We start from the raw sequence: 57671 nt of genomic DNA, 5'->3' as shown, positions 1-57671 counted from the left end.
TGCTAAGCGTTTTTTCGCTTCTGCTTGTTTGGCTGAGGCTTCTAATTCAGCTTGTGCCATGGTGCTGATTTCTTCCGCTTTGTGTTTAGCGCTCGCTTCATCGGCTTCGGCTCTCTTCACTTGGCGAACCAATAACTCTTCAGCTTCGGCTTGTGCGTTGATTACAGTAACTTGGCGCATACGATCAGCTTCAGACACTTCACGGACTTCTTTAATACGTTCTTCTTCCTGTGCGACGGTTTTTTCAACGGCAACACGTTCACGGATCACATTCGAGATGTTTTTGCGTTCTTCTTCTAATGCTTTTTCTTTTTCAATGCGTTGTAGCTCAACTTCACGCTCACGGGCAACGATTTCAAGTTCTCGTGCGCGACTAACGCGTTCTTCTTCAATGGCTACGGCACGGGTGCGGTTTTGTTGAGCAACTTCAACTTCACGCATTCGGTTTTCTTCACGAATCTCAATTTCTTGCTGAGTTTGTATACGTGCTTGTTCCGATTTTAAGCGTTCTTCTTCTTGAACACGCAGTGTTTCGGCTTGTTCACGGGAACGAATATTATCAATTTCACGCTTTTGACGTGCTTCCGCATCCGCTTGTTGGCGTTCTAGTGCTAAACTGGCTTCGCGTGTTTCCACATTTTTCTTTTGAATCGCTAACTCTTGGTCACGTTCTTTTTGGTTCGTTTCAATGTTATGGATAGCAGTAATTTCAGTGATTTTACGAATACCTTCAGAGTCAAAGATATTGTTTGGGTCAAGAGCAGATTTCGGTGTTTGCTCTAAATAGTCAATGGCAACGTCTTCTAATGCATAGCCATTAAGGTCTTTACCAATCACATCAACGATGCGGTCACGGAAGTTTTGGCGATCTTCAAAAAGTTTTGCTAAATCAAACTGTTTACCGACTGTTTTTAGTGCTTCAGAGAATTTTGCACTAAATAAGGTGCTGACGGCTTGGTGGTCAGAAGCGCGGTCAACCCCAATAGCTTTTGCTACTTTCAATACGTCTTCAGTGGTTTCATTTACACGTAAGTAAAAAGCAACAGTGATATCCGCACGCAAGTTATCATGGCAAATTAAACCGTCTTTACCACGGCGATCCACTTCTAATGTTAGAAGTGAAATTCGCATAAATTCTTTTTTATAGATAACAGGATAAACCAGCGCACCTGTGAAATGCACTTTGGGTTGTGACGACATGTCGTTCACAATCAATGCGGTACCTTGTGGGACTTTGATATAGAAGGCTTTAAATAATCCAAAGAAGCCTAAAATAATGACGATGATCCCGCCAATAATGGTTAAAAAGGGCATTAATGCAGCCAAATCCATATTTCTTCTCCATAGGTTCCGACGAGGTCGTTATTTTAAATAGGCAAGCAAAGGTTTATTGTCTATATCGTGAAAACTAATGACGGAACTCATCTTCCGTCACGACTTGGTAACTGTGGGACTGCGCGTCATAGCTAATAATAACGACGCGATCGCCTCGCTTTAAATTCTCGGTTGATGGTGCGCGTATCTGTAAAATTAACCCTGCACCGCCATCTTCTAACATCGCTTCCCCATTTTGTTCACTCACTGACCCTGAACGTACAGTCGCTAATTTGCCAATAAGCTGATGTACGGTTTTGGGTTTATTGAGGCTGACCAGTTTTTTACGAACGGGTTTTAAACATAAAGCAGTGAGATGAAGGGAAATAAACAGTGTGATGGCAAATACGGCAAAGCCAACAAGGTAGCGTAATAGGGTTGAATCAATAAAACGGATAAAGCCATAAACGCAAAAGTAGCTGATAACCCAGCCAAATAGCGTAAATAAGGTTAGAATAATGGTAACAGGGATCCCCGCTAAGCCCAGTTTGGTGAGCCAGCCCGCGAACCCTGAAGCATCAAGCCCTGCATCGAATTCGGTATCAATATTAAAGACATCAATATCGAGTAAGCCAAATGCTGCACATAACCAGTAAAATAAAACAATAATGAGTAATCCACTAAAAACAATGGTGGGAAACATCAAACTATTCTGAAAAAACAATCCCATAAGGCCTTCTCTTTATTGTTGTTTAAGGGGTAACGGCGGATGTTTTTGTTTATTACCTTATTGTATGTAATGTAATAATAGCGTTTTTAGTCGCAAGCTGTATCAGACAAGTCTTTATCGCCCAAATTTAATAATATCTTGCTGTTTTCTATTTATAATTTGCTGAAGTTATTCTGAGAATGGCAATGATAATAAAACCGGTCTTGGGTTATTTTAGCACCATTTGCAAATGGATGATAATGATTATCATCTGAAAATAAAGGTAAATGAACTCCTTGGTAGATAATTACCAAGGAGTATGAAAAGAAAGTTAGTCGATTAAGTTGAGGAACGCAGCACCGCGAGCCCCGCCAGAATCACCATAGCGGGCTTTTTCAATGGCAGGTAAAGTGGCAATGCCATACAGATATTGAGGTAGAACTTCAGGCAAACGCTGGTAAATCTCTTCAAATTGCGATAAACCGCCGCCAAAGACGACTAAATCGGGGTCGAATACGGTAATGACTTGCCCCATAAACATCGCCAATACAGACATGTAGCGTTCAACGTGCTCGACTGCTTCAGGGCTTTGCTGATGATATCGCTTAATAATTTCAATAGCAGAGCGTTCTTCCCCTGTAAATGCAGTATAAATACGCTCAAACCCAGGGCCTGAAAGGTAAGTCTCGAAGCAAGCTGTTTGTCCGCAACCACAGGTTACTTCAGGGACGGTATCCCCTAATAGTTTTGCTGCGCGAACACTGAGGTTCATGTGGCCAATTTCGCCTGCAATCCCATTTTTCCCTGACAACACTTTGCCATTAATGACAAATCCGCCCCCCACTCCTGTACCCAAAATTAAGCCCAACACCGTTGGATAACGCTTAAATTCAGGATCCCAAGCTTCGGATAGCGCAAAGCAATTGGCATCGTTTTCCACTTTTACTGGGCGCTGTAACGCATTGGCTAAGTCATGAATCAGAGGCTTGTACTGCGCTGCGGGAACGTTAGTGGTAAATACGGTGCCTTCTGCATGATTAACAATACCAGGAACGCCAACGCCAATTTTCCCTTGGCAATTGAATTTTTCATCGGCTTCTTGGGTGAGCACAAGAAAGGTATCCAGCAGTGCTTGGTAGTCATTTTTAGGTGTCGGAACTCGTTTCTGCCAGACTTGATTGAGTTCATTATCAAAGACCGCCAGTTCAATTTTGGTTCCGCCCATGTCAAAGCCGTAATACATTTTCCTTTTCCCCAAATGGTATGTTTATCATCGATAATGACGTATCCATTTGATAAACAATTAAATGATCATGTGTGATGGCTTAATTATACAAAAGATTGTGGCTGGAGAAATTATCGTTTTGGTTTTTATTTCTGTTCAGTGAACTCGGAGTAGCAATTGTGAGCGTGATTATTTCTATTGGTGATTATTATTTTATTGATTCATATCATTTACGGATGTTCATAAAAGGAGAATAAATAAATCTCAAAAAACTTAAGTCAAATAAAGAGGTTTTATGGCTCGGGGATTCTTTTATATTACAGAAAAAAAACGCCGTCGTTATGGTGTTGCGTTCTTTGTTGGTATTATCAGTGGGATTGTTTCTGCCTTTGTGAAGTGGGGGGCTGAAGTGCCTTTACCACCACGTAGTCCAACCGATATGTTTAATGCCGCTTGTTCACCAGAAACACTGATCCGGGTTGCTGAGCAAGTGGACTGCTCACGTAATTTTCTCAATCCACCTTATGTATTTTTAAGGGATTGGTTAGGGATGGTAGATCCAAATGCAGCAGTGTATACATTCGCCGGACATGTTTTTAATTGGGTAGGTGTGACACATATCCTCTTTTCACTGGTTTTTGCGATTGGTTACTGCATCGTGGCAGAGATTTTTCCAAAAATTAAATTATGGCAAGGTCTATTAGCGGGGGCATTAGCGCAGTTATTTGTTCATATGATTTCATTCCCTTTAATGGGCTTAACACCGCCACTTTTAGACTTACCTTGGTATGAAAATGTTTCTGAAATTTTCGGGCATTTAATTTGGTTTTGGTCGATTGAGATTATCCGTCGCGATTTAAGAAACCGTATAACAGGTGAGCCAGATCCTGAAGTTCCGCTATCGCAAGGCTATCGTTAAGGTTTTTTATTCTCACCTCAACGGACAGGCGTTATGGCAAAAATAACGCCTGTCTTCCTCTTTGTTTATTTTTGACAAATAAAATCATTGCGTCCCTTTTTGATAAAGTGTATTGTTATATTATAACATTACATTTAGGTGGTTATTATGAAACAAGGGATCCATCCTCAATATCGCACAGTTGTTTTCCATGACACCAGTGCGGATGCCTATTTCAAAGTGGGTTCAACGATTAAAACAGAAAAAACGATTGAATTTGAAGGCGAAACTTTTCCGTATGTTACGTTGGACGTCTCTTCTCAATCACATCCGTTCTACACGGGAAAACAAAAATTAATTTCCCAAGAAGGGAAAACAGCACAATTCCAGAAACGTTTTGGGCGTTTTCTGCAAACAGAGGATAAGTAAACGTGAAAGTGTTGAGTTCATTAAAAACAGCAAAAACGCGCCACCCAGATTGCCAAGTGGTTCGCCGCCGTGGGCGCGTATATGTGATTTGTAAAGCTAACCCGCGTTTTAAAGCAGTGCAAGGCTGCAAGAAAAAACGTTAGTTCCTGCTTTTCCTTTAAAAATTTACCTGTATTGCCTCATTTTATTTTTAGCTTAACCACGACAACGCATACTCCTTGTCGTGGTTTTTTTTGTATTTTCTCTGCGTCCATTAGTTTTATTACTAATCATCCTGCTAATAGTGATGAAATTCACTTGCGTACTAGGTCATATTTTGTCAAGTTTATACTTGTCATACTTCAAGTTGCATGGGTGTTGACTGCGTTCAGACAGCCGAATCACATACCATGTATGCTCATCGGGCTCTCTTCACTTGTCGCCTACCTGCAACTCGAATTATTTTGAGTAAAATACATCCGAAAAATTTCTAGCTTTAACTTATGTGAATGCCCGATGAATGATAAAAATGGCAGCATCTAAGAGGGCTTGAGTCGGAACTGGAAATTTTTTGGTAAAATATTAAACAAACAGGGTGAATAGAAATGAAAAATGTAGGATTTGTTGGTTGGCGAGGAATGGTTGGCTCTGTACTCATGCAGAGAATGGTTGAAGAACGTGATTTTGATGGAATTCGTCCTGTGTTCTTCACGACCTCACAACACGGTGCTGAAGCACCTACATACGGCGGCCACCGTAGTACGTTACAAGATGCGTTTGATATTGATGCGCTAAAGGCATTAGATATTATCATTAGCTGCCAAGGGGGCGATTATACTAATGATGTCTATCCGAAATTGCGTGAAGCTGGCTGGAATGGCTATTGGATTGATGCGGCATCGTCACTGCGGATGAAAGATGATGCGATCATCATTTTAGACCCTGTGAATAACCAACACATTCAAGATGGATTAAATAAAGGTATTAAGACCTTTGTTGGTGGTAACTGTACGGTCAGTTTGATGTTGATGTCTCTGGGCGGCTTATTCACTAATAATTTGGTTGAATGGGCATCTGTTGCCACTTATCAAGCGGCATCGGGTGCAGGTGCTCGTAATATGCGTGAACTTTTAGCTCAAATGGGGTCATTACACACGCAAGTTGCAAAAGAGCTACAAGACCCTGCATCCGCAATTTTAGATATCGAGAAAAAAGTCACCGATTTTACCCGTAGTGGCACAATGCCAACAGATGCCTTCGGTGTGCCATTAGCAGGCAGTTTGATCCCGTGGATTGATAAAGCGTTGGAAAATGGGCAAAGCCGCGAAGAATGGAAAGGCCAAGCAGAAACCAACAAAATTTTAGCAACGGGTAATAACATCATTCCAGTGGATGGTTTATGTGTTCGTATTGGTGCATTGCGCTGCCATAGCCAAGCTTTCACTTTAAAACTGAAAAAAGATATTCCATTAAACGAGGTTGAACAGCTGTTGGCTTCCCATAATGATTGGGTGAAAGTCGTGCCGAATGACCGTGAAATCACTATGCGTGAGCTGACCCCTGCGGCAGTGACAGGTACATTAAGCACGCCAGTAGGGCGCTTACGTAAACTGAATATGGGCCCAGAGTATTTATCTGCTTTTACTGTCGGTGACCAACTGTTATGGGGCGCCGCTGAACCGCTGCGCCGTATGTTGAGAATCTTACTGTAGTGGCAAACTAATACTGTGTTTTATCAAGCCTACACATGAACATTGTGTAGGCTTTTTTTCGTTAAAAGGGCTTGGTAATTTATTGTATTTTTTGGGTATGCTGTTGTGGCTGGTGTTCTAATTCTTTAGCTAAGAAATAGTTTAGGAACGTTCTAATCACGGCGATGATACCTAATTTGATCAGGCTATCTAAATCAGGGTCAACGGTGGTAGCTAAAATATCTGCTGCTAACTGAAACTCTAATGCGGTGGCTAACCAATCACCAAAACAATAACGTGCGGTACGCGCTATTTTAACGCGAAACCATACAATTAATGTTTTGATTAAACCAATAATCACACAGATGACGGAAATGGCTTCTAACAGTAATTGAAGTACATGAACGCTAGAGCCTAATAACTCACGTAAAAAAGTTAATTCGAACATACAAGCCTCGATATTTAGATGAAACTCAATGCGCTAACTATGAGCAAAGATTGGCAAAATATCGAGTTTTATTGTGGGTCGACCGTTTCTGTTGGTAATTGATTAATGGATAATAAATTTCGGTTACCATCAATTACCTGAATATTTTTATTAGGTTGATAACATTCACGTAAGGGTGATAAACAGCTTTGCGAGGCGCGGTGATGTATTCCGAGCCAATCACTGATTAGCCAATAATTATTTGCGGTTGAGTAGGGGCTATTTAACGTTTTTGCCGTTAATGTATTTTTTTCTGATGTGCGTTGGCTGTACCAAATAAATAACGGGATTTCATAAGCTTCTTTTCTCGGATTATTTACACCATGATGGTAATGAATATTGCCATCACTGTCTAAACGTTGCAGTGCGTGGTCAGCAAAAAACATCAGTGTGGCAGGTTTGCCTTCTATTTTCTGCAATAATTCTTCAATAAATGCATCGGTATAGGCAATGGAGCTGTCATAACAATCATCATCCTCTTGCCCACTCATTTTTTTGAGTTGCTCTTCTGGAAAACGGTTACAAGCAGGTTCATGGCTCCCATAGGTATGTAAGACAATCAGCTTTTTCTTTGCGGTGTTGTCATTAATTGCACTTTCGAAATCATCAATTAATTCATTATCATAACCTACAAACTCGTTCCACGTTTTGTCTTGTGCCATACTAGCGATCGTAGATATCACACTGGTTTTTTTGTTGGTCTTACCTTGGTTACTGAGCCAGTAGGTTTTGAACCCAGCATGGTTTGCTAATGAAATAATGTTATCAGCGTAATGTTTTTTATTTTGTATTTGTGTGAGCTGAATATTAGCGAGGGAAATTGGTACCGACAAGATAGTCACAGGAGCCGGGGAGTACGCTTGTGTGAAAACTTGCATTTGGTTTTGGCGGTTTTTTAGGTTTGGTGTTGTGTTATAGCCATAACCATACAGACTCATGTGATCTCGGCGCAGAGACTCGCCAACCACCAACACATAAATTTGTGTATCGCTGGAGGTTTTGTCGTAATGAAAAGAGACCTTTTGTGATGATATCTGTTCTATCTCTCTGTTTTCGTAAAAATTTTTCAGTAAGGCTGCCGCATTATAAAAAGGGGAGTTTTGCAGATATTTTTCGCCGACTAATAAATGGCTATCGGGCTGTTTAAGTAATGGTGAATAATAAATGGGAATAGAAACCAGAAACCCAACTACGAATACTATATTCAATTTGGTTATACGCGGTGATATGTATTTTGAGCACCGATGAATGCTAAATAAATACAAAACAAAAACAATAAGATAAAAAGCGACATAACCAATATTATAGGACAACATACCCATTGTTTCATTGCTATTGGTATTAATAAAGGTTTCGGCAATAGAAGATGAAAAACGGATATCATGCTTTTGGTAGAAAAAGAAAGAAATGGATAGATTAAGCGCCCACAAAAGTGCAATAACAACGGTGAATATTTTACCGAGTACCGCGCGATAAGTACTCGCACACAGCACCATTACCAATAAACCAGAAACGATGATGGCGATATCGGTTGTTATGCTTACATCTCCACTTAAAAAAACAGGAAGAGTCGAAAAAGCTAAAATATAAGTTAAAGCAATCAGTTGCTGCATAATCATTGTTGTCTTATATGTATTTGAGCCTTGCCTTACTGAAGAATAAAAAAGATTTTTATAGGCTAACATTTCATTAACGAAATGTATTAACTGTTTATAACATGATAAAACGTAAGATAATCAAAAGAGTGGCGTAAAAGAATGTAAAAGAGCGTGAGGTTTAGTCAGAAAAAGCCCCTTCTAATTGATAATACAACTATTAGGAGCTTTCAATCACTAACCAAGATTAGAACGACAAGGAAAACTTGGCGTTAATATTGTTATTATCGTAATCGTTAGATTTTAACTTGCTGTAATCAACGGATACGTTATAGCCATCACCAATGTCTAAATTGGCCCCTACCTTTGCCGTCAGGTTATCCCGAGGGGCATAAACGCTTTGTGAAACAAACTCAGCCCCTGTTTGCGGGAACTTTAAGTTTATCTTTCGTGTTAAATCCCCATATTGGTGTTGCCAGCCAAGTTCACCATATAGGCCAAGTTTAAACTGACTGTTGAGTATCCAACGGTTATCAATACGTAGCCCTAACATGGAGAGCAAGGTGGAGGTACTTTGTTTGTCAGCACTTAATATTGACCGAGTACCATCCTCATACATGGCTGTGTTGTGTGTATTGATATAGGCAATGTTAGTAAAAGGCTCGATATTCATGAAAGACGTTGTGAAAGGATATGCTGCTTCAATAAAGGCTTGGCTTGTGGTGATATCAAAGGTTGATGTATTGGTATCCTTAGACATCTGCAGATTCACATACCTTTTTATATCAATGGCACTGCTGCTATATTCAAAACCACCACGAAGAACAATGGGTTTTATTTGAGCACCACCATAAGCGGCAATGTGGTAGCTGACATTATCGCTCGCGTTACCTGCGCTGGATAATGAACCTTGCGTGGCGCCTAAGGCGACACCCGCGATGATGCTATCATGGTAAAACCGCTGGCTTAGCCCGATGAAAACACCATTTGCGGAGGCATTATAGCTAGTCGAATTATTGTCACTGGGTATATTTTCTTGCTGAAATAGCGTACTTAGCCAGAGGTCTCTTTTACTCTCATTGACTCGATTTAATGACTCGGAGGCGCGAACCTGCTCAAGCAGTTTTCGTCGAATAGGCAGTGTACTGTTGATTTTATTTGATAATACATGTGCATGAATTGGTTTGGATAATTCATAGATTGTATCTTTTACATTGTTTTCATCAGACAATATCAGGCTGGTATATAACGGGTGCTGTTTTGGTAAAGTATCAAGTACGGTTGCAATGGCTTTTTGGTTCGGCGTTTCAGCGAAAGAGGCAAATGGAATATCACTACGTGAAAAGTTTAGGGTGACGTCATTCGGTGAATAAATGAGTTTAGATTTAACAAAGGTATAGCCAGGTTGTACCGAGTCAAACTGGCCTTTTACCCCTTTTTTTGCACTCAAGATGACGAATTCTTTATCCAGCAACTGGACGATTTCTTCTGCGGTGAGCGCGGTTTTTTTACCCTGAAACGTAACACTGACAGCCCCTCCATTTAATACCGCTAAGCCTTGGCTATTAATCTTGTCACTTTTTCCATCCTCTGTAATTTCAACAGGGTATAGACTATTAGGTTCAAATGTGACGGAGTCGGCAATCTCGATAGTCACGGCTTTATTTTTGCCTGGGGTAATCGCCCCACCGCTTTTTACGGTTAAGTTGCGAATTGGTCCATTACCCTTAAGTAGCCCTCCGTTATGAATACTGACATCGTGCATTTTCCCATTATTGATAACGAGCCCTGTATGTATATCTAATGGGGAATTCAAACTACCGTTTATGGTTAGCTCTCCACCATTGACGGATGACCGTGTTGCGTAGGTATTTTCGCCAGCTAAAGTGATATAACCTTGGTTGAGGTGTAGACTGGCAAAGCGGTTGTTGCCTGATAAAATGAGTGTACCAGTACCTGATTTGACCAATTTCCCAGGACCATGAATGTTTTTTTTCCACTCATCATTCGTTGAATAGGTTTTTAAGCTATACGTATTTTTACTTTGGTTAATAATAAAGTCGTCATAGAAATATGTCGGGCCATCATAAGCCTCAGGCAAATTGATTAACCCCCAATAGGTATTTGGGTCATCATTGTTGATGTTCCAACCTGAAATAGAGTCACTGGGATAGGCGGTGTTGGCGAGAATACTCAGTCGTTGTTCTTCTGTCAGATAGGCAAAGCGCATCCGCAGTAAGTTATTGGCTAGTTTAGGAAATTTATCGGGGGTGAGTGCAGGTACGGTGTAGGTATTTCCAACTTCTGGGCTTTCTTTGGGGTTGGTAGCAAAGCAATTATTGAGAGAATGCCTACACTGTATTGGTAAGCTGGAATAGGCATCTCTGGCTAAGATGGCAAATGACTCGGCAATTTTGTCATCTGCTAAGTGTTGGGCAAGTAAATAATAATTCCCTGTTCGCGAAGCGATGATATCAGTTGGGAAATGCGCTCCAACAATGACTCTGCTTTCACCATATTCAGCAGCTCGGCTGTTTATCGTTTTTATTTTCTTAGGGAACAGCATTGATAAAGTCGCGGCTTGTTTATAAGCACTCCACGCATGGCCACTTGGGTACGATGAGCCTGTTATTTTTGTATAATCAGGCAGATATTCACCATTAGGGTCGAGAACTTGTTTTGGCCGACCGCGAAGAAAATGGTCTTTTAAACTAAATTCCATCGCCCTTTCGGGTTGTTTTGGATCTAACTGCACGGTATGGCCTTGGTTAAATAAAGATTGCAGCTTTTTGAAGGGACGATTCTCTGCTAAATCAATGTTACGTTTATTTTCACCGAATATAACTTTATCGAATGTATTTGATAAATAATCTTTTTTTTGGTTTTTATCCGCTTCTGCGAGTGTTTTTCGTTCACCCGTTATTTTTCTTTTTTCATGGTAAATCACCCTGTCTTTCTCTGCTGCGGGGGAGTTTTCAGGGGGCGGTGACGTTATCGCTTCGTTTTTAATGCCTTGAAGCCAACCATTTCTTTTATCTAGAATTTGTTTTTCTGTATCTTCATAGCCTTTTAATGCCAATGAAGGATAAGCATAAAATATTGATACCAATATAATGGGTACGGATTTAAATGGGTTTTTCATTATATTCCTACAGGCTTATTTAGTGATTTTTAAATTAGCGATATTCTTTTTTCAGAACGTAATCTGTTTTATGCCGAAGGAAATAAAAATAATAGCGTTATTTTTTTTGATTTAGATATGCATTAATTTGTTTTTTTATTTTTCCTTTACTGTGTGTTTTATGTATGTATTTGATTTTAAGTAATTTTTATTTTGTTTTATCTGTGCTGGATAACGGTGTTTTGTTAGGTGGTCGATAAGTTAAAAATAAGACTAAATTTATTTTTTCAATCTAATGATTAAAGTGAGAAAATATAATTTCAATACTATTTAATATTTAAATAAAAACCCCTGATATTTGCATATCAGGGGTTTTATAAATAGCATCAATATAATAATTAAATATCGATATTTGCAGCTTTTAATGCATTTTCTTCAATAAAGGCACGACGCGGTTCAACTGCATCACCCATTAATGTGGTGAAGAGTAAATCTGTTGCGATTGCGTCTTTCACCGTCACACGCATCATACGACGTGTTTCAGGGTTCATGGTGGTTTCCCAAAGTTGTTCTGGGTTCATTTCACCAAGGCCTTTATAGCGCTGTACATATAGGCCACGACGTGATTCACGTGTTAACCAAGCCAGTGCTTCTTCGAAGTTGTTAATGTCTTGACGGCGTTCACCACGTTGAATGTAAGCACCTTCTTCAATCAGCCCACCAATAATATCACCTAAGTGTGTGATACGGCGGTATTCACTACCATGAACAAAGTCAAAATCGAGGTTGTAATCAGTATCAACACCGTGGGTGCGAATACGGATAGTGGGTTCAAATAATTGACGTTCACGGTTTTCATGGATGGTGTAGCTGTAGGTGCTACCGAATTGTTCGTTATCCGTTAAGCGCTGAACAAGAGTTTTTGCCCACTCTTCTACTTTTTCTTTGGTTTTTAGATCATCTTCAGTCAGGGTAGACTGATAAACCAAACTATTGAGTAAAGCTTGTGGGTAAAGGCGCTCAAGACGTCGAATAATACGATGAGCCGCGTTGTATTCGACAACCAGCTTTTCTAATTCCTCACCTTTCATGGCTGGGGCATCTGCACTTAAATGCAGCTCTGCACCATCAAGGGCGATAGAAATCAGGTAATCGTCCATTGCATCGTCATCTTTAATGTACTGTTCTTGTTTACCACGTTTCACTTTGTACAGTGGTGGCTGAGCAATAAAGATATGGCCGCGCTCAACAATTTCAGGCATTTGACGATAAAAGAAGGTCAACAGTAACGTACGAATATGCGAACCATCGACGTCGGCATCCGTCATGATAATGATGCTGTGATAACGCAGTTTGTCTGGGTTATATTCATCGCGACCAATACCACAACCTAAGGCCGTAATAAGGGTTGCAACTTCTTGAGAAGAAAGCATTTTATCAAAACGCGCTTTTTCAACGTTAAGAATTTTACCTTTCAGTGGCAAGATAGCCTGGTTTTTACGGTTACGGCCTTGTTTTGCAGAGCCGCCCGCAGAGTCCCCTTCCACAAGGTACAGTTCAGATAACGCAGGGTCGCGTTCTTGGCAGTCAGCCAGTTTACCTGGCAAGCCTGCTAAGTCTAATGCACCTTTACGTCGCGTCATTTCACGGGCTTTACGTGCAGCTTCACGGGCACGCGCGGCATCAATGATTTTCCCAACGACGATTTTGGCGTCATTTGGGTTTTCCAGTAAATACTCAACTAGTTTTTCATTCATCATCGTTTCAACCGCGGTTTTCACTTCGGATGACACCAGTTTTTCTTTGGTTTGTGATGAGAATTTCGGATCGGGTACTTTCACAGAAATCACGGCGATCAGACCTTCACGCGCATCGTCACCCGTTGCGTTGACTTTGCTTTTCTTCTGATAACCTTCTTTTTCCATGTAGTTGTTCAGTGTACGTGTCATTGCGGCACGGAAACCCGCTAAGTGTGTACCACCGTCACGTTGTGGAATGTTGTTGGTAAAGCAGTACACGTTTTCTTGGAAACCATCATTCCACTGCATTGACACTTCAACGCCAATACCGTCTTTTTCGGTTGAAAAATAGAATACGGATGGGTGAATTGGGGTTTTGTTACGGCTTAAATACTCAACGAACGCTTTGATACCACCTTCATAATGGAAATGGTCTTCTTTTCCATCTCGCTTATCGATGAGTTTGATTGAAACGCCCGAGTTTAAGAATGATAACTCACGTAAACGCTTCGCTAATACGTCATACTCGAACTCAGTGACGCCTTTAAAGGTATCCATACTTGGCCAAAAGCGGACGCGAGTCCCTGTTTGGTCAGTTTCACCAACAACGGACAGAGGGCCTTGTGGTTCACCGTGTTTGTAGATTTGTTCGTGAACTTTGCCATCACGTTTGATGACTAATTCCAGTTTTTCAGATAAGGCGTTAACAACTGATACCCCTACACCGTGCAATCCGCCGGAAACTTTATAGGAGTTATCATCGAATTTCCCCCCTGCGTGCAGAACAGTCATGATGACTTCCGCGGCAGAGACACCTTCTTCTTCGTGGATACCTGTTGGGATACCACGTCCATCATCCTGTACGGAGATAGAGTTATCGGCATGGATAGTGATAACGATATCGTCACAAAAGCCTGCGAGGGCTTCGTCGATAGCATTGTCGACAACCTCGAAAACCATGTGATGAAGACCTGTTCCATCGTCTGTATCACCGATATACATGCCCGGGCGCTTACGCACCGCATCCAGTCCTTTTAATACCTTGATACTTGAGGAGTCATATGTATTCGACATCAACGTTTCCTGCTCTTTCTATTCCTGAGGTTGAACTTCTATTTTGCCATGTTCTACGCTAAACATCTTGCTATTTGCATCTATCATATCATTAACTTGCTCGGGTGTAATGGCACTGACAAACACCTGTGCTTGCGTAGCTTTGAGGCGAGCTGCCAATAGTTGACGGCGGCCCGCATCGAGTTCTGAGGCAAAATCATCCAGCAGATACAGGCATTGTTGCCCGCTCTGACGGGTGAAAAACTCACCCTGCGCTAACCTAAGTGCACACATCAACAGCTTGAGCTGTCCCCGTGATAGCATATCTTCAACGGGTGTGCCATTGGCTCTGATACGCAAGTCCGCTTTATGTGGCCCTGAAGCGGTATAGGTTAGTGCTCTATCACGCTCAAATTGGCGTTCTAGTTGTTCTGAATAATCAATTTCTTTATCCCAGCCGCGTTGGAAGGAAACGGATAATGAAAATTCGGGTAAAAATTGTTGGCAAGTCTGCTCTATATTTTCAGCGATGCCAGAAATATAGTCTTGGCGCCATTGGCTTATTTGCTCTGAAAGCGGTGCTAACTGAGCATCCCAATGGCGAATTTGCTCATAACGAGAGACTTGCCGTAAAGCGGCATTTCGCTGCTTTAATAACCGTTTTAAATCTGACCAAACAGAGAAAAACAGTGGGTCGTTGTGAAAACAGCCCCAATCAATGAAAGCGCGTCGATATTTAGGGCCACCATTGAGTAAGGTAAAACCTTCAGGGGTAATTAACTGCATCGGCAATAATTTTGCTAATTCAGCAATTTTATGGCCATCAGTTCCGTCAATTCGGACTTTACTGTCACCTTCGCGATTTTTGCTTAAGCCTAATGAAAGGTCGTTACGCGTTTCATCTAAGTGGCTAAGTTTACCATGAAGAATAAATTGTTCTTGTTCATGGCGTATAACGCGGTTCGCTTGAATGCTGCGAAATGCACGGCCATGGCCTAAGGTGTATATTGCTTCCAATATACTGGTTTTACCGCTCCCATTCGGGCCAATGAGAAAATTAAACCCATTGGCTAAGGAGAGATCCGCATTTTCTATATTTCGAAAATCGCGGATCAATAAACGCGAAAGGATCATAAATACCGATTACAAACGCATTGGCATGACGACATAAACAGCGGCTTTGCTGTCGGCATCTTCAATTTGTACGCTAGAAGTTGCATCAGTTAGCAGCAGTTGTACATTTTCACTTTTCAGTGCGTTAAGGACATCTAAGATGTAACTGACGTTAAAGCCGATTTCCATTTCAGTGCCTTGATAGCTGACGTCAACGATTTCTTCGGCTTCCTCTTGCTCTGGGTTATTCGCCGTGATGCGCAATTGGTTTTCGCTAAAATACAGACGGACACCGCGGAATTTTTCATTTGATAAAATTGCCGCACGAGAAAACGCTTGTTTAAGTAAATCACAACGTGCTTCTAATGTTTTGTCTGGGTTTTTCGGTAATACACGGCGGTAATCAGGGAAACGACCATCCACCAATTTAGAGGTGAAAATAAAATCGCCAACATGGGCTCGAATATTATTGCTGCCAATTTGTAATTGCAGAGGGGCATCGCCACCATCTAATAAACGCATTAACTCAATCACGCCCTTACGTGGAACAATGACAGAGTGGGATGGCAGTGATTGCCCAATATCCATCGCGCAAACAGCCAAACGGTGGCCATCGGTTGAAACGGTTCTGAGCATTTGGTCTTCAGTTTCAAATAACATGCCGTTGAGGTAATAACGGACATCTTGGTGCGCCATTGAAAACTGAGTTGCTTCAATTAAACGTTTCAGTATTGATTGCGGAAGAGAAAACTCCACCTCGCTTTGCCAATCATCCAAGTTTGGAAAATCAGCCGCAGGCAGCGTCGACAATGAGAAGCGGCTACGACCAGAACGGACGAGCAGTCTGTCATCATTGAGCTCTACATGAATTTCAGAACCTTCAGGTAATCCACGCCAAATATCGAAAAATTTGCGTGCGGGCACCGTTGTTGCGCCAACTTCATGTTCCCCAGTTAGGGTGACATTGGCCATCATCTCCATTTCAAGGTCGGTTCCAGTGAGTTGGAGGGTGCCTTCTTTTACCTGTAATAAAAGGTTACCTAAAATAGGCAGAGTTGGACGCCCACCTAAAGGACCACTAACCTGTTGTAACGGTTTTAATAACTGCTCGCGTTCTATTATAAATTTCATAGCAATTAAGATGATAATGTTCTGATTAAATTAGAAAAATCTTCTTTGATGTCATGGCTTTCTTCTCGTAACTGTTCAATTTTACGACAAGCGTGTAACACCGTGGTATGGTCACGGCCGCCAAAGGCATCCCCGATTTCAGGTAAACTATGGTTAGTTAGCTCTTTCGCTAGTGCCATTGCCATCTGACGCGGACGTGCGACAGAACGAGAACGGCGTTTTGAAAGTAAATCTGCTACTTTAATTTTATAATACTCAGCAACTGTTTTCTGAATATTATCAATAGTTACCAGCTTTTCTTGTAGTGCTAATAGGTCACGCAGTGCTTCTCTGACAAAATCGATAGTAATCGCGCGGCCAGTAAAGTTTGCGTTGGCAATCACACGATTTAACGCGCCTTCCAATTCACGGACGTTCGAACGCAGGCGTTTTGCGATGAAAAAGGCCACTTCACCTGGAAGTTGGATTTCATTTTCATCTGCTTTTTTCATTAAGATCGCTACACGCGTTTCCAGTTCTGGTGGTTCAATAGCGACGGTTAAGCCCCAACCAAAGCGTGATTTTAAGCGATCTTCCACCCCGTTGATTTCTTTCGGATAGCGGTCGGATGTTAAAATAATTTGCTGATTGCCTTCAAGTAATGCGTTAAACGTATGGAAAAATTCTTCCTGTGAACGCTCTTTATTGGCAAAAAATTGAATATCATCAATTAATAATGCATCGACAGAACGGTAATAGCGTTTGAATTCTTCAATCGCGTTGTTCTGTAAAGCTTTGACCATATCTTGAACAAAACGTTCAGAGTGCATGTAAACGACACGTGCATTGGCCTTATGTTGCATGATGCTGTTGCCTACAGCATGTAATAAGTGGGTTTTACCTAAACCTGTTCCACCATAAAGGAATAATGGATTATAGGCGCCACCTGGATTTTCAGCCACTTGCCTCGCTGCTGCGCGAGCCAATTGGTTCGATTTACCTTCAACAAAGTTATCAAATGTGTGCTTAGGATTCACATTAGAACGATAAGCGACATCAGGTTGTACTTTGGCTGAGTTGTCCCAACTCGGTTTAACGGGGGCTGACGGTACGGCAAAAGCAGGTACTTCATGAACGGTACGTGCTTGGGGGGCTGCCGGCGCGACGGTAATCGGTTTGTTGCCTACTTCAAAGTGTAGTGCAGGTGCGTCAGAACCACAAAAATCATTCAATAATTCATTGATATTATTGATGTATTTATCCCTAACCCAGTCGAGAACGAAACGATTTGGGGCATAAAGTGCCAATGTATTATCGTTTAATTCAGCTTGAAGGGGGCGTATCCACATACTGAATTCTGTGGCAGGTAGTTCATCCTGCAATCGGGCAAGACATTGCTGCCAAAGCGAAAGTGACACGTTGGGCTCCCCTAAACAAGGTCAATGGAACAAAGAAGTACGGATTTAAACACAGAATTTTCTAAGAGCCATTTTTAAAACGACTCAGAGTGGTTTTAGATTAACTTTAACTCACCGCATATTGCTGATCTGTGGATCAGAATAGACCTGCGATCATACCGCAAAATTCACCAGAGATCTTCATTCTTTTACACAGTTTTTATGCTTTTTATCCACAGGTAAATGTGATAAGGCATCGCCTATAAGGAAGAACTTAGCTGGGCTACTTGAATTTTTGTTTGTTTTTCCACATGGCTGGGGATAACTTTAGACGATTTAGTGAAAATATTCCTTAAGATCAAAAAATATTTTTAGATCGCGGGAAGATCCTTGCGCTTTGGGGCGGAGTCCGTATAATCTTCCTCCCTGTGTACAGTGCTGATGTGGTTTTTACACGAAACTGAGGTATACTTGTTGGGTTCTGCGTTCTGTTCTCGCGTTAGCGTTAGACTTGAATACAGACGAAAAGCAGGTTGTCAGTCAGTATGAAAATAGAATCATGAGTTGACTGTCACAGCATATGTCGGCAAACCGGTCAGCCAGGCTATAAATAAAAGTGGTTTGATTGCGTCATTTTATTGACGTGACCCCCTATGTTTTATTACAATCCTGCCTCTTTCTATATTGTTGCGATAGAGGCACAGGTGTAAATCAGTTTCCACTGGTTGCCAACGCGTTTACTGAATCAGTAATAAATTTTAAAGTTAGGTAGAAATCGTTATGAAACGCACTTTTCAACCGTCCGTACTGAAGCGCAACCGTTCACACGGTTTCCGTGCTCGTATGGCCACTAAAAATGGTCGTCAGGTTCTGGCTCGCCGTCGTGCTAAAGGCCGCGCTCGTCTGACCGTTTCATCTAAGTAATAAAGCTAGCCCTCTATTCCAGTGGTTACGCTCGCTTTTACCCGGGAGTTACGCTTGTTAACTCCCAGGCATTTCGATAATGTCTTTAAGCAGCCGCAGAGGGCGAGTTCCCCAGAGATAACAATCCTTGGTCGCCTAAACGAGCTGGGGCATCCCCGCATCGGTCTTACCATCGCCAAAAAAAATGTTAAACGAGCTCATGAGCGAAATCGTATTAAACGATTAGCGCGTGAATACTTTCGTCTGCATCAACACGAGTTGCCTTCAATGGACTTTGTGGTATTGGTAAGGAAAGGGGTTGCCAATCTCGACAATCAACAGATCACGGAAGCATTGGATAAGTTATGGCGTCGTCACCGTCGCTTGGCTCAAAAATCCTGATCATGCTGATCAGAGGCTACCAACTGGCGATTAGCCCGTTGTTAGGGCCTCGTTGTCGCTTCAATCCCACTTGTTCAAATTACGGAATTGAGGCATTGCGCAGGTTTGGTATGCTAAAAGGGAGTTGGTTAACGGCGAAACGCGTATTAAAATGCCACCCTTTACACGCTGGTGGAGATGATCCTGTCCCACCCAGAAAAACTGATGATAATAGAGAATTATAACGATGGATTCGCAACGCAATCTTCTACTCATCGCTTTGTTGTTCGTGTCGTTCTTAGTTTGGCAGGCCTGGGAGAGCGATAAAGTTGCTCAGGACGTTAAAACTGTTCAAACTTCGCAACAAGCGGATATGCCAAGCAGTGATGCCCAAGCAGTAACTAGCAGTGGGCAAGGTAAGCTCATCACCGTTAAAACGGATGTACTGGATATTCGCATCAATACTCGTGGTGGTGATATCGATGAGGCTGACCTGTTAGCCTATCCTGCGACCCTTCATTCGGAAGACCCTTTCCGTTTACTGGAAACTAACCCAGGCTTTGTCTACCAGGCACAAAGTGGTTTGATTGGCCCTCATGGCCCAGACAACCCAGCAAATAATAACGGTGAACGTCCGCTATACTCTGCAGATTCTGCAACTTTCACATTAGCGAATGGTCAAGACGTATTACGTGTACCAATGTCATTTACGGATAACAACGGTGTTGTTTACCAAAAAACGTACATTGTGAAACGCGGTCAATATACGGTTGAAGTTGAATATAGCATCCAAAACCCTACAGCACAGCCGCTGACGTTGGCGTTTTTCGGTCAGTTAAAACAAACTATCGAATTACCAAAAGAACGTGATACAGGGAGTAGCAACTTTGCTCTGCACACATACCGCGGTGCGGCGTATTCTTCAGATGAAAACAACTATAAAAAGTATAGCTTTGGTGACATCGAAGATAAAAACCTGAGCCTGACAACGAAAGGTGGTTGGGTTGCGATGTTGCAACAATACTTTGCGACGGCTTGGATCCCAGCAAGCGCAGAGAAAAGCACGTTCTACACCATCGACCTTGATAAAAAATCTGCCATCATTGGTTATAAGAGTGAACCAATGACGATTGCCGCAAATGGCGCAGGTACTTATTCATCAACGTTATGGGTTGGCCCAGAAATTCAGTCTGAGATGGCTGCAGTTGCCCCACACTTAGACTTAACTGTTGATTACGGTTGGTTATGGTTTATCTCTCAGCCATTGTTTAAATTGCTGAAATTTATTCACGGTTTCGTGGGTAACTGGGGTATTGCCATCATCGTTATCACCTTTATCGTTCGTGGTATCATGTATCCGCTGACTAAAGCGCAGTACACCTCCATGGCGAAAATGCGTTTACTGCAACCAAAACTGGCGGCAATGCGTGAGCGTATTGGTGATGATAAACAACGTATGAGCCAAGAAATGATGGCGATGTATAAAGCAGAAAAAGTAAACCCACTGGGTGGTTGTTTACCGCTGCTTATCCAAATGCCTATTTTCCTTGCACTTTACTATATGTTGATGGGTTCTGTTGAACTGCGTCATGCACCGTTCTTCGGTTGGATCCAAGACTTATCTGCACAAGACCCGTACTACATCCTGCCAGTATTAATGGGTGTGACGATGTTTGTTATCCAGAAAATGTCACCAACAGCAGTCACTGACCCAATGCAGCAGAAGATTATGACGTACATGCCAGTCGTGTTCACTATCTTCTTCCTGTGGTTCCCATCAGGTCTGGTACTGTATTATATCGTGAGTAACTTAGTGACCATCATCCAGCAACAAGTGATTTACCGTGGTCTGGAAAAACGTGGTCTGCACAGTCGCGATAAAAAAGAGAAAAAATAATCTCGGTTCTCAGTAAAATGGGAATGGCTTCACAAAGCGGGATTCTATAGTAGTATTAAGGCGACCAGATAAGGTCGCCTTATTCTTTTCAAAAAGTCAAAGACAGAGAAACATCATGCTGATTAACGATACTATCATCGCACAGGCAACACCTCCCGGTCGTGGTGGTGTCGGTATTTTACGTGTATCAGGCCCGAAGGCGGCACTGGTTGCTGAAACTGTATTGGGGAAACTTCCTAAGCCGCGTTATGCGGATTATCTCCCTTTTCGCGATGTGGAAGGCGCTGTTCTTGATCAAGGCATTGCGATTTATTTTCCTGGCCCCAACTCCTTTACAGGGGAAGATGTTCTTGAGCTACAAGGGCATGGTGGCCCCGTCATCCTTGACCTATTACTGAGAAGAATTCTAGCTATCGATGGTATTCGTATCGCAAATCCTGGAGAGTTTTCTGAGCGCGCATTTTTGAATGATAAGCTCGACTTAGCTCAAGCAGAAGCCATTGCAGACTTGATCGATGCAAGTTCTGAACAGGCTGCGCGCTCTGCGATGAACTCTTTACAAGGCGCATTTTCTTCCCATATCCACCAGCTAGTGGAAGCACTTACTCACTTGCGGATTTATGTAGAAGCAGCCATCGATTTCCCTGATGAGGAAATTGATTTCTTATCTGATGGTAAAATTGAAGCCAAACTTAATGAAGTTGTGGCGGATTTAGAGCAGGTTCGTTCCCAAGCTCGCCAAGGCAGTTTGTTGCGTGAAGGAATGAAAGTGGTGATTGCTGGGCGTCCAAATGCAGGTAAATCAAGCTTATTGAATGCATTAGCAGGGCGTGAAGCGGCAATCGTGACGGATATTGCGGGAACGACCCGTGATGTGTTGCGGGAACATATTCATATCGACGGGATGCCACTGCATATTATTGATACCGCAGGCCTACGTGAAGCAAGCGATGAAGTTGAACGTATTGGTATTGAGCGCGCATGGAAAGAGATTGAACAAGCTGACCATGTGCTGTTTATGGTGGATAGCACGACAACCAATGCGACTGAGCCGCAAGAGATTTGGCCTGAATTTATGGCTCGCTTACCTGCGGAGTTACCTGTTACGGTAATCCGCAATAAAGCAGATATGACGGGGGAACCCGTTGAGTTTATCGACGATACGCGTTACCCATTGATTCGTCTGTCTGCTCGTGAAGAAAAAGGTATCGATTTGCTGCGCGATCATCTGAAAGAGGCCATTGGCTTTAACAGTAATACCGAAGGTGGGTTCCTTGCTCGTAGCCGCCATTTACAAGCACTGAATGCAGCGGCGGTTCACCTAGAACAGGGCTATGACCAGTTAGTGAATGCTCGCTCCGGTGAGTTACTGGCGGAAGAGCTGCGTTTGGCTCAGCAAGAACTGAGTGAAATCACTGGGGAATTTACCTCTGATGATTTATTAGGGCGGATATTCTCGAGTTTTTGTATTGGGAAGTAACTCGCACTTGTGTATCGGTTTTAGTCCTGTAGGGAGCCGCTTCATAGCTCCCTCTTAATTTGTTATTAAGCTCCTTTCTCTCTTATCTCGCTAAAATAGACGGTCAATTCCATCAACAGATAAAAACCATGAATAAATCATTGCCTGTTAACATTCAAAGTTACGCACAACGCCCTGATTTAATTGAAGCCTGCGAACAATTTCTTGATAGGTTATGGCCGCAGTTTATGAGCGAGTCTGCTGTTAGCGATGAATATTGGGAGCGACTTGATGAAGCACCAAATAGTAAATTTCAATTTATTGCTACTGTGAATGAAAACGCAGTGGAGCGAGTCGTTGGAATTATTCGCTCAGTGCCTTTTTTATGGCCTTATGGTGATTTTAGTCAATTAGCTGAAATGGGCTGGGATGCGATTTTCAACTTTGCGATGGAAAACCTACAAAGTGGTGAACCTTATATTTCGGCACTTTCTGTTACCGTTGACCCACAATACCGTGGTCATCAAATTCCCGCTTTATTGATTAATGCGTTAAAACATGCGGCAAAAGAAGGTGGTGCAAAAGCGATTATTGTTCCTGTTCGTCCAACGTTGAAGCATTTATATCCATTACAGGGTTTTGATGAGTATTGTGGGTGGCAAAATGCGCAAGGAGAGCCTTTTGACCCGTGGATCCGCACGCATTGGCGGTTGGGGGCAACTGTTTTACAGCCCGTTCATCGTTCCATGGTCATTACAGGTTCAATCATTGATTGGCAATCATGGACAGGAATGCATTTTCCTCAGTCAGGTAAATATATAGTCCCTAATGCATTAGTGCCTGTTACCGTTGATGTACAGCGGCAGCAAGTCGAATATATCGAACCTAATTTATGGATGCTACATTTTCTTTAAGCTCTAGCAAACAAGGTAATATACAGGCTACTTTGGTGGCAAAAAACAGAATATGGCATTATTTTTTGGGTAATACCTATTGATGTAGCCATACACGCTATAGCGTGTAAACAAATACTTACCTGCTACACCGTGTAATATTGTGTTTACTGGTTATAGCGTGTAAATATTGTTAGGGTTAAATAAGGTAGGTTTTAAAATGAAAGTGACGAATACCCGACAACTTAGTGCTTATATGAAAGATGTCAGAGAGGTGAAAAAACTCTCTCAAAGTAAAGTTGCCAGTAAAGTAGGCATTCGGCAAGATACCGTTTCTAGCTTTGAACTCTCTCCTGGCTCTACCAAATTAGAAACCTTCTTTAAGATTTTATCGGCTCTCAATTTAGAGCTCGATATCAAACCGCGAAACGAAAGAGCATCATCAAACACTGACTCAGGGTGGAAGGAGGAGTGGTGATGGCTATTTTGCATGTCTATATAGAATAGTGAGCCGCTATCAAGCTGATTCCAATCAACCTTTCAATTTATTATCTAAGATTGGTCAAGATAGTGTGGGAGCAGCTTCCAACACATTTTCCTGAGCATATTACAAACTCAATTTTATCAGGATTACATCACAAAGCTGCACGATTAAAAAAGGGTTGGGATTAAGGCTGAGACTAATCTCTCACCCGGCTAGGATGGGTAAACACCGTCGCTTTCCCTTGGCGGCAAAAACCCACTAAAGTTAAATTGGCTTTCTCTGCTACTTCGATGGCAAGTGCGGTTGCGGCGGAAACAGCAAATAGAATTTCTGCGCCGCAACTCGCGGCTTTTTGTACCATTTCATAGCTGGCTCGGCTGGAAACCAAAACGGCTCCTTGTTGCCACTGATGGCGGCTTTTCATTCCCAGTAGTTTATCAAGAGCAACATGGCGGCCGACATCTTCACAACCACCGATTAATTGACCTTCTGGGGATATCCATGCAGCGGCATGGGTACAGCCTGTTAGTGCGCCAATTTCCTGTACTTTTTTCAATTCATGCAATGCATTATCAAGATGTGAGAGAGAAAAGGTTTGGGTGAACGGTAGGGGAGAGATAGGCTTAAAAATTTCATCAAGCTGCTCTGTACCACAAATACCACAGCCTGTGCGGCCTGCTAAATTACGACGACGTTCTTTGAGTTCCATAAAACGGCGGCTGGATAATTCCACGTGAACCTCAATGCCCCGATTGCAGCCTTCAACGATATCAATTCCCCGAATTTCATCACTGGACTGTATTATGCCTTCCGAAAGTGAGAACCCGACAGCGAAATCCTCAAGATCTTTTGGGGTTGCCATCATTACCACATGGGATATTCCATTGAACACTAATGCAACAGGATATTCTTCTGCAACGTAATCTTTCACTGGTGAATTAAGGTTGCCTTTTTGTTGCACAATTGTACTGTTTAAGCCAATCATTTGGGTGATTTGGGAGTCATTTGTAGTATTTGTTTCATACATTAGATGAATTCCTAGCATTAATGATACATAATATTAATTATGGGTAAAAAGAATTTACACCATTTGCCAGGCAATGAACCTGGGACGTAAGGAAGACGTTGAATAAAAACAGTTTACCTGATTATCGCAATTGACGTTAGGTAAACATGAGCAATGTAAATGAGGAGATCCCCATGCAAGTCAGCAGAAGGCAGTTCTTTAAGATCTGCGCTGGCGGTATGGCAGGTACGACGGCAGCGGCGTTAGGTTTTGCACCTGCAACCGCGTTAGCGTCAACGCGCCAGTATAAATTACTGCGTGCGAAGGAAACCAGAAATACCTGTACCTACTGTTCTGTCGGCTGTGGGCTGTTAATGTACAGCCTCGGTGATGGCGCGAAAAATGCAAAAGAGAGCATTTTCCATATTGAAGGGGACCCGGATCATCCGGTAAACCGTGGTGCACTTTGTCCTAAAGGTGCTGGACTTATCGATTTCATCCACAGTGAAAGCCGCTTAAAATACCCTGAAGTGCGTGAGCCAGGTACCAATGAGTGGAAACGTATCACGTGGAACGACGCTTTTGACCGTATCGCTAAGTTGATGAAAGAAGACCGCGATGCAAACTTCATTGAAAAAAATAAAGACGGCGTCACAGTTAACCGTTGGCTGACCACAGGTATGCTGTGCGCATCTGCGGGAAGTAATGAAAGTGGCTTTGTCACTCAAAAATTTACTCGCGCTCTCGGCATGCTTGCCGTAGATAACCAAGCGCGTGTCTGACACGGACCAACGGTAGCAAGTCTTGCTCCAACATTTGGTCGCGGTGCGATGACCAACCATTGGGTTGACATTAAAAATGCAAACCTAATTGTTGTTATGGGTGGTAATGCGGCAGAAGCGCATCCAGTCGGTTTCCGCTGGGCGATGGAAGCGAAAATCCATAACAAAGCCAAATTAATCGTAATTGACCCACGCTTTACCCGTACTGCGGCAGTGGCGGATTTCTACACGCCTATCCGTTCCGGTACAGATATCGCGTTCTTATCAGGTGTTATCAAATACTTACTGGATAATGAAAAAATTCAGCGTGAATACGTGGAAGCGTATACCAATGCGAGTTTAGTGATCCGTGAAGATTTTGGTTTCGATGATGGCCTATTTACTGGCTATGACGAAGAAAAACGCCAATACGATAAAACTACGTGGAACTACGAGATGGACGAAAACGGCCTTGCGCTGCGCGATCCAACTCTGAAACACCCACGTTGTGTACTGAATTTATTAAAAGAACACGTTAGTCGTTATACACCAGAAGTGGTGAATAACATCTGTGGTACGCCAATCAAAGACTTCCTACAAGTCTGTGAATACCTTGCAGAAACCAGTGTTAAAGATAAAACAGCATCGTTCTTATATGCGTTAGGTTGGACTCAACATACGGTGGGTGCGCAAAACATCCGTACGATGGCGATGATCCAATTGCTGTTAGGTAACATGGGGATGCTAGGTGGTGGTGTTAACGCACTGCGTGGTCACTCGAACATTCAAGGTTTAACTGACTTAGGTTTATTGTCACAAAGTCTACCTGGCTATCTGACATTACCTTCAGAAAAACAAACCACGTTAGAAACCTATTTAGCGGCGAATACACCGAAAGCCACTGTTGCAGGCCAAGTAAACTACTGGGGCAACTACCCGAAATTCTTTGTCAGTATGATGAAGACGTTTTACGGTGATAAAGCACAGAAAGAAAATAACTGGGGCTTTGACTACTTACCGAAGTGGGATCAAGGCTATGACGTGTTGCGTTATTTCGAGATGATGGATAAGGGCGAAGTCAATGGTTATATCTGCCAAGGCTTTAACCCATTAGCGTCATTCCCGAATAAAAACAAAGTGGTTAAGTCGTTATCAAAACTGAAATTCTTGATTACTATTGACCCACTGAATACAGAAACGTCGAATTTCTGGCAAAACCACGGCGAAATGAACGATGTAAACCCAGCGGAAATCCAAACGACGGTATTCCGCCTGCCATCTTGCTGTTTTGCTGAAGAAAATGGTTCGATTGTTAACTCAGCGCGTTGGTTACAGTGGCACTGGAAAGGTGCTGATGCCCCAGGTGAAGCGATCAGTGATGGTGAGATTCTGTCGGGTATTTTCCACCGTTTACGCCAAATGTATGAAACAGAAGGTGGCGCAGTACCTGAACAAGTACTGAGTATGACATGGAACTACTTTGACCGTGATCACCCAACACCAGAAGAAGTGGCGCAAGAAAACAATGGTTATGCTTTAGTTGATCTGAAAGACGCTGACGGCAACGTCATTGTGAAGAAAGGTGAACTGTTGACTTCGTTTGCTCAATTACGTGACGACGGGACAACATCAAGCGGCTGTTGGATCTTTACGGGTAGCTGGACGCCGAAAGGTAACCAAATGGCGAATCGTGATAACTCTGACCCAACAGGTCTGGGTAACACATTAGGTTGGGCATGGGCATGGCCGCTGAACCGCCGCGTCATTTATAACCGTGCATCGGCAGACCCAATGGGTAAACCGTGGGATCCGAAACGTCAAATTCTTGAGTGGGATGGCAGCAAATGGACAGGGATGGATATTCCTGACTATAGCAATGCGCCTCCAGGAAGTGGTGTAGGGCCGTTTATCATGCAGCCTGAAGGTATGGGACGTTTGTTTGCACTGGATAAAATGGCCGAAGGCCCATTCCCAGAGCATTATGAACCTATCGAAACGCCGCTGGATACTAACCCGCTGCATCCAAATGTGGTGTCTAACCCTGCAGCTCGCGTGTTTAAAGACGACTGGGCGCAAATGGGTAAAGCGACAGAATTCCCTTATGTGGGAACCACTTATCGCTTAACAGAGCACTTCCACTATTGGACTAAACACGCCCTGTTGAATGCCATCATTCAGCCACAGCAGTTTATCGAAATCGGTGAGCGCTTGGCGAAAGAGAAGGGCATCGAGCAAGGTGATACGGTGAAAGTGAGCTCTAAACGTGGCTACATCAAAGCGAAAGCGGTGGTCACCAAACGTATTCATACGCTGAAAGTGGCTGGAAAAGATATCGATACCATCGGTATTCCAATTCACTGGGGCTTTGAAGGTTTGGCGGTGAAAGGCTTTATTGCTAACACGCTAACGCCGTATGTGGGTGATGCGAATACACAGACGCCGGAATTTAAATCATTCCTTGTCAACGTGGAAAAGGTGTAAGGAGATAAATTATGTCAATGCAATCTCAGGACATTATTCGTCGCTCTGCCACCAATTCCCTGACTCCCGCGCCTCAGGTGCGGGATTATAAGGAAGAAGTTGCAAAGCTTATCGACGTAACGACCTGTATCGGCTGTAAAGCGTGTCAGGTCGCGTGTTCCGAATGGAACGATATCCGTGACAAAATCGGCACCAACGTTGGGGTGTATGACAACCCAACAGATTTAACCGCTAAGTCATGGACGGTAATGCGTTTCTCAGAAGTGGAAGAGAACGATAAATTCGAATGGCTAATTCGTAAAGATGGCTGTATGCACTGTGCTGATCCGGGCTGTTTGAAGGCGTGCCCTTCAGAAGGCGCGATTGTTCAGTACAAAAACGGTATTGTTGATTTCCAATCAGAACACTGTATTGGTTGTGGTTACTGCATCGCGGGTTGCCCGTTTGATGTACCACGCATCAACCCTGAAGATAACCGTGCATACAAATGTACGCTGTGTGTTGACCGTGTTGAAGTGGGTCAAGAACCTGCGTGTGTGAAAACATGCCCAACAGGTGCTATTCACTTCGGTAGCAAAGAAGACATGATTAACATGGCGGGTGAGCGTGTTGAAGAGCTGAAAACCCGTGGCTATGCAAATGCAGGTTTATATGACCCTGAAGGTGTTGGCGGTACGCACGTGATGTACGTCCTACACCACGCAGATAAACCTCAGTTGTACCACGGACTGCCAGAAAACCCGACAATTAGCCCAACAGTGACTTTCTGGAAAGGTATCTGGAAGCCGTTAGCTGCGGTTGGTTTTGCTGCAACATTTGCGGCGGCCATCTTCCACTATGTGGGTATTGGTCCGAACCGCGTCTCCAAAAAAGATGAAGAAGAGGCTTTAGAAGATTTGCATAATGCAATGTCATCTGATGACACTTCCAAATCAAAAGAAGGGGAGGATCAGAAATGATGCCAGATGATAACGACAAAATTATCCGCCATAAGCCGATTGAAAGGATCAATCACTGGGCGGTTGTGATTTGCTTTTTGTTCACAGCAATCAGTGGGTTAGGGTTTTTCTTCCCCTCACTGAACTGGTTTATGAACATTTTAGGCACGCCACAGCTGTCGCGTATTTTGCATCCATTCGTGGGTACGGCGATGTTCTTGCTGTTCGTGTTCATGTTTTTCCGTTATTTCCACCATAACTTCATTAATAAAGAAGATATTAAGTGGGCAAAAAATATCGGCAAAGTGCTGAAAAACGAAGAAGCAGGCGATGTAGGTCAATATAACCTCGGTCAAAAAGGGGTGTATTGGGTGGTCACTATCTGCTTATTGGCGCTGGTGGTCACAGGTGTCATCATGTGGCGCCCTTATTTTGCCGAATACTTCCCAATCCCTGTTTATCGTGCAGCGATTCTGATCCACTCACTCTCTGCGATTGCGTTGATCATTATGATTGTGGTTCACGCTTACGCGGCTATTTGGGTGAAAGGCTCGGTTCGTGCGATGGTCGAAGGTTGGGTGACCCGTGGTTGGGCAAGAAAGCACCATCCACTGTGGTACCGCCAACTTCTTGAAAAAGAAAAGCAAGAAAAACAACAGCAAGAGAAAAACTAAGTTTTATCTTGTCTACTTAAGAAGCCCACAATTGTGGGCTTCTTTTATCAGTTAATCGGTTATCGCTAAGCTATAGACAAAAGCCAGTGCCAACAGTACCAACACAAAAGAAAAACCGAGGAATTGGTAATTGACGGATAACACCCCGCCCGTTAATCCCCCCAGAACAAAAGATAACACGGCGAGGAACAGCACCTTTTTGCTACTATCACCTTGCACATTTTTTAAAAAAGCATTGATGCAGGATGTTGTCATCCCAGTAACATACGTTGAGTGAATGCCAACAGTCCCCGCCTTATTAAAAAAGCCGTTTTGTAACCCCATGGATAAACTAATAATAAATATTACGATATTGGCAGAATAGACAGCATGGGCGAAGAAATAGAGCGCAAACACCCCAGTAAATAATAAAAATGATAAACCAATCAGAAAACGGTAATCACGCAGTGAGTTATTTTTTAACCGTTGCCATGAACCAAGGCAAGTCCCTAGAAAAAAGCCACAGATAGAAACTGCGGAAAGTAGGAGCATTGGCCAATCCAACTTGGCGAGGTACACCATGCTTAAAATACTGTTCCCCGTCAGATGCCCCGTAAAAACCTCAAAAATCACGAATGAGCAGGCATCAACAAACCCGCCAATAAAGGCCAGTAAGAGGAAAAAGGGCGTATGGGAGTTGGCTTCAAATTGCAATAATGACATAGTTGTTCTGCCGCTCATCAAAATAGATAGTGATGGTGAGTATATGCATTATTTGGAAAATAATAAAAAAACCTGATACGGGAAGTATCAGGTTTGAGTAAAAAAGTTTGGCTTATTTATGTGAAAAATAATTAACTGCGTTATTAAAACAGATATCTTGTACCAGTTTACCTAACATAGTTTCATCATGAGGTACTTCCCCATTGACGGCCCATGTACCTAGCATATTGCATAAAATACGGCGGAAATATTCATGGCGAGTATAAGAAAGAAAGCTGCGTGAGTCCGTTAACATTCCCACAAATTGACTTAGCAGGCCCAATTGTGAAAGTTGTTCAAGTTGACGCAACATGCCATCTTTTTGGTCGTTAAACCACCAGCCAGAACCAAACTGAATTTTCCCTGCAATTCCTCCACCTTGGAAATTACCGATCATGGTAGCTAATACCTCGTTATCGCGAGGATTTAAGCAATAGAGAATGGTTCTTGGTAGTTCATTACTTTTATCCATTTCATCTAATAAGCGAGACAGTGGATAGGCAACTGGATTATCACCAATAGAGTCAAAACCGCTATCTGCGCCTAATAGGGAAAACATGCGGCTGTTATTATTACGTAATGCACCAATATGCAATTGCATTGCCCAATTTCGCTTAGCATATTGCTTGCCTAACCAAACCAGTACAGCGGTAGAGAATTGGGCGATAGATAACTCATCAAGTGGTTTGCGTTGGTATCTATTTTGCAAAATGGTGTCTAAAACGCTTTCATCAGGGATTGGCGCATAACGTAGTACTTCAATACCGTGATCAGAGGCAACACAGCCAAGTTTATCAAAGTGGTTTAGGCGTGATTCTAAAGCGGACAATAAATCACTAAAACGATGAATCTCAATATCTGCTGATTGCCCTAATTTAGCCATGTAATCAACAAACCCATCAAGCTCAATTTTAAAAGCTCTATCTGGGCGCCAGCTTGGGCGAACTTCTATATTGAAGGTGTCATCTTGCGCAATTTGTTGATGATATTCTAATGAATCTGTTGGGTCATCGGTGGTACCCACCATATGTACGTTCATTTGCTGCATAATTCCACGAGCTGAAAATTGAGGTTGAGCCAATTTTTCATTCGCTTCATGCCAAATAGCTTCCGAAGTCTCAGGGGAAAAGAGCTTTCCAGTGATACCAAAAGGACGACGGAGTTCCAAATGGGTCCAATGGTACAATGGGTTACCTATCGTCATAGGAACCGTTTTTGCCCAAGCTTGGTATTTTTCGTAATGACTCGTTTCATACCCAGTAATGAGAGACTCAGGGATCCCTGCTGAGCGCATGCCTCGCCATTTATAATGATCACCTTCTAACCAAATTTGCCCGAGATTATCGAATTGGCGGTTTTCTGCAATTTCACGTGGGTTCAAGTGGCAGTGATAGTCATAAATTGGCATTGATGCAGCATAGTCATGATAAAGACAGCGAGCCATATCATTATTGAGCAAAAAATCTTCACAAAGAAATGTTTTCATATCAGTATCCAATTTAAAGCTTAGCAACGGCTTGGCGTGCGCCGATATCAAGTAATTGTTGATAGGCGGATTTAATCACCGCTACAAAGTGTGAGTTTTGAGGGAGCTCAGTGCCAAAAATTGCATCAATTGCGAGTAAATCATCGACAACGGAAACATGTAATCCATGTTTCCCATAAATGGCGGCATAAGTATCGACAAGCGGGTCCCGTACATCAATTTTTTGCCCCTGTTCATCGATACCGGCGACATAGCGCATCCAGCCCGCGATACCTAATGCTAAATGACGATAATCAGATTGGTTTTTGATATGCCATACGATTGGGTCTAATAAACGTTGTGGAAGTTTTTGGCTACCGTCCATTGCAATTTGCCATGTTTGGTGTTTTAACGATGGGTTGGTAAAGCGATCAATTAAATTGTTGGCGTAGGCTGTTAAGTCAGTCTCTTCTGGCATAACGAGAGTCGGAGCTTGCTCATTTAACATCAATTCATGTGCTGCACGACGATAATCGGGGTTGGTCATCGTATCAGAAATATGCGCGTATCCGCCCAAGTAGCCGAGGTAGGCTAAGAAAGAGTGGCTACCGTTTAACATTCTTAATTTCATTAGCTCAAATGGGACAACGTCTTCTACAAATTGCGCCCCTGCACAATCCCATTCGGGGCGGCCATTCACAAAGTTATCTTCAATAACCCACTGGCGAAAAGGCTCACAAGCAATAGCACAATCGTCCTTAACGCCTAAAAGTTCTGCTATTTCTGCCAACGTTTCTTCTGTTGCGGCGGGAACAATGCGGTCAACCATTGTGCAGGGGAATGTGACATTGTTTTCAATCCATTCGGCTAATTTGGTATTTTGTAATTGCGCTAACCCTAAAACGGCTTCTCGAGCTACATGGCCGTTTTCACGGACATTGTCACAAGAAAGTACGGTAAATGGCGGCAATTGACGTTCAGCTCTGCGTTTGAGAGCCGCAGTGATATAACCAATTGCGGAAGCGGGGTGGTCTGGCGTAGCTAAATCTTGCTGAATCAGCGGGTTATTTTTATCTAATTTTCCTGTTGCGGGGTCTGCACAATAACCTTTTTCAGTGACAGTAAGAGAAACAATGCTAACAGAAGGTGAAGCCATTTTTTCAATAATAGCATCAACGCCGTCAATGAGAGGGTGCAGTGCTTCTCTCATTGAGCCAATAATTTTTAATTCGGTATGTCTTTCACCTTTTTCTGCTACCGTATACAACATGGATTGTTGCTTAAGGTTTTCAATCAAAGCTACATCCTGCTTAGACATTAAATTGACTTCACAATAACCCCAATCACTGTCTGTTTTTTCTAATACGTGATGAGTATAGAGAGCTTGGTGCGCACGATGAAAAGCACCACAACCAAGGTGTACGATGCGGGTGGTTAGGCGGTCAGTTGTCCAGTTTGGACGAGGTGCATTAATTAACGCAGTAACGATATTTTTTTCCATGAAGATCCCCTGTTGATTGGCGGTCAATATCATCTGACCGCCTGTCAGGTACAACGGTAAGAAATTATTTTTTGGGGTAGAATGCGCGATGAATACCTAATTCTAACCCTCTCAGTTCCGCAAGCCCTTTAAGACGGCCGATCGCAGAGTAACCTGGGTTTGTTTTCTTTTTTAAGTCATCGAGCATTTGGTGACCATGATCTGGGCGCATAGGGATCAATTCACCTGAACCGCTTTGTAAGCGGCGGTGTTCTTCTTCCGCAACTGCGCAAACCACATTATACATATCAACATCACCCGCTAAATGTGCTGCTTCATGGAAGGTATTTGGGTTTTCTTCTCGTAAGGTTGATCGTAAATGTAAAAAATAAATACGTGGGCCAAATGCACGGATCATATTTACTAAATCGTTATCCGCTCTTACACCATAAGAGCCTGTACACATTGTGTAGCCATTTGCATCGCTATCAACAGTATCAGCCATCCATTGCATGTCTTCAATGGTTGAGACAATACGAGGTAAACCTAAAATTGGACGAGGGGGATCATCAGGGTGAACCGCCATTTTCATACCAATTTCTTCTGCAACAGGGATGATTTTCTTTAAAAAATAAGCAAAATGTTCACGCAATTTATTGCGATCAATATTGGCATAACGTTTTAAATGCTGGCGGAATTGCTCAAGAGTATAGCCTTCTTCTGCACCAGGTAAGCCTGCAATAATATTATTGATGAGTTTTTGCTTTTCTTCATCGCTCATCGATTCAACACGTTGTTTTGCCTGAGCTTGTTCTTCAGCCGTGTAATCATGCTCTGCATTTTCTCGCTGTAATAAGTAAATCTCAAATACAGCAAAAGCGATTTGGTCAAAGCGTAATGCTTTTGAACCATCAGGTAGCTCATATTCTAAATCAGTACGAGTCCAGTCAAGTACTGGCATAAAGTTATAACAAACTGTACGGATACCACAGGTTGCGAGGTTACGCATTGATTGCTGGTAGTTTGCTATCCACTTATCATAGTCACCTGTATGTGTTTTGATTTCTTCATGAATAGGAATACTTTCCACTACCGCCCACTCTAATTGGTTGGCCTCAATTAAGTCTTTGCGTTTTTGTATTTCTTCAACACTCCAGACTTCACCGTTTGGAATATGGTGAAGTGCCGTAACAATTCCTGTTGCGCCTGCCTGACGAATATCAGATAGAGAAACCGGATCTGCTGGTCCGTACCAACGCCAAGTTTGTTTCATACTTAACCTCGTTTATATTTTACTGATGCTTCTTAATCGGTTAATAAGTGCTTTTTACCAGTTTGTTATGCTGCATTTTGGAACCGATAGCCATTTAACTTATTTTATAAAAATTGTGCCACGATGTTGCATTTAGGTCTATATAGGTTAACCAATTTGGTTAACCAGATCACAAATACTCATTAATTTTGGGTGACCAATAGTAAAATAAGAGACAGCTCACAAAATAAAGCCTTTGTTTTATGCAGAATCCGGACAACAAAATAGAAAACTTATCGATTAAAAACTATTTTTGCCCTACTGGTTAACCAATTTCTTTTTAACTGGATTAACCATTTATTCATTCAGGATTACTAGAAAAATATAAAATGTAAAAGGCTGATTATGAAAAAGTTAAAACATTATCGATGGTATATGATTCTTTTGGTTTGCTTCATCACCATAATTAACTATTTAGATAGAACAGCACTGGGTGTTGCTGCTCCAACCATCATGGAAACGACAGGGATCACGAAAGAACAATACTCATGGGTTGTGAGTGCGTTCCAATTAGCCTATACAATTGGTCAACCAATCATGGGTTTTTTCATTGATACAATCGGTTTGAAATTAGGGTTTTTTATTTGTGCATTAGTTTGGGGCTTAGCTACCATGGGGCATGCACTAACAGGCTCATGGCAAGGTTTGGCTTTTATGCGTGGAATCATGGGGTTCAGTGAAGCTTCCGCAATTCCTGCGGGTGTGAAAACAGCATCGACATGGTTTCCTGCTAAAGAACGTGGTATTGCAACGGGTGTCTTTAATATGGGAACCTCGTTCGGAGCCATGTTAGCGCCACCATTAATTGCTTGGGCTATCTTATTTCATAGTTGGGAATTCGCGTTCATTATTGCGGGTATATTAGCCATTATTGCCGCATTTGTTTGGTTTTTCTTCTATAAAGACCCTAAAGACGCAAAAAGATTATCAGATGAAGAACGTGCGTATATCGAAGAAGGTCAAGAAAAACACCTTCAGTCATCTAAAAAAGAAAAAACATCTATCAAGAATATTTTGAAGCAACGTAATTTCTGGGGAATCGGTATTTCTCGTTTTCTTGCTGACCCTGCCTGGGGAACAATTAACTTTTGGGTACCTATTTTCTTTGTTGAAACACTCAATTTTAGTCTCAAAGAAATCGCAATGTTTGTTTGGTTGCCGTTCTTAATGGCTGATTTAGGTTGCTTAGCAAGCGGCTTTGTTGCGAAATTTTTAAATGACCGTGGAATTTCATTAATTAACTCACGCCGCATTACTTTTACTATTGGCGCTATTTTGATGACGACCATTGGCTTAGTGAGCATTGTTGAAAACCCATATATTGCAGTTTTACTTATTAGTATTGGCGGGTTTTCTCACCAGTTATTATCAACGGTTGCGGCAACATTAGGTGCAGATTTATTTAAAAAGAATGAAGTTGCAACCGCAGTTGGTATGGCAGGTGCGTGCGCTTGGACTGGGCAGTTAATCTTTAATTTATTCATCGGTGCATTTGTCGGTATCATTGGTTTTGGACCATTCTTTATCGCACTAGCTGTCTTTGATTTAGTTGGTGCAGCGGTATTGTGGATCCTCATTAAAGAGAAAAAAGAACCTGAAGAAAATGAGCATAATCAAGATAGTTCTTTAGCCACATCATAATCAGCTTAAGTAAGTTGAAAAGGCGCGGAATTTGGCTTCTCGCGCCTTTTTATTTATTTTTTCTCACTATTGTTTAGCACAAAACTATTTTTGGTCGACCAATATCTGTTAAACTAAAAGCAACAAAAGTTATGTTTTCATTGAATGGCCAATGTAATGACACAGTTTACTGAATATAAACGCCCCTATCAGGAAGTCGGCCATGCTTTACGCCAAATGATCGCGAATATGAGCTATGCAATTGGTGACAGACTTCCTCCAGAGCGCGAAATTGCTGAAATGCTAGATGTTTCTCGTGCTGTTGTACGCGAAGCATTGATTATGTTAGAAATTGAAAACCTTATTGAAGTGCGTAAAGGCTCAGGCGTTTATGTGATTGCACTGCCTGAGCACAAAGAGGTTGCAGAGGCGGATAAGTCTGATGATTCGGCCCTTAATGCTGCTGGGCCTTTTGAATTACTTCAGGCAAGGCAGTTATTAGAAAGTAATATTGCGGAATTTGCCGCAACACAGGTGACACCTGTGGATATTGCGAACATGCGTAAGGCTCTGAAAAGAGAAAGAGATGAGCTAAAAACAGGGGAAGATGAAACCGGCGATCGTGAGTTTCATCTTGCTATCGCACAGGCAACCCACAACAGCATGTTAGTTGAACTTCTGAAGCAATCATGGGAATGGCGTGAAAATAACCCCATGTGGCTTAAATTACATGCGCGTATTACAGATAAAGATTACCGAAAAGCGTGGATGACAGACCATGAAGTTATCTTAGCCGCGATGATTAAAAAAGACCCAGCAGCAGCAAAAGGAGCCATGTGGCAACATTTGGAAAATGTAAAGCAGCGGTTACTCGAGCTTTCTGATGTTGACGACCCGAATTTTGATGGTTATCTATTTAACTCCTATCCTGTCGATTTAATTAAAAACTAATGTGTTTTGTTGAGCCGCCTAAATAAATGAAAAGTTTATGGGTCGCGGCTCAATTGCTTTCTCATTTAAGGTAAATTTGTTTTGTTATTTTATTCATGATAACCGCTAAAACCCTTATTAGATCAATCCCCGCATAGATACAAAGGTGCCAAGCTAGCGACCTAGGCAATTTTGTTTTATCCTGAGCAGTTAATAGCAGCAATTTTTGCTGATGGCATAAAATAGGAACGATCAATTAGTGTGTAGGGTTACTCTATATGCTCAAAAAATCGTTCAAAAATAAAGAAGAGAGAATGCAATGGGTATTCGTATCGTTCCTAAAGAAGAGTTAGGACAAGAAAGGTTAAAAGAAAAAGGCATTGGCTTTATCCCACCAGTTTTGTTCCCTAACTTAAAAAGCTTATACCAACGTCGAGCAGAGAGACTGAAAGAGCTAGGTATTGGGGAACACCCTTTTGCTGACTATCTTAGCTTTGCAGCTGAAGTGGCAACTGCACAACATAATGCACAGCATGATAATCCACTAGATATTGATATGACAGTGGTTTTAGAGCGTGCAACTCATACCAATAATCCGCCGTTGGATGCTAAAACACTGCCTCGTACAACACATTGGCATAAATTATTAAAATCAATAATTGCAGAATTAATGCCAGTTGTTCCTGAATCTGTACGTCCAGCGCTCGAAAATTTAGATAAGGCATCTGAAAACGAATTAGAAGCCATGGCGACAGCGTTATTAAATGAAGAGTTTGAAAAGGTACCAGCAGATAAGTCTATGTTTATCTGGGCTGCGCTTTCTGTTTATTGGGCGCAAATGGCGGCGAATATTCCAGGTAAAGCGCGTGCAGAACACGGTGATCATCGTCATTTTTGCCCTGTGTGTAATAGCATGCCTGTTTCTAGCATTGTTCAAATTGGGACTTCTCAAGGTTTACGCTATTTACACTGTAACTTGTGTGAAACCGAATGGCACATGGTACGAGTGAAGTGTAGCAACTGCGAGCAAACAGGTAAGTTAAACTATTGGTCTCTTGATGATGAAAATGCGGCGGTGAAGGCGGAAAGTTGCGGCGATTGCGGCAGTTATCTTAAAATTCTTTACCAAGAAAAAGAAGCCAAAGTGGAAGCCGTTGCGGATGATTTAGCCTCAATTATTCTTGATGCGCGTATGGAAGAAGAAGGCTTTGCTCGTAGCAGTATTAACCCTTTCCTGTTTCCTGGCGAAAAGTAAGTTGTAAAAGAGAATAGTGACTATGGTGGAAGCAAACTTAGCGTTATATCGACAATTACCCTCAGTTGACAAACTATTGCAGCTTGATGAAGTGCAAATATTGGTTGAACAGTCGGGGTTGCATTGGGTCACCACGTGTTTACGTGAAATGCAGGAACAAGCGCGAAAGTGTATCTCTCAGCAGGGACAGCTACCAGATTGGCATATTGACTGGCTAAAAGAGCTTGCTAAACGCCACGATGAATTAGGCCAAAGTGCATTAAAAAATGTCTTTAATCTAACGGGAACGGTTTTGCATACCAATCTTGGGCGAGCGGTGATGTCCAAAACAGCGATTGATGCAGTTAGCAAAGCGATGAGTTCATCTGTCACATTAGAATATTCTCTTGATGGCGCAATGCGTGGTCATCGGGATCGCGCAATTGCAGACTTACTTTGCGAACTCACGGGCGCAGAGGATGCTTGTATTGTAAATAACAATGCCGCAGCAGTCTTATTGTTGCTTGCAACGGTGGCAAATGGTCAGCAAGTGATTGTTTCTCGCGGCGAGTTGGTTGAAATTGGCGGTGCTTTTCGTGTGCCAGATGTAATGTCTCAAGCGGGTTGTCAACTGGTTGAAGTGGGTACCACTAATCGCACTCACTTACGTGATTACGAAAATGCGATTAATGAGCACACCGCACTATTAATGAAGGTGCATACCAGTAACTATAGCATTGAAGGCTTCACCGCTGAGGTTGAAGGCCATGAACTGGCTGAGTTAGGAAAAAAATACCAGCTTCCCACAGCGATTGATTTAGGCAGTGGCTCCATGATTGATATGACGGCATACGGTTTGCCTGCGGAGCCTATGCCTCATACTTATCTCGCTCAAGGTATTGATTTGGTTTCTATTTCAGGAGATAAACTGCTAGGAGGCCCACAAGCAGGGATCATTCTTGGGAAGAAAAAATGGATTGATGCTATACAAAAACACCCATTAAAACGTGCTTTACGGGTCGACAAAATGACGCTAGCGGCACTGGAAGCGACATTAAAGCTCTATCTTACTCCTGAAAAACTGGCCAATGATTTACCGACATTACGTTGGTTAACGCGTGACCCTGAGACAATTCGTCGTGGTGCAGATAATGTGTTAGTGGCTTTACAGGCATTCTATGGTGACAAGTTTATCGTTGAAATTGAACCTTGCTTGTCACAAATTGGTAGTGGTTCATTACCTATTGATAGATTGCCAAGCTTTGCGATTACCTTTGCGCCTCTCAATGGTAAAGGCGGTACATTGGAGCAGTTAGCGTCTCATTGGCGCCAATTATCTGAACCTGTGATTGGACGAATGAAAGATGGGAAACTGTGGCTAGATTTGCGCTGCCTCGATGATGAACATGCACTATTACAGGTTTTACTTTCATGATTTTCGCAACTGCAGGCCATGTTGATCATGGGAAAACATCATTAATTCAACTAATTACAGGTGTAAATACTGCGCATCTTCCTGAAGAGAAAAAGCGTGGGATGACTATCGATTTGGGCTATGCCTATTGGCCTCAACGTGATGGTAGTGCTATTGGTTTTATTGATGTTCCAGGGCATGAAAAGTTCTTAGCTAATATGTTGGCGGGAATCGGCGGGATTAATCATGCACTACTTGTCGTGGCGTGTGATGATGGCGTGATGGCGCAAACTCTTGAACACTTGTCTATTTTAAGGCTTGCAGGTTGCCAAAATATCACAGTTATTTTAACGAAAGCAGACCGCGCTGATGATTTACGTATTGAACAGGTGGCTGAACAGGTTAAATCTGAATTATCTCAACAAGGTTGGCCTAATGCGACTTTGTTTATCACCTCGACCTTAGATGGACGTGGTATTGATGCATTACGCGAATATTTGCAGCAGTTACATCAGCAAAGTGGAACACATGGAAATTTACAACGTCGTTTTCGTTTAGCGATAGACCGTGTTTTCCATGTTAAAGGCGCAGGGATTGTTGTGACAGGAACGGCCCTTGCAGGCCAGGTTCAAGTTGGCGGTTCATTGTGGGTGACAGGTGCAGATAAGCAAGTGCGCGTTAGGGGAATCCATCGGCAAAATCAACCTGCAGATTTTGCACAGGCGGGTGACCGTGTTGCATTAAATCTTTCAGGTGATATTGATAAAGAAGATATCACCCGAGGTGATTGGTTACTGGCTGAAAAACCTGCATTTATCGCTAATCGTGTGATTGTTGAACTGGAGTGTGACTCGCTCATTAAGCATTGGCAGCCTGTCCACTTATACCATGGTGCAAGTCATATCACTGGGCGAGTTTCTTTATTGGTTGAGCAAGGTGAAACCCCTGTTCTTGCCGAGTTAATTTTAGATACCCCATTATGGTTAGCTGATAATGACCGATTGATTATTCGAGATATCAGTGCCCGCCAAACATTAGGAGGGGCTAGAGTGCTCAGATTAACCTCTCCTCGTCGAGGAAAGCGCCTTCCAGAATTTTTAGATTGGTTAGCTTTATTATCGAAAGAAGGTGATGAGCTAACGCATTTCAAGCTGCAACTTCCTCAAGGTGAATTAGACCTACAAGACTATGGTTGGGCTAGGCAGTTAACAGGTGATGTACTTGAAAGCATATTGGTGCAAACGGATGCAGAACATGTTGGGAATAGCGTTCTCTCTGCGTTTAAAGCACAAACTGCGAAAGACCGATTAATTCAAACGCTTGAAAAATTTAATGAAGTACATAGCGACCAAATAGGCGTTGGAAAAGCGCGTTTAAAACGTATGGCACTGCCTTCAATGAGTGATGCGTTAGTTTTCAAATTAATCAATGACTTGATTGAAAATGGAACGATTAAGCAAACGCGCGGTTGGTTGCATATGCCGCAGCATGGACTGATTTTTGATGCCCAGCAGGAAGTGATTTGGCAACAAATTTTCCCTTTATTGACACGCAATGAGGCATGGTGGGTACGTGATTTAGCGGTAGAAACTGGGCATGAAGAAGAGACTATGCGCCGAGTGCTCAAAAAAGCGGCTCAAATGGGGTTAATCACCGCTATCGTGCGTGATCGTTACTATAGCCATGAGCAAATTAATCATTTTGCATCACTAATCCGCCGCCATTGTTTGGAAAATGACGTCATTTTTGCTGCTGATTTTCGTAATGAGTTAGGGATTGGTCGAAAACTTGCGATACAAATTCTTGAGTTTTTTGATAAAAGCGGTTTTACTCGTCGCAAAGGCGATGGGCACTATTTACGAGATAAAGGCATTTTCGTTGAATAAATAGAGTGTTTCGATCCGCTATAGTAGTACCCCATAGCAAACCTATCATATTAAACTTGTGGTAAAACTGATGAAGAAAAAGTTATTTGCAGGCTTTTATCTGGCATTGATTTTTATTGGCTCTCTTTTCTTGGTATTTGAGAAAAGTAGCGTGATTTATCCCGCACTTATATCGGTCAGTGTATATGCCGTTTTGTTCGGTATTTTAATGGTATTAACAGCTCGTTGGTTATTTTCTGTTGTCATCACCAGTACTCTGTTCATTATCATAAAATTCCTAAATCAGCTAAAGGTCCATTACTACAAAGAACAGCTTTTTTTTACCGATATTAACATCATGACCGACACTTCCAATATGGGCACATTAAGCCATTATTGGTTAGCTGGCGTCGCATTAGTTGGGCTACTCATTTTATTGGTAGTTAATGGCATCATTAGTTGGCGTTTAATTAAGCCAAGCCAATCACGAGTTCCACGTATTATCGGTGTGCTATTAGTTGTGGTGGGCTATTTTGCCATTAATTTTGCAAGTGCCCATTATTATGATCGGTGGTCACAAACGTTGCCAAAAGGCCGTGGAACAGTCACCAACATTATTATGTCTGCAAAAAATTCCACTTATCATTCACCTGTATTTTCAGGCTCTGCGGATTATTTTATTGAAAAAGCAGCAACAGTATCATTGAAAAATGATACACCATCAGAAAAACCAGATATTGTTTTATTACTGCAAGAATCAACAGTTGACCCGCATATTTATGATTTGCCAGAAGGCACTAAACTCCCTAATTTATTTATGTTCCAGCAAGATGCAGGGGTCACTGCCCATAGTCAAATGCGAGTCCAAACCTTTGGTGGTGGCACTTGGTTATCTGAGTTTTCAGCATTAACAGGGCTAAATAGTGATGATTTTGGGGCACAAAAAAGTGGGGTGTTTTACTTTATTGTTGATAACCTGAAAAATAGCTTATTTAAAGAAATGAAAGCTAATGGTTATTATACCGTTGTGCTGACGCCATTTAATAAAGGGGCTTATCATTCGGGACATGCATACGAAACATTAGGTGTGGATAGAATTATTCAGCCGCAGGAATTCGGGTACCCAGGAAAATTACAAGATAATCTGTGGACTATTAGTACGGACGACATGCTGAAATACGTCAAAGAAATCTTAGCAAAAGAGACGGATAAGCCAGTTTTTATCTTCTCTTTGACCATGTATGAACATGGACCCTATAAAGAAACACACAGTGATGATTTCGGTATAAAAGATAAAATTAAACATAAAGATGCTGCTGGTGAATTTAGCCATTATATGGAAAAAATTACCGCATCTGATGGCGCAATGCGAGATTTCGCTGAGTTTATTGATAAGCGCGACCGCCCGTTAATGTTTTTATATTTTGGTGACCATCAACCAGGTATTAGCCTAAATCAGTACGATTCACCATTTTCATCCCCTGCGTATTTAACGCAATTTACATTGCGGGACAATTTAAAATCAGGTACTGCAATCAAAACAGGGAAATTAACCGATATTTCATTCTTGGGTGGAATTTTGCTGGAAAGAGCAAACCTAAAGATTTCCCCATTCTATGAAGCAAATATCAAAATGCGTCATTTATGTGATGGCAAACTCAATGATTGTGAGGACCAAAAACTGTTAGATAGTTACCGTAATTACCTTTATCGCACATTGGAAGCGGCAGATAAAAACGGGACTTAATAAATTGTGATGATTGGCCGCAGGTTGTAGCAAACTTGCGGCTTTCTTTTATGTCGATTTTTGAAATCTTAATACTTCCTTAAAATTCACCGTTTTTTTACACATTATTATTCTAACCATAAAACCATCCACTGTTTTTTTTGTCTTAAATTAAGTTAATTTTTTCTGTGGAACTTGGTGCTCTTTTGAGCTTTATGAATGGTTTAATGCTAGAAGACGATAAATATGAAATACTTGGTCACGGGAAGTGCAGGTTTTATTGGTTTTAGATTGTGTCAGCGCTTATTAGAAAATGGGCATGAAGTTGTTGGAATTGATAACCTAAATGCCTATTACGATCAGGGTCTTAAACAATCTCGTTTACATTTATTAGAGCAGCATCCCTTATTCCGCTTTATTCACCTTGATTTGACGGATCGTGAAACGGTCAGAGTACTATGCACCCAAGAGCAGTTTGACCGAGTGATCCATCTTGCCGCTCAAGCCGGTGTGCGTTACTCGTTAGAAAATCCATTTGCTTACGCGGATAGTAACTTAACTGGGCATTTGTCGATTTTAGAAGGCTGCCGTCAAGCGAAAGTGAAGCATCTGGTGTATGCTTCTTCTAGTTCTGTGTACGGTGTGACGGATAGTGCGCCATTTACCACAGACATGCCTACAGATCACCCCATTTCATTGTATGCTGCAACAAAGAAAGCCAATGAATTAATGTCCCATTCCTATTCACACTTATATCAGTTGCCAACAACAGGTTTGCGCTTCTTTACGGTGTATGGGCCATGGGGGCGTCCTGATATGGCATTATTTAAATTTACTAAAGCTATTTTAGCGGGCGAACCTATTGATGTTTATAATAACGGCAATCTGAGCCGCGATTTCACTTTTGTTGATGATATTGTCGAAGGGGTGATACGAATTTCCGATATAATCCCTCAAGCAGACCCAAACAATCATTCAGCATCGCCAGCGCAAAGCAGCGCACCGTATCGTATCTATAATATTGGTAATGGACAGCCAGTTAAGCTGATTGAGTTTATTTCTGCGTTAGAAAAAGCCCTTGGAAAAGAAGCAATTAAAAACTTTTTACCGATGCAAGCTGGGGATGTATACACAACTTGGGCAGATACTGAAGACCTGTTTAATGTAACAGGTTATCGCCCACAGGTTTCTATTGAACAGGGTGTTCAGGCGTTTGTTGATTGGTATCGTTCTTATTACCATCAATAATATCAACAACCTGTAATATCCGTAGCAGGATTTGAGAGGCAAGTTTGAAAATAGCAATCGCAGGAACCGGCTACGTCGGTCTATCTAACGCCATGTTACTGTCACAACACCACGAAGTGGTTGCGGTGGATATCATTCCCGAAAAAGTGGCGATGTTGAACAACCACCAATCACCGATTGTCGACACGGAGATTGAACAGTTTTTAACGGAAAAAACACTGAATTTCCGCGCCACGGAAGATAAAGTGGACGCTTATACGGGGGCGCAGTACGTGATTGTTGCGACGCCAACAGACTACGACCCAAAAACCAACTATTTCAATACCAAATCGGTGGAATCGGTTATTCACGATGTGAATGAAATCAACCCAACTGCCACGATTATCGTAAAATCGACCATTCCTGTCGGGTTTACCGCACGTTTACGGGAAGAATTTGGCTACACCAACGTGATTTTCTCCCCCGAATTTCTACGTGAAGGCCGTGCATTGTGGGATAACTTGCATCCGTCCCGTATTGTGGTCGGTGAGCGTTCTGAGCGCGCGCAAATTTTTGCGGATTTGCTGCTTGAAGGTGCCATCAAAAAAGACGTTCCCGTGTTATTCACGGATGGAACCGAAGCCGAAGCCATTAAACTGTTCGCTAACACTTACTTAGCAATGCGCGTCGCGTATTTTAATGAGCTGGATACTTACGCAGAAAGCCGTGGTTTAAATGCACGCCAAATTATTGAGGGAGTCTCCTTAGACCCACGCATTGGCAGCCATTATAATAACCCATCATTCGGTTACGGCGGTTATTGTTTACCGAAAGACACCAAGCAATTGCTCGCCAACTACGATGACGTCCCGAATAACCTAATTAACGCGATTGTCGAATCCAACCGTACCCGTAAGGATTTCATTTCGGACGCAATTATTGCTAAAGCGCCACGTAAAGTGGGGGTTTATCGCTTAGTGATGAAAGCGGGTTCAGATAACTTCCGTGCCTCTGCGGTGCAGGGCATCATGAAGCGCATCAAAGCCAAAGGTATTGAAGTGGTGGTGTATGAGCCTGTCATGAAAGAAACCGAGTTTTTCCGCTCAAAAGTGGTCAATGACTTAGCGGAATTTAAAGCCCAGTGCGACATCATCTTAGCCAACCGTATGGTGCCTGAAATCGAAGATGTGGCCGATAAAGTCTATACTCGTGATTTATTTGGTAATGACTAAATATTAATAGTAAGAATGGGTTGGCAGTTTGCCAGCCTATTTCTCACCTTTTCTTTCCTAAAAACCGCTCGTTTTGTGCGGTATTCCACAACTTCTTTATTTTTGAACTATTTTTGCAAGAATCGCTAAGAAATGTCTTTTTTCATTTGTTAGCATCCGCTGATTGATTGAAAAGCGGGCGTTTTGTCATGCAAAAAATTATAAAAAAACAAAGAGGCGACTTCATAACTTACCAAAAAACAGGTGAAATTGATTTTTGGCAAGTCATGACTGACTATATTGATGGACGAATTGTCGGTAAAGATTTAGGCAGTGGAAATGCAGAACGAAGTGTCGAACGTATTCAACTAAATGGCAAAAATTATATTATCAAATGTGAAAAAGAGCGGGATAAACGCATTGAAAAACGAGTGATGCGTATGTTATCTGGCCCATTTTATTCACGTTTATTAACGCGTTTAGTCTCCGCACAAAATCAGGGCTGCACTGTTACAAATGACATCTATTTTGTGGCAGAAAAAATGCAATGCCGCGAATCAGTTGAAACGTGGATTATTGCTGAATATGTTGAAGGAACTGTCCTGTCAGAACTGGATGAGCTAACGCCTTATTATGCTGAAATGAAATCGGTTATCGACCAACTTCATCGCTATGGTTTATCTTCTAATGATATTCATGCAGGAAACTTTGTCTTGACAGAGAAGGGACTGAAAGTGATTGATTTGTCTGATTACGGAAATTTAACCATATGTAAAGCAAATGACTTAATCGCCTTAAAACGTTTTTATGGTATTGAGCCAGACAAAAAAAACGGGGCTTATCGGTTTATTCGTTTTAGGGATAACTTTCGGCATTGGTCTAGAAAATTACGAGGTAAGAAAACTCGGTTATAGACTTAATTAAGTTTTCTTATTGGTGAATTTATGGATTTAATTGATAAAGTGCATCTAAAAACTCTGGGATAAAGCTACCGGTACCGCGACAGCGCTGTGTCGCTGTTTCCCCTGCCAGCTTCATTAGTGTACAAGCGGTTGCAACATGTTGTAGCCTATCACCAGATAGCGCACAGCTAGCGGCAACGACAGCGGATAGTGCGCATCCCGTTCCAACTACGCGAGTCATTAAAATATCCCCACCTTCGATTGCAATGGTGCGTTTGCCATCAGTGACATAATCAATTTCACCACTGATGGCGACAATCGTGTTTGCTTGTTTGGCTAGTGATTGTGCTGCAGGAAGGGCATCATCAGTGGAGTTTAGAGAGTCGACTCCCCGGCCACCGAGACTGTTACCTGCTAATGCCATAATTTCGGATGCATTGCCCCGAATTGCAGCAGGTTTAAGGCCAAGAAGCTCATGGCAAAAATGGGTACGAAAAGTTAAAGCACCAACGGCAACAGGGTCAAGAACCCAAGGCGTTCCTGCGGTATTTGCACTGTGTACAGCGTATTTCATGGCTTGTTGCCTATCCGCCGTGAGTGTGCCGACATTGATTAATAGGCTATTTGCCATAGTTGCAAATTGCTCGGCTTCTTCGAGTTCAATGACCATCGCGGGGGAACAGCCTAGCGCTAATAGGACATTTGCGGTAAAGGTTTGAACGACATCATTAGTCATGCAGTGAACGAGAGGGGATGTGCTGTGAAGTTGCTGTAATATCTGTGATCTTACAGCATCGTTGATATGTTCAAATTCGGTCATGATCCCCTCATTCTGCATAATAGAGTATAAAATAGTGGATTTATTCTACACTCTATCCCTTTTAATGAAAGAAGTCGTTAATCTGAAAGGTAATTTTCCATTACCATCCCCCCTGCACCCTGTGCGACAATTTCATAAGAGTCATTGGCTGCATAAATACGTGTTTGGATATGGGGAAAGGCGGCTAATTTTTCTTCAATAGATTTTTTCGTCATTTCAAAGAAGTGATTTTTGGGTGTTAAGGTTCCACCACAAACAACGACATCTGCTTGAGTGGTTAAAATAGCATTCGCGATAGCGATTCCATAATAATAAGCTGCTTCTTCAAGAGCTTCGAGACAAATGGTGTCGTTTAATGTCAGCGCTTGGAAAATTGTGTGGTAGTTAATATCGGCTTCATTATTAACAAGATCATTAATGACCGAGTTTTTACCTAATCTGAGCTGTTGGATCACCCGAGATTTTATGGCGGATAACGAACTGTACTGCTTTAAACAGCCAAACGAGCCACATTCACAGCGTTGCCCATTAATATCAATCGTTGTATGGCCAAATGCCTGCGCAGTGCTAATTGGTGCGGGTGCGTAATGATTATTGATGATCGTGCAGCTGCGAATGTCCGTGTCGCAAGTGGTAAATAAAAATCGTTGGCTATCAGACGTATAACGTAATCGGTATTCGGCAAATGCGGCAAAACTGATCCCGCTTCCCAGTAGCACAAAGCACGGTACTTTTTGGGTAATGTAGTCGTAGAGTCCTTTAATGCGCGAGTTGTATTGATGATAAGGGAGCTTGTCACGCTCTAAAATATGGTCGATAGCAATGCCGATACCGAGCAGATTTTCTAGGCTAAGTTGATGTTCAGCAAGTAGTGAATCGACTTTACCAAGCAGATGGTCAAGCATGTTCTCAGCCGTTTCTAAGTGCTCATATTTGACTTTCACCATCCCTAGAATTTCAAGTTTTAGGTTTTGTAAAACAATGGTGGAATAGATATCACTCATTTCAATACCAACAAGGTAACCATCCGCAGGGTTGATACTGTACAAAATGGGCTTACGTCCTCCTGTGGATTCACCCAGCTCAGAGGTTGAAATTAATTGGCATTTACTCAGCTCATCTAGCAGCCTGGCACAGGTGGCTGGCTTCATACTCGCGAGTGTAGCGAGCATCTCGGCTCGAATTGGCCCATGATTGAGAATTAATCGGTAAAGCACTTTCAGTTTTTGTGTTTTTGAATTTTTTGAGGTGCGAAATTCATTTAATAATGTATGTAACAAGCGCCTCACTCCTTTTCGTTCCAACCATTGGGCTTAAGATTAGCAAATCTCTATATAAAGTTCTGCATTATGCTACACATCATACCTAAAAACTTTTTCTTAAAATGAGATTAAGATCGCTGTTCTGTTTTTAAATTACGCTATGATCGATTTTAACAATCTGTATTCGATTTTAATTTGGAGATAGCCATGCACCAGACAAAAGATATTTTAGAAAGCCTGAAATTTATTCAGTCGCGTACGGAATTAAAGCCAACTGTCGGGATCATTTTAGGCTCTGGGCTGGGCCCATTTGCAGATACATTAGAAAATGCGGTTCATATCCCTTATAGCGAAGTGCCTCATTTTGCCAAATCTGAAGCGGTTGGCCATGCCAACGAATTAGTCATTGGTACGATCGCGGGTAAAACCGTGGTTGCAATGAAAGGCCGTTTTCACTATTACGAAGGTTTTTCATTAGACCAAGTGACTTTCCCTGTGCGTTTGATGAAAGCACTCGGTGTTGAAAAATTGATTATTACTAACGCCTGTGGCGCGGTAAATACCGATTTTAACCCAGGTGACCTGATGATTATTACCGATCACATTAACCTGACAGCAAATAATCCATTAATGGGGCCGAATAACCCTGAGTTGGGTGTTCGTTTCTTGGATGTGAGCGAGGTATACAACAAAGAGTTACGCCAAACAATCAAAGATGTCGCTTCTGAACAGGGTGTTTCTGTACGAGAAGGGGTTTACGCATGGTGGACCGGCCCGACTTACGAAACGCCAGCAGAAATTCGCATGATCAGAACATTAGGTGCTGATGCAGTCGGTATGTCGACAGTACCAGAAGCATTAGTTGCACATCATTCACAAATTAAAACCGTAGGAATTTCCTGCTTAACTAATATGGCATGCGGAATTTTGGAACAACCATTAAGCCATGATGAAGTGATTGAAACCGCAGAAAAAGTGAAAGCGACATTCTTGAAACTTGTCACGGGTGTGATTGCGCGTTTCTAATTTAAAGATTCTTTTTCTCAAAATAAAATAAAGATGCTGTAATTATTAATAAGGTGAATATTGAAATGAAATTTAAAGGTCTGATTTTAGTTTCTTTAGGCGCTTGTAGTTACGGCATTCTTTCAACATTAGTTGTTTTGGCTTATCGCGCAGGTTATTCCCTGAATGATGTAATCGGTAGCCAAACGGTACTTGGTGCAATTTTGTTATGGTTTTTTGTTGTTGTCGGCGCATTAGTGAAAAGAGCTCGCTTAATGTGGCCAACTCGGAAACAAGGTCTTTTGATGTTGTTAACGGGGACGACGACGGGTCTAACGGGCTTACTATATTACGCATCGTTGCAGTATTTATCCCCTGCATTAGGTGTGGTGCTATTTCTTCAATTTACATGGATGGGAGTGGCGATTAATGCTGTCGTAAACCGCCAAATACCCCCATTAATGACAATTGTTTCTGTCATAGTGATCTTAATTGGTACCATACTGGCGACAGGGTTATTAAATAGCCAAGATATCGTATTTCATTGGGCAGGTGTGCTATTAGGATTATGTGCAGCATTATCAAATGCGATACGGGTGTATGTGAGTGGCGCATTGGCTGTAAAAACGGATCCGATGATGCGCTCGGCAATTATGGTGACGGGAGGCGCAATTTTGACCTCTATTATAGTGCCACCAACATTCTTGTTTAGTGTATCAACGTTTCAATCGCTGTTTTTTACTTATGGATTACCTCTGGCTTTCTTTGGTTCTTTCTTCGGTATGTGGATGTTTGCTAAAGGCACGCCCCTGATTGGTACAAGTTTAGCGACCATTGTGAGCTCAATGCAGTTACCCGTTACTATTTTACTGTCAGTGACTGTTCTGCAATTACCCCTCGAATTCATTCAGTTTGTAGGTGTTGCCGTCATTTTAATGGGGGTGGCTATCGCTGAGCTGAAAATAAAAATAAACACATGTAACTCCAAACGGAGCTTCGTATGAACATTAAATCCCGCTTGAAAATCATGCTTTTCCTGCAATATTTTGTTTGGGGAAGTTGGTTAGTTACGCTCGGCTCGTACATGATGAAAACCTTGAGTTTCTCAGGGGCTGAAGTTGGTTTAGTTTATAGCTCTAAAGGCATTGCGGCTATTTTAATGCCAGGGCTTATCGGCATTATTGCGGATAAATATATCCCAGCGAATCGCTTATATATGATCTGCCATTTGATAGGGGCAGCTGCACTGTTTTATGCCGCTACAGTCACTAGCTCATCGGTGATGTTTTGGGTGATGTTGATAAATGCGATGGCATTTATGCCGACAATTGCCCTCTCAAATACCATTAGTTACTCATCACTAAGCCAATACCAATTGGATTCGGTCAGTAACTTCCCACCAATTCGTGTATTTGGAACGGTCGGGTTTATTGTCGCCATGTGGAGTATTAGCTTATTAAAATTTGAACTCAGCAGTATGCAACTATATATAGCAGGGGGATGTTCGCTGCTATTAGCCGCATATTCCCTAACATTACCTAAAATTGAAGTGAATAAAAAAGCCATTTCAAGTAGCTGGATGAGTAAGTTGGGCTTAGATGCGTTAGTATTATTTAAGAAGCCAATAATGGCTGTATTTTTCTTATTCGCGATGTTGCTTGGTGCGGTTTTACAAATAACCAATACATTTGGTAACCCGTTCTTACACGATTTTGGTCTCAATCCGCTGTATCAAGATAGTTTAGTGGTGCAATACCCCTCCATATTATTATCTATCTCGCAAATGGCGGAAGTGTGTTTTATTTTAGCAATTCCATTCTTCTTAAAACGTTATGGCATTAAAACCGTTATGTTATTAAGTATGTTTGCATGGACATTGCGGTTTGGTTTCTTTGCTTTCGGAGATCCATCAGCGATTGGTTTGATGTTCTTAATCATGTCGATGATTGTGTATGGTTGTGCATTTGATTTCTTTAATATTTCAGGTTCAATATTTATTGAACGGGAAGTCGATACACGAATGCGAGCGAGTGCCCAAGGGTTATTTATGACCATGGTGAATGGTGTCGGTGCTTATTTTGGTGCCATTCTCAGCGGGTTGGTTGTCGATTACTATACTGTTGACGGTATTAAAGATTGGCAAATGATTTGGCTGGTCTTTTCGTCTTACACAATTGTTTTAGCGATTATTTTCCAATTTACCTTCCATTATAGCCACGATAAAGACGCGGCAATGAAGGAAGCCAAAGCTAGCTAAGATAATCTGTTAAACATAACGAACAAAACGTAAAAAGAGAAAGCCATTAATTTGGCTTTTTCTTTTTGGCGTAACTCAACGCTAAACATAGTTACGCTTACCTCGAAGAATATGTTCTGTCAGAGTTTCTTCTGCTTGGCTGAAAGCCTTTTGCTTGAGTTGTTCGACAAGTTGTTGATGTTGACGTGTAGACTCAAAGTAATATTCATTACGATAAATGGGGTCTGGCTGAAAATAAACACGCTGGCGAATATTATCCGCTAAATCTAAAAAGACAGTGTTATCGAGTAACTCTAAAAAGAACCGATGAAAGCGCTCATCTTCTTTAATCCAACCTTGGTAATTATTTTCGGCAAGTAGCGTTTTTTGCTGTTCAATTATCGCATCTAAGCAAGCGAAGTGTTCCTCAGTTAAATAATCACGGACGAGTTTAATCGCATGAGACTCAATGGCTAAGCGTAAATCATAATTATCCCGTGTTTCTTTTAAGGACAGTTTTTGGATAAATACCCCTTTGCGTGGAATAATTTTAACCAAACCTTCATTTTGTAGCTGATATAGTGCTTCACGAATTGGAGTTCGGCTCATACCAAGTTCTTCAACTAAGCTGTTCTCAGAGGTATAGCTTTCCTCGCCAAACTGCTTACTGAGAATTTTATGTTTAATAGCCGTATAGGCTTGTTGGCTGAGTGGTTTATCTTTCATCAGGATCTTGTATCAAAAGTAGAAATTTCAGTGAGTATAGAAAGGAATAGATTGGTATACAAGTAAAGTACTAACTTTATATTGTTTAGATAACAAGCAAATGACGGTTAATTATTGGTGATAATATGGATAATAAACCAGCATCCATGCCAGTTTTGATTGCGTTAATATAATTCAGGACGGCGGTTTTCCATACAGGGTAATTTTTGACGAGTTTCAGCTGTGTGCTCGGGGGAAATTTCAGCGAAGAACACAGTTTCATCATAGCCTGCAGAAGCAATTGTTACGCCAAGAGCATCACAAATTAAGCTGCGTCCAATAAAAATATTACTGGTTTGGTCGCACGCACAAACAGGGATGGTATTTTCTAGAGCACGGGCTTTTACTAGGGTTTGGTAGTGTTCTTCTTTGAGAGGCCCACTGACCCAAGCTGTTGGGACTAAGAGTAAGTCTGCTCCAGCTAATGCTAATTTACGGGCGACTTCTGGGAAACGCAGCTCATAGCATACTAAAATACCAATTTTCCCAAATTCGGTTTCGACAGGTTTCAATTCATTATGACTTTGAATGATATTGAGTGACTCTTGATAAGAGAATGCGTCATATAAATGTGTTTTTTGGTAATGATAAATGAGTTCCCCTTGGCGGTTTAACATAATGGTGGTGTTAAACGCGCGTTTAGGTTCATTTTCAGCCCGTTCATAAATACCACAAACCACATAAATTCCACACTCTTTTGCTGTTTTGGCTAGTTGAGAAACAAAAGGACCATCAACGTTTTCTGCGACATCCGCATAGCTGATACCACTATCCGCGGGAACAAATGCCATAAACATTTCAGGTAATAGAACTAAATCTGCTCCGCCTTGAGCCGCCTTTTGTATGGCATCACAGGCTTTTTTCAAGTTTTGTTCTTTATTAGGGCTACTGGCTAGTTGGGCAATTGCAACTTTCATGTTTGCTCCTTATTCGAAATATTTTGCAGCGCCTGAAATAGCGGCTAAGGTTTCACCCGCATCAATGCGTTTTTTGACATCAATTTCAGCATGTTGTGCGTTAAGTGCGTGTTGGCGGTATTCTTGCAATGTCACTTCATCAGCGACTAAAATGCCATCGCCATCTGCAATAATTAAATTGCCTGGGTGGATAGTGACGCCATCGACACTGATTGGCACATTGATTGCGCCTTCAATCCCCAGAATTCGAGTTGTTAGCGGGCTGACTTTGCGAGCAAATACAGGGACACCAATCTCACGCAGCGCTTTGATATCAGTTACGCAACCATCGATAACAGCCCCAGCGATTTTTTTGGCTCGCGCCATATAGGACACCATCTCACCCCAACAGGCGCGGTCATAATCTCCTGACATATCAATGCAAACAACATCACCTTCTTGAACAATATCAAAGACTTTATGTACTGCTGAAGAGTCCATATGTGGAATTCGTACAGTCACCGCGTGGCCAATGAACTGGTTTTTTTCAATTTGCGGGCGTAGTGTTTTGATGAAGCCAAAATCGGTCATATGGCCAATTGTTGACGGGCAAACATCGCGGCAGCTTTCGATCACTTCTTGGCTAAAACAGGTAATTCGAGGATTTAACGTAAACATAGGGCACCTTTTATTCATTATATTAGAGTGTATGAGTAAAACTAATCTTGGTTTACAGCCGCTGCTAGAGGCTTATCAGGTTGAATGAAGAACCAGCAAATAATGGCTAAACTAATCGGTATCACGTTGAAAAGTAAGGCAACTGTCCACCCAAAGTGTTGGGCAAGCCAGCCGCATAAAATTGGAGAAATAACACCACCCAAATTGCCCCACAGATTCATCCATCCACTTACTGATCCCGCATATTGACGGCCTTTATCAGCAGCGATTGCCCACGACGTCACAACGGGCAGGCCTAAAGCACCAAGGGCAAGGGTTAGCCATGCGACACTTGCAACAGCGCTCTCCGTTTGAGCAGCACCACAAATCCCAACAATAAACAGGATAAAACCAGTAATGGCGATGTAGCCCCTTGCCACTAATTGGGAGTAGCCTTTATTGAGTAGCCAGTCAGATACTGAACCCGCGGTAAGCACAGCAATACAAATGGCTAACCATGGGAAACTTGCCGCAACACCCATTTGAGTTAGTGAAAATCCGCGTGCTTCTTGGAGGTAAGTTGGTAACCAAATCATAAATAACGTAGTCATATAGGCGACAAAAAAGTATTGAAAGCCTACAGCCCAAAATGGACGCTCTTTCATGAACTTACGCCATGGAGCTTTGACATCTTCACCGCCATTCTCACTGATTGTTCGGCCACTTTGTATAAATGCGATTTCGCTTTGTGAAATCTTAGGGTGCTGTTCTGGTTTATTGCGAGCGCAGAAGTACCAGATTAAACCAATTAAAATACCAATGACTCCAAAGATGTAGAAAACAGCGTGCCAACCGAAAGAAATCATAATGAAAACAGTAAGGGTAGGAGCGATGACTGGGCCAAAATAAGAGCCTGCCAATAAGAAGCTTGCTGCTCTGGCTTTTTCATTTTGACGAAACCACCAAGTATTAAAGACAGCATTTGAAGGGTATAGAGGAGCCTCACCAACACCAAAGAAAAAACGAACGATACATAACCAGAGGTAAGTCGGTGCAACCACCGTTAGAATGGTAAATGCGGACCAAACATATAAGCTTATTGTCGCAATTAACCGACTACCAAAGCGTTCCGCTAATATTCCACTTGGAATTTGTGCCAATGCATAACCAAGAGAAAATAATGCGCCTAAAAAACCAAATTGGACTTTACTCATACCTAAATCGGTCATCATATGTTCCGCAACAATGGAAATATTGGCGCGATCCATATAGGCAATCAAACCGATAATAAAAAATATTGCTGCTAAACCCCAGCGTAAACGCCCTGGTGTGTCTTTTGCTGTAGGTGCTATCACAGAGTCTTTGTATGACATAGTCTTACCTTTTTTATTGGTCTGTAGAGGTAATTAATTTTATTGTATTTATATTGAATTCAACTTGTATACAAGATGGATGTTAATAACCCGTTATTGGCCTGTCAAAGATCTGTTTTGTTATCTGTGATTGAAATCAAAACATTTGGTGGATTTATGAGCGGGCTCATGTTTTTTCGATAAAACAATTATCAAAGATTAATTTGTTATTAATCAATGCACTATGTTTTTTAGGGCGCATGGGTAAATTAAGCGTTTGTTGCCGTGGGAAATAGTTAAATCTAGAAATGCTGACGTATTTCTAGATTTAACATAGACGTTATTTATCAATTTTCTTTTTTTTCGCCTCTTTTTGAGCGAGTTGTCTTATGCTTTTTTCTGGGGTTGGCAGATTTTCTGGCATGGTACCGCCAAGTTCTTTAATGGTTTCTCTCACTTTTTGGCCCACTTCAAAGTGAGTTTGATTCGCTTCTGTTTTACTTTGGATGTTATCTCGTTTGAGCTTTTCATCTGTTTGAGTTGCTCTAAACAAGTTGGCCGCAAGTTCTGTTGAACCCATATGGTCGAGTATTTTTTGCGATTTTTTTAAACCTTTCTGTTGGTGAATACCTTTTTGGTCAAGCCCACCATACAACCCACGATAACCATGATTTTGAAAAACAGCAAAATCAATGCCCGTTGAGACACCTGCTTGTTGTGCTGTTTCAACAAGTAGTTTATTGTGTTCTTTCAGTTCATTACGTAAAAATAATCGTTTCTCATCCTCTTTCAATTGCTTAAATGAGGCGTTATCGTTGAGCTCTTGGCGTCTTGTTTGTAGTGCAAAATAGGTTTGCCCAGCAGCAATAACGGGTTTACTAGGATCGCCATTTTGAACGACAAGGTAGCAGGCGTAACGTGAGAGGTTAATATCATCTAATTCACGTTGTGCTCCAGAGCCTAAAGTGACCATTTTGTTGATGCTAACAAAATGGTCTGAGGGGGCTTGATGACTAGCTTCACAAGCTTGCATTGCTTTATTGAGAACTCTTTGAAAGTTACGCCATTCTTTATAATCGAGTAAGGGAGCGAGTTCTCTTGCTGACCAGTATTCATTTCCCGAATTATCCGTTTTTCTAATATCTTCAAAAGGCTGTTGTGGCACCATTTGACTCTCCAATTTTTGAGTAAGTGATTTTTTGGGGGAAGAAAGATAGTTTATCGTGGAGATTATTTGAGCGCCTAGGGATTTTCAAAAAATAGGATTTTTAAGGCAGTTTATGCGATTTTCATTCCAAAATTGCGGAGTTTCCCACCTATTTCAGGTTATTTGGATATTTCAGTAAAATAAAAAAAAGCCAATTTACACAGAGCATTAATTGGCTTAGTCATGAATGACAGTCAGAGAGATTATTCAATATTCTGAATTTGTTCTCTCATTTGTTCGATTAATACTTTCAGTTCAACGGCGGAAGTGGTGACTTCGCTATTAATCGATTTTGAGGCTAACGTATTCGACTCACGGTTAAATTCTTGCATCATAAAGTCAAGGCGGCGGCCATTGGCTTCTTTTTTCTTCAAGATATTACGCGTTTCTTTAACGTGGGCTTCTAATCTATCCAATTCCTCAGCAACATCAACACGTTGGGCGAGCAAAATGAGCTCCTGTTCTAAGCGGTTATTATCCAGTTGGATTTCCGCTTCTTCGAGCTTACTTTGAAGGCGATCGCGCTGCCATTGCAGAATTTCTGGCATATGTTGACGAACTTTTGCCACTTCAACTAAAACACCATCAAGGCGTTGTTCAATTAAGG

Annotated in this window: 49 protein-coding genes (2 of these 49 cut by a window edge); 26 read left to right on the top strand and 23 right to left on the bottom strand. The window is 42.0% G+C overall.

Annotated elements, in window-relative coordinates:
• The 3 genes from KDJ85_RS15695 to nagK all read right to left on the bottom strand — a co-directional run.
• A protein-coding gene (locus KDJ85_RS15695; RefSeq protein WP_225820451.1) for a flotillin family protein crosses the window boundary here: on the bottom strand, positions 1-1332 show its 5' portion. It extends 870 nt beyond the left edge of the window; 1332 of the gene's 2202 nt are visible here — the first part of the coding sequence; its start codon is at positions 1330-1332; the stop codon falls past the left edge of the window.
• A 76-nt stretch (positions 1333-1408) separates the two neighbouring features.
• Positions 1409-2044: an OB-fold-containig protein gene (locus tag KDJ85_RS15690; protein WP_225820450.1), complete on the bottom strand. Its 636-nt coding sequence runs from the start codon at positions 2042-2044 to the stop codon at positions 1409-1411.
• A gap of 310 nt (positions 2045-2354) precedes the next feature.
• Positions 2355-3266 (bottom strand): N-acetylglucosamine kinase, encoded by a 912-nt coding sequence (gene nagK, locus KDJ85_RS15685; protein WP_225820449.1) that lies wholly within the window; start codon positions 3264-3266, stop codon positions 2355-2357.
• Positions 3267-3543: 277 nt separating this feature from the next.
• On the opposite strand from nagK, the gene KDJ85_RS15680 reads away from it, so the two are divergent.
• From KDJ85_RS15680 to asd, 4 genes are all read left to right on the top strand, one after another.
• Positions 3544-4167: a YagU family protein gene (locus KDJ85_RS15680; RefSeq protein ID WP_225820448.1), complete on the top strand. Its 624-nt coding sequence runs from the start codon at positions 3544-3546 to the stop codon at positions 4165-4167.
• Positions 4168-4314: 147 nt separating this feature from the next.
• Positions 4315-4575 carry a type B 50S ribosomal protein L31 gene (locus KDJ85_RS15675; RefSeq protein ID WP_219245179.1) on the top strand — a complete coding sequence of 87 codons (261 nt, stop codon included), beginning with the start codon at positions 4315-4317 and terminating at the stop codon, positions 4573-4575.
• A gap of 2 nt (positions 4576-4577) precedes the next feature.
• Positions 4578-4718, top strand: a complete 141-nt coding sequence (gene ykgO, locus KDJ85_RS15670; RefSeq protein WP_206085604.1) for a type B 50S ribosomal protein L36 — start codon at positions 4578-4580, stop codon at positions 4716-4718.
• 441 nt (positions 4719-5159) lie between these two features.
• On the top strand, positions 5160-6266 hold the full coding sequence (asd, locus tag KDJ85_RS15665; protein WP_225820447.1) for an aspartate-semialdehyde dehydrogenase: 1107 nt from the start codon (positions 5160-5162) through the stop codon (positions 6264-6266).
• A gap of 79 nt (positions 6267-6345) precedes the next feature.
• Here asd and KDJ85_RS15660 read toward each other — a convergent pair whose 3' ends face one another.
• From KDJ85_RS15660 to dnaA, 7 genes are all read right to left on the bottom strand, one after another.
• Complete coding sequence (locus KDJ85_RS15660) at positions 6346-6693, bottom strand: DUF1622 domain-containing protein (RefSeq protein ID WP_225820446.1); 348 nt, start codon at positions 6691-6693, stop codon at positions 6346-6348.
• Positions 6694-6761: 68 nt separating this feature from the next.
• On the bottom strand, positions 6762-8345 hold the full coding sequence (locus KDJ85_RS15655; protein WP_225820445.1) for a phosphoethanolamine transferase: 1584 nt from the start codon (positions 8343-8345) through the stop codon (positions 6762-6764).
• Positions 8346-8574: 229 nt separating this feature from the next.
• Positions 8575-11469 carry an autotransporter domain-containing protein gene (locus KDJ85_RS15650; RefSeq protein ID WP_225820444.1) on the bottom strand — a complete coding sequence of 965 codons (2895 nt, stop codon included), beginning with the start codon at positions 11467-11469 and terminating at the stop codon, positions 8575-8577.
• Positions 11470-11846: 377 nt separating this feature from the next.
• Complete coding sequence (gyrB, locus tag KDJ85_RS15645) at positions 11847-14261, bottom strand: DNA topoisomerase (ATP-hydrolyzing) subunit B (protein WP_225820443.1); 2415 nt, start codon at positions 14259-14261, stop codon at positions 11847-11849.
• Positions 14262-14279: 18 nt separating this feature from the next.
• Complete coding sequence (gene recF, locus KDJ85_RS15640; protein ID WP_225820442.1) at positions 14280-15374, bottom strand: DNA replication/repair protein RecF; 1095 nt, start codon at positions 15372-15374, stop codon at positions 14280-14282.
• Between the two features lie 9 nt (positions 15375-15383).
• Positions 15384-16484 carry a DNA polymerase III subunit beta gene (dnaN, locus tag KDJ85_RS15635; protein WP_206085625.1) on the bottom strand — a complete coding sequence of 367 codons (1101 nt, stop codon included), beginning with the start codon at positions 16482-16484 and terminating at the stop codon, positions 15384-15386.
• Between the two features lie 5 nt (positions 16485-16489).
• Positions 16490-17881: a chromosomal replication initiator protein DnaA gene (gene dnaA, locus KDJ85_RS15630; RefSeq protein WP_225820441.1), complete on the bottom strand. Its 1392-nt coding sequence runs from the start codon at positions 17879-17881 to the stop codon at positions 16490-16492.
• Positions 17882-18640: 759 nt separating this feature from the next.
• On the opposite strand from dnaA, the gene rpmH reads away from it, so the two are divergent.
• The 7 genes from rpmH to KDJ85_RS15595 all read left to right on the top strand — a co-directional run bounded on the left by rpmH (position 18641) and on the right by KDJ85_RS15595 (position 23871).
• Positions 18641-18784, top strand: a complete 144-nt coding sequence (gene rpmH / locus KDJ85_RS15625) for a 50S ribosomal protein L34 (RefSeq protein WP_004906236.1) — start codon at positions 18641-18643, stop codon at positions 18782-18784.
• A gap of 21 nt (positions 18785-18805) precedes the next feature.
• Positions 18806-19165 carry a ribonuclease P protein component gene (rnpA, locus tag KDJ85_RS15620; protein WP_004906229.1) on the top strand — a complete coding sequence of 120 codons (360 nt, stop codon included), beginning with the start codon at positions 18806-18808 and terminating at the stop codon, positions 19163-19165.
• Positions 19129-19389 (top strand): membrane protein insertion efficiency factor YidD, encoded by a 261-nt coding sequence (gene yidD / locus KDJ85_RS15615; protein ID WP_036959180.1) that lies wholly within the window; start codon positions 19129-19131, stop codon positions 19387-19389. The genes rnpA and yidD overlap by 37 nt, the downstream gene beginning before the upstream one ends.
• Before the next feature lie 2 nt (positions 19390-19391).
• Entirely contained in the window at positions 19392-21041 is a 1650-nt protein-coding gene (gene yidC, locus KDJ85_RS15610) for a membrane protein insertase YidC (protein WP_206085629.1), read from the top strand.
• 115 nt (positions 21042-21156) lie between these two features.
• Entirely contained in the window at positions 21157-22521 is a 1365-nt protein-coding gene (gene mnmE, locus KDJ85_RS15605) for a tRNA uridine-5-carboxymethylaminomethyl(34) synthesis GTPase MnmE (RefSeq protein WP_225820440.1), read from the top strand.
• A gap of 128 nt (positions 22522-22649) precedes the next feature.
• Positions 22650-23414: a GNAT family N-acetyltransferase gene (locus KDJ85_RS15600; RefSeq protein WP_225820439.1), complete on the top strand. Its 765-nt coding sequence runs from the start codon at positions 22650-22652 to the stop codon at positions 23412-23414.
• Positions 23415-23613: 199 nt separating this feature from the next.
• Positions 23614-23871: a helix-turn-helix domain-containing protein gene (locus tag KDJ85_RS15595; RefSeq protein WP_225820438.1), complete on the top strand. Its 258-nt coding sequence runs from the start codon at positions 23614-23616 to the stop codon at positions 23869-23871.
• Positions 23872-24073: 202 nt separating this feature from the next.
• Here the strand turns inward: KDJ85_RS15595 and fdhD are convergent, their stop codons facing one another.
• Positions 24074-24904 (bottom strand): formate dehydrogenase accessory sulfurtransferase FdhD, encoded by an 831-nt coding sequence (gene fdhD / locus KDJ85_RS15585; protein WP_225820437.1) that lies wholly within the window; start codon positions 24902-24904, stop codon positions 24074-24076.
• A 173-nt stretch (positions 24905-25077) separates the two neighbouring features.
• On the opposite strand from fdhD, the gene fdnG reads away from it, so the two are divergent.
• The 3 genes from fdnG to fdoI are packed head-to-tail and all read left to right on the top strand — an operon-like array spanning position 25078 to position 29737.
• Positions 25078-28125, top strand: coding sequence for a formate dehydrogenase-N subunit alpha (gene fdnG, locus KDJ85_RS15580; protein ID WP_225820436.1), 3048 nt, complete (start codon positions 25078-25080; stop codon positions 28123-28125).
• 11 nt (positions 28126-28136) lie between these two features.
• Complete coding sequence (gene fdxH / locus KDJ85_RS15575) at positions 28137-29084, top strand: formate dehydrogenase subunit beta (protein ID WP_047755786.1); 948 nt, start codon at positions 28137-28139, stop codon at positions 29082-29084.
• Positions 29081-29737, top strand: coding sequence for a formate dehydrogenase cytochrome b556 subunit (fdoI, locus tag KDJ85_RS15570; RefSeq protein ID WP_047755785.1), 657 nt, complete (start codon positions 29081-29083; stop codon positions 29735-29737). The genes fdxH and fdoI overlap by 4 nt, the downstream gene beginning before the upstream one ends.
• Before the next feature lie 51 nt (positions 29738-29788).
• Here the strand turns inward: fdoI and KDJ85_RS15565 are convergent, their stop codons facing one another.
• The 4 genes from KDJ85_RS15565 to uxuA all read right to left on the bottom strand — a co-directional run bounded on the left by KDJ85_RS15565 (position 29789) and on the right by uxuA (position 34696).
• Positions 29789-30439, bottom strand: a complete 651-nt coding sequence (locus KDJ85_RS15565) for a YoaK family protein (protein ID WP_225820435.1) — start codon at positions 30437-30439, stop codon at positions 29789-29791.
• 112 nt (positions 30440-30551) lie between these two features.
• Positions 30552-31964, bottom strand: a complete 1413-nt coding sequence (gene uxaC, locus KDJ85_RS15560) for a glucuronate isomerase (protein ID WP_225820434.1) — start codon at positions 31962-31964, stop codon at positions 30552-30554.
• A 13-nt stretch (positions 31965-31977) separates the two neighbouring features.
• Positions 31978-33444, bottom strand: coding sequence for a fructuronate reductase (locus KDJ85_RS15555; RefSeq protein ID WP_225820433.1), 1467 nt, complete (start codon positions 33442-33444; stop codon positions 31978-31980).
• Between the two features lie 64 nt (positions 33445-33508).
• On the bottom strand, positions 33509-34696 hold the full coding sequence (gene uxuA / locus KDJ85_RS15550; RefSeq protein ID WP_225820432.1) for a mannonate dehydratase: 1188 nt from the start codon (positions 34694-34696) through the stop codon (positions 33509-33511).
• A gap of 384 nt (positions 34697-35080) precedes the next feature.
• On the opposite strand from uxuA, the gene KDJ85_RS15545 reads away from it, so the two are divergent.
• The 9 genes from KDJ85_RS15545 (at position 35081) to KDJ85_RS15505 (ending at position 46876) form a co-directional block, all read left to right on the top strand.
• Complete coding sequence (locus tag KDJ85_RS15545) at positions 35081-36376, top strand: MFS transporter (RefSeq protein WP_225820431.1); 1296 nt, start codon at positions 35081-35083, stop codon at positions 36374-36376.
• Positions 36377-36532: 156 nt separating this feature from the next.
• Positions 36533-37306, top strand: a complete 774-nt coding sequence (locus KDJ85_RS15540; protein ID WP_377210636.1) for an FCD domain-containing protein — start codon at positions 36533-36535, stop codon at positions 37304-37306.
• A 298-nt stretch (positions 37307-37604) separates the two neighbouring features.
• Positions 37605-38540 (top strand): formate dehydrogenase accessory protein FdhE, encoded by a 936-nt coding sequence (gene fdhE, locus KDJ85_RS15535; protein WP_225820429.1) that lies wholly within the window; start codon positions 37605-37607, stop codon positions 38538-38540.
• A 22-nt stretch (positions 38541-38562) separates the two neighbouring features.
• A complete protein-coding gene (gene selA / locus KDJ85_RS15530) occupies positions 38563-39954 on the top strand; it encodes an L-seryl-tRNA(Sec) selenium transferase (protein WP_225820428.1) in 1392 nt (463 codons plus the stop codon).
• Entirely contained in the window at positions 39951-41819 is a 1869-nt protein-coding gene (gene selB, locus KDJ85_RS15525; protein WP_225820427.1) for a selenocysteine-specific translation elongation factor, read from the top strand. The genes selA and selB overlap by 4 nt, the downstream gene beginning before the upstream one ends.
• A 70-nt stretch (positions 41820-41889) precedes the next feature.
• Positions 41890-43545 carry an LTA synthase family protein gene (locus KDJ85_RS15520; RefSeq protein WP_225820426.1) on the top strand — a complete coding sequence of 552 codons (1656 nt, stop codon included), beginning with the start codon at positions 41890-41892 and terminating at the stop codon, positions 43543-43545.
• A 225-nt stretch (positions 43546-43770) separates the two neighbouring features.
• Positions 43771-44772 (top strand): NAD-dependent epimerase, encoded by a 1002-nt coding sequence (locus KDJ85_RS15515; protein ID WP_225820425.1) that lies wholly within the window; start codon positions 43771-43773, stop codon positions 44770-44772.
• Between the two features lie 44 nt (positions 44773-44816).
• Complete coding sequence (locus tag KDJ85_RS15510) at positions 44817-45983, top strand: nucleotide sugar dehydrogenase (protein ID WP_225820388.1); 1167 nt, start codon at positions 44817-44819, stop codon at positions 45981-45983.
• A 188-nt stretch (positions 45984-46171) separates the two neighbouring features.
• Positions 46172-46876, top strand: coding sequence for a lipopolysaccharide core heptose(II) kinase RfaY (locus KDJ85_RS15505; protein ID WP_225820424.1), 705 nt, complete (start codon positions 46172-46174; stop codon positions 46874-46876).
• 28 nt (positions 46877-46904) lie between these two features.
• Here KDJ85_RS15505 and thiM read toward each other — a convergent pair whose 3' ends face one another.
• Together thiM and KDJ85_RS15495 are read right to left on the bottom strand one after the other, a co-directional pair.
• Positions 46905-47684 (bottom strand): hydroxyethylthiazole kinase, encoded by a 780-nt coding sequence (gene thiM, locus KDJ85_RS15500; protein ID WP_225820423.1) that lies wholly within the window; start codon positions 47682-47684, stop codon positions 46905-46907.
• A 77-nt stretch (positions 47685-47761) separates the two neighbouring features.
• Positions 47762-48964: an ROK family protein gene (locus KDJ85_RS15495; protein WP_225820422.1), complete on the bottom strand. Its 1203-nt coding sequence runs from the start codon at positions 48962-48964 to the stop codon at positions 47762-47764.
• A 189-nt stretch (positions 48965-49153) separates the two neighbouring features.
• Between KDJ85_RS15495 and KDJ85_RS15490 the strand changes: the two genes are divergently transcribed.
• From KDJ85_RS15490 to KDJ85_RS15480, 3 genes are all read left to right on the top strand, one after another.
• Positions 49154-49972, top strand: coding sequence for a purine-nucleoside phosphorylase (locus KDJ85_RS15490; protein ID WP_206085679.1), 819 nt, complete (start codon positions 49154-49156; stop codon positions 49970-49972).
• 65 nt (positions 49973-50037) lie between these two features.
• Positions 50038-50955, top strand: a complete 918-nt coding sequence (locus KDJ85_RS15485; protein WP_225820421.1) for a DMT family transporter — start codon at positions 50038-50040, stop codon at positions 50953-50955.
• A complete protein-coding gene (locus tag KDJ85_RS15480; protein WP_225820420.1) occupies positions 50952-52208 on the top strand; it encodes a nucleoside permease in 1257 nt (418 codons plus the stop codon). The genes KDJ85_RS15485 and KDJ85_RS15480 overlap by 4 nt, the downstream gene beginning before the upstream one ends.
• Positions 52209-52289: 81 nt before the next feature.
• Here KDJ85_RS15480 and KDJ85_RS15475 read toward each other — a convergent pair whose 3' ends face one another.
• The 6 genes from KDJ85_RS15475 to KDJ85_RS15450 all read right to left on the bottom strand — a co-directional run.
• Positions 52290-52913, bottom strand: a complete 624-nt coding sequence (locus KDJ85_RS15475; protein ID WP_225820419.1) for a GntR family transcriptional regulator — start codon at positions 52911-52913, stop codon at positions 52290-52292.
• 164 nt (positions 52914-53077) lie between these two features.
• Positions 53078-53869, bottom strand: a complete 792-nt coding sequence (locus KDJ85_RS15470) for a carbon-nitrogen hydrolase family protein (protein WP_225820418.1) — start codon at positions 53867-53869, stop codon at positions 53078-53080.
• A 9-nt stretch (positions 53870-53878) separates the two neighbouring features.
• Positions 53879-54526, bottom strand: a complete 648-nt coding sequence (locus tag KDJ85_RS15465; protein ID WP_225820417.1) for an RraA family protein — start codon at positions 54524-54526, stop codon at positions 53879-53881.
• 41 nt (positions 54527-54567) lie between these two features.
• On the bottom strand, positions 54568-55878 hold the full coding sequence (locus KDJ85_RS15460) for an MFS transporter (protein ID WP_225820416.1): 1311 nt from the start codon (positions 55876-55878) through the stop codon (positions 54568-54570).
• A gap of 319 nt (positions 55879-56197) precedes the next feature.
• Positions 56198-57025, bottom strand: a complete 828-nt coding sequence (gene dinD / locus KDJ85_RS15455; RefSeq protein ID WP_225820415.1) for a DNA damage-inducible protein D — start codon at positions 57023-57025, stop codon at positions 56198-56200.
• 242 nt (positions 57026-57267) lie between these two features.
• On the bottom strand, positions 57268-57671 hold the end of the coding sequence (locus KDJ85_RS15450; protein ID WP_225820414.1) for a YicC/YloC family endoribonuclease. 460 nt of this gene lie beyond the right edge of the window; the window shows 404 of its 864 coding nt (coding positions 461-864); its start codon lies beyond the right edge, outside the window; it ends in the stop codon at positions 57268-57270.

Source organism: Providencia vermicola, from assembly GCF_020381325.1.
Lineage (GTDB): Bacteria > Pseudomonadota > Gammaproteobacteria > Enterobacterales > Enterobacteriaceae > Providencia > Providencia vermicola.
Note: the sequence above shows the minus strand (reverse complement) of the source record. Positions and strands in the feature narration are given on the sequence as shown.

Coding starts and splice junctions, on each gene's coding strand:
- KDJ85_RS15465 (WP_225820417.1), bottom strand. CDS start 54,526: ATGTTTACGTTAAATCCTCGAATTACCTGTTTTAGCCAAGAAGTGATC.
- recF (WP_225820442.1), bottom strand. CDS start 15,374: ATGATCCTTTCGCGTTTATTGATCCGCGATTTTCGAAATATAGAAAAT.
- nagK (WP_225820449.1), bottom strand. CDS start 3,266: ATGTATTACGGCTTTGACATGGGCGGAACCAAAATTGAACTGGCGGTC.
- KDJ85_RS15595 (WP_225820438.1), top strand. CDS start 23,614: ATGAAAGTGACGAATACCCGACAACTTAGTGCTTATATGAAAGATGTC.
- KDJ85_RS15490 (WP_206085679.1), top strand. CDS start 49,154: ATGCACCAGACAAAAGATATTTTAGAAAGCCTGAAATTTATTCAGTCG.
- KDJ85_RS15475 (WP_225820419.1), bottom strand. CDS start 52,913: ATGAAAGATAAACCACTCAGCCAACAAGCCTATACGGCTATTAAACAT.
- KDJ85_RS15485 (WP_225820421.1), top strand. CDS start 50,038: ATGAAATTTAAAGGTCTGATTTTAGTTTCTTTAGGCGCTTGTAGTTAC.
- fdhE (WP_225820429.1), top strand. CDS start 37,605: ATGGGTATTCGTATCGTTCCTAAAGAAGAGTTAGGACAAGAAAGGTTA.
- KDJ85_RS15680 (WP_225820448.1), top strand. CDS start 3,544: ATGGCTCGGGGATTCTTTTATATTACAGAAAAAAAACGCCGTCGTTAT.
- KDJ85_RS15480 (WP_225820420.1), top strand. CDS start 50,952: ATGAACATTAAATCCCGCTTGAAAATCATGCTTTTCCTGCAATATTTT.
- KDJ85_RS15650 (WP_225820444.1), bottom strand. CDS start 11,469: ATGAAAAACCCATTTAAATCCGTACCCATTATATTGGTATCAATATTT.
- KDJ85_RS15675 (WP_219245179.1), top strand. CDS start 4,315: ATGAAACAAGGGATCCATCCTCAATATCGCACAGTTGTTTTCCATGAC.
- KDJ85_RS15545 (WP_225820431.1), top strand. CDS start 35,081: ATGAAAAAGTTAAAACATTATCGATGGTATATGATTCTTTTGGTTTGC.
- fdxH (WP_047755786.1), top strand. CDS start 28,137: ATGTCAATGCAATCTCAGGACATTATTCGTCGCTCTGCCACCAATTCC.
- yidD (WP_036959180.1), top strand. CDS start 19,129: ATGGCGTCGTCACCGTCGCTTGGCTCAAAAATCCTGATCATGCTGATC.
- KDJ85_RS15515 (WP_225820425.1), top strand. CDS start 43,771: ATGAAATACTTGGTCACGGGAAGTGCAGGTTTTATTGGTTTTAGATTG.
- KDJ85_RS15505 (WP_225820424.1), top strand. CDS start 46,172: ATGCAAAAAATTATAAAAAAACAAAGAGGCGACTTCATAACTTACCAA.
- KDJ85_RS15565 (WP_225820435.1), bottom strand. CDS start 30,439: ATGTCATTATTGCAATTTGAAGCCAACTCCCATACGCCCTTTTTCCTC.
- KDJ85_RS15655 (WP_225820445.1), bottom strand. CDS start 8,345: ATGCAGCAACTGATTGCTTTAACTTATATTTTAGCTTTTTCGACTCTT.
- KDJ85_RS15600 (WP_225820439.1), top strand. CDS start 22,650: ATGAATAAATCATTGCCTGTTAACATTCAAAGTTACGCACAACGCCCT.
- fdoI (WP_047755785.1), top strand. CDS start 29,081: ATGATGCCAGATGATAACGACAAAATTATCCGCCATAAGCCGATTGAA.
- rpmH (WP_004906236.1), top strand. CDS start 18,641: ATGAAACGCACTTTTCAACCGTCCGTACTGAAGCGCAACCGTTCACAC.
- uxuA (WP_225820432.1), bottom strand. CDS start 34,696: ATGAAACAAACTTGGCGTTGGTACGGACCAGCAGATCCGGTTTCTCTA.
- dnaN (WP_206085625.1), bottom strand. CDS start 16,484: ATGAAATTTATAATAGAACGCGAGCAGTTATTAAAACCGTTACAACAG.
- KDJ85_RS15555 (WP_225820433.1), bottom strand. CDS start 33,444: ATGGAAAAAAATATCGTTACTGCGTTAATTAATGCACCTCGTCCAAAC.
- thiM (WP_225820423.1), bottom strand. CDS start 47,684: ATGACCGAATTTGAACATATCAACGATGCTGTAAGATCACAGATATTA.
- yidC (WP_206085629.1), top strand. CDS start 19,392: ATGGATTCGCAACGCAATCTTCTACTCATCGCTTTGTTGTTCGTGTCG.
- KDJ85_RS15520 (WP_225820426.1), top strand. CDS start 41,890: ATGAAGAAAAAGTTATTTGCAGGCTTTTATCTGGCATTGATTTTTATT.
- KDJ85_RS15470 (WP_225820418.1), bottom strand. CDS start 53,869: ATGAAAGTTGCAATTGCCCAACTAGCCAGTAGCCCTAATAAAGAACAA.
- KDJ85_RS15460 (WP_225820416.1), bottom strand. CDS start 55,878: ATGTCATACAAAGACTCTGTGATAGCACCTACAGCAAAAGACACACCA.
- KDJ85_RS15660 (WP_225820446.1), bottom strand. CDS start 6,693: ATGTTCGAATTAACTTTTTTACGTGAGTTATTAGGCTCTAGCGTTCAT.
- selB (WP_225820427.1), top strand. CDS start 39,951: ATGATTTTCGCAACTGCAGGCCATGTTGATCATGGGAAAACATCATTA.
- KDJ85_RS15690 (WP_225820450.1), bottom strand. CDS start 2,044: ATGGGATTGTTTTTTCAGAATAGTTTGATGTTTCCCACCATTGTTTTT.
- asd (WP_225820447.1), top strand. CDS start 5,160: ATGAAAAATGTAGGATTTGTTGGTTGGCGAGGAATGGTTGGCTCTGTA.
- uxaC (WP_225820434.1), bottom strand. CDS start 31,964: ATGAAAACATTTCTTTGTGAAGATTTTTTGCTCAATAATGATATGGCT.
- dinD (WP_225820415.1), bottom strand. CDS start 57,025: ATGGTGCCACAACAGCCTTTTGAAGATATTAGAAAAACGGATAATTCG.
- mnmE (WP_225820440.1), top strand. CDS start 21,157: ATGCTGATTAACGATACTATCATCGCACAGGCAACACCTCCCGGTCGT.
- gyrB (WP_225820443.1), bottom strand. CDS start 14,261: ATGTCGAATACATATGACTCCTCAAGTATCAAGGTATTAAAAGGACTG.
- KDJ85_RS15540 (WP_377210636.1), top strand. CDS start 36,533: ATGACACAGTTTACTGAATATAAACGCCCCTATCAGGAAGTCGGCCAT.
- selA (WP_225820428.1), top strand. CDS start 38,563: ATGGTGGAAGCAAACTTAGCGTTATATCGACAATTACCCTCAGTTGAC.
- fdhD (WP_225820437.1), bottom strand. CDS start 24,904: ATGTATGAAACAAATACTACAAATGACTCCCAAATCACCCAAATGATT.